Origin of the sequence: Actinomycetospora straminea (assembly GCF_028737255.1) — a bacterium.
In the GTDB taxonomy this organism is placed as follows: Bacteria; Actinomycetota; Actinomycetes; order Mycobacteriales; family Pseudonocardiaceae; genus Actinomycetospora; species Actinomycetospora straminea.
The window spans coordinates 1-54876 of the sequence record NZ_JAQZAN010000013.1; the positions used below are offsets into that span (position 1 = coordinate 1).

The 54876-nt window shown below is 74.2% G+C and carries 61 protein-coding genes, 1 tRNA gene and 1 pseudogene (1 of these 63 only partly in view); 33 read left to right on the forward strand and 30 right to left on the reverse strand.

From position 1 onward, the window contains the following. The 3 genes and pseudogenes from PH190_RS17730 to PH190_RS17740 form a co-directional block, all read left to right on the forward strand. Window positions 1-1030: pseudogene (locus tag PH190_RS17730) on the forward strand (hypothetical protein); the annotation flags it as partial. Between the two features lie 10 nt (window positions 1031-1040). Then, window positions 1041-1859: an NUDIX hydrolase gene (locus PH190_RS17735; RefSeq protein ID WP_274232856.1), complete on the forward strand. Its 819-nt coding sequence runs from the start codon at window positions 1041-1043 to the stop codon at window positions 1857-1859. After that, window positions 1856-2671 (forward strand): MBL fold metallo-hydrolase, encoded by an 816-nt coding sequence (locus tag PH190_RS17740; RefSeq protein WP_274232857.1) that lies wholly within the window; start codon window positions 1856-1858, stop codon window positions 2669-2671. The genes PH190_RS17735 and PH190_RS17740 overlap by 4 nt, the downstream gene beginning before the upstream one ends. Here the strand turns inward: PH190_RS17740 and PH190_RS17745 are convergent. From PH190_RS17745 to PH190_RS17765, 5 genes are all read right to left on the reverse strand, one after another. Continuing rightward, a complete protein-coding gene (locus PH190_RS17745; protein WP_274232858.1) occupies window positions 2668-3369 on the reverse strand; it encodes a DNA alkylation repair protein in 702 nt (233 codons plus the stop codon). The two genes, PH190_RS17740 and PH190_RS17745, sit on opposite strands and share 4 nt — an antisense overlap. Beyond that, window positions 3366-4187: an alpha/beta fold hydrolase gene (locus PH190_RS17750; RefSeq protein WP_274232859.1), complete on the reverse strand. Its 822-nt coding sequence runs from the start codon at window positions 4185-4187 to the stop codon at window positions 3366-3368. Before PH190_RS17750 ends, PH190_RS17745 begins: the two co-directional genes overlap by 4 nt. A 43-nt stretch (window positions 4188-4230) precedes the next feature. Then, window positions 4231-4959, reverse strand: a complete 729-nt coding sequence (locus tag PH190_RS17755) for an AraC family transcriptional regulator (protein ID WP_274232860.1) — start codon at window positions 4957-4959, stop codon at window positions 4231-4233. Between the two features lie 52 nt (window positions 4960-5011). Then, window positions 5012-5686, reverse strand: coding sequence for a Crp/Fnr family transcriptional regulator (locus PH190_RS17760; protein WP_116708603.1), 675 nt, complete (start codon window positions 5684-5686; stop codon window positions 5012-5014). Window positions 5687-5955: 269 nt separating this feature from the next. After that, window positions 5956-6210, reverse strand: a complete 255-nt coding sequence (locus PH190_RS17765) for a hypothetical protein (protein ID WP_274232861.1) — start codon at window positions 6208-6210, stop codon at window positions 5956-5958. 155 nt (window positions 6211-6365) lie between these two features. Between PH190_RS17765 and nth the strand changes: the two genes are divergently transcribed. From nth to PH190_RS17785, 4 genes are read left to right on the forward strand one after another with little or no spacing between them, the layout of a single operon-like run. Beyond that, the gene (gene nth / locus PH190_RS17770) at window positions 6366-7118 is read left to right on the forward strand and encodes an endonuclease III (RefSeq protein WP_420791668.1); all 753 of its coding nucleotides are present in this window, start codon (window positions 6366-6368) and stop codon (window positions 7116-7118) included. Then, window positions 7115-7765 (forward strand): TlpA family protein disulfide reductase, encoded by a 651-nt coding sequence (locus PH190_RS17775; protein ID WP_274232862.1) that lies wholly within the window; start codon window positions 7115-7117, stop codon window positions 7763-7765. The genes nth and PH190_RS17775 overlap by 4 nt, the downstream gene beginning before the upstream one ends. Continuing rightward, entirely contained in the window at window positions 7762-8511 is a 750-nt protein-coding gene (locus PH190_RS17780) for an NUDIX hydrolase (protein ID WP_274232863.1), read from the forward strand. The genes PH190_RS17775 and PH190_RS17780 overlap by 4 nt, the downstream gene beginning before the upstream one ends. Further along, window positions 8508-9704: a MarP family serine protease gene (locus PH190_RS17785; protein WP_274232864.1), complete on the forward strand. Its 1197-nt coding sequence runs from the start codon at window positions 8508-8510 to the stop codon at window positions 9702-9704. Before PH190_RS17780 ends, PH190_RS17785 begins: the two co-directional genes overlap by 4 nt. A gap of 84 nt (window positions 9705-9788) precedes the next feature. On the opposite strand, the gene PH190_RS17790 is transcribed toward PH190_RS17785, so the two are convergent. From PH190_RS17790 to PH190_RS17805, 4 genes are all read right to left on the reverse strand, one after another. Further along, window positions 9789-10640 carry an alpha/beta fold hydrolase gene (locus PH190_RS17790; RefSeq protein ID WP_274232865.1) on the reverse strand — a complete coding sequence of 284 codons (852 nt, stop codon included), beginning with the start codon at window positions 10638-10640 and terminating at the stop codon, window positions 9789-9791. A 74-nt stretch (window positions 10641-10714) separates the two neighbouring features. Beyond that, the gene (locus PH190_RS17795) at window positions 10715-11194 is read right to left on the reverse strand and encodes a phage holin family protein (RefSeq protein WP_274232866.1); all 480 of its coding nucleotides are present in this window, start codon (window positions 11192-11194) and stop codon (window positions 10715-10717) included. A gap of 179 nt (window positions 11195-11373) precedes the next feature. Next, window positions 11374-11775 (reverse strand): alternative ribosome rescue aminoacyl-tRNA hydrolase ArfB, encoded by a 402-nt coding sequence (arfB, locus tag PH190_RS17800; protein ID WP_274232867.1) that lies wholly within the window; start codon window positions 11773-11775, stop codon window positions 11374-11376. 16 nt (window positions 11776-11791) lie between these two features. After that, window positions 11792-12460 (reverse strand): acetate uptake transporter, encoded by a 669-nt coding sequence (locus PH190_RS17805; RefSeq protein ID WP_274232868.1) that lies wholly within the window; start codon window positions 12458-12460, stop codon window positions 11792-11794. A gap of 186 nt (window positions 12461-12646) precedes the next feature. Between PH190_RS17805 and PH190_RS17810 the strand changes: the two genes are divergently transcribed. The 9 genes from PH190_RS17810 to PH190_RS17850 all read left to right on the forward strand — a co-directional run bounded on the left by PH190_RS17810 (window position 12647) and on the right by PH190_RS17850 (window position 19604). Continuing rightward, window positions 12647-13384, forward strand: coding sequence for an oxidoreductase (locus PH190_RS17810; protein ID WP_274232869.1), 738 nt, complete (start codon window positions 12647-12649; stop codon window positions 13382-13384). A gap of 169 nt (window positions 13385-13553) precedes the next feature. Continuing rightward, window positions 13554-14675 (forward strand): septum site-determining protein Ssd, encoded by a 1122-nt coding sequence (gene ssd, locus PH190_RS17815; RefSeq protein WP_274232870.1) that lies wholly within the window; start codon window positions 13554-13556, stop codon window positions 14673-14675. Further along, window positions 14672-15964, forward strand: a complete 1293-nt coding sequence (locus PH190_RS17820) for a TadA family conjugal transfer-associated ATPase (protein WP_274232871.1) — start codon at window positions 14672-14674, stop codon at window positions 15962-15964. Before ssd ends, PH190_RS17820 begins: the two co-directional genes overlap by 4 nt. Continuing rightward, entirely contained in the window at window positions 15961-16803 is an 843-nt protein-coding gene (locus tag PH190_RS17825) for a type II secretion system F family protein (RefSeq protein WP_274232872.1), read from the forward strand. Before PH190_RS17820 ends, PH190_RS17825 begins: the two co-directional genes overlap by 4 nt. After that, the gene (locus tag PH190_RS17830; RefSeq protein ID WP_274232873.1) at window positions 16800-17519 is read left to right on the forward strand and encodes a type II secretion system F family protein; all 720 of its coding nucleotides are present in this window, start codon (window positions 16800-16802) and stop codon (window positions 17517-17519) included. Before PH190_RS17825 ends, PH190_RS17830 begins: the two co-directional genes overlap by 4 nt. Window positions 17520-17561: 42 nt before the next feature. Continuing rightward, the gene (locus PH190_RS17835; protein WP_274232874.1) at window positions 17562-17756 is read left to right on the forward strand and encodes a DUF4244 domain-containing protein; all 195 of its coding nucleotides are present in this window, start codon (window positions 17562-17564) and stop codon (window positions 17754-17756) included. Then, window positions 17753-18316, forward strand: coding sequence for a TadE family type IV pilus minor pilin (locus PH190_RS17840; RefSeq protein ID WP_274233049.1), 564 nt, complete (start codon window positions 17753-17755; stop codon window positions 18314-18316). The genes PH190_RS17835 and PH190_RS17840 overlap by 4 nt, the downstream gene beginning before the upstream one ends. Further along, a complete protein-coding gene (locus PH190_RS17845; protein WP_274232875.1) occupies window positions 18313-18714 on the forward strand; it encodes an Rv3654c family TadE-like protein in 402 nt (133 codons plus the stop codon). The genes PH190_RS17840 and PH190_RS17845 overlap by 4 nt, the downstream gene beginning before the upstream one ends. Window positions 18715-18959: 245 nt before the next feature. Next, complete coding sequence (locus PH190_RS17850) at window positions 18960-19604, forward strand: bifunctional DNA primase/polymerase (RefSeq protein ID WP_274232876.1); 645 nt, start codon at window positions 18960-18962, stop codon at window positions 19602-19604. A gap of 554 nt (window positions 19605-20158) precedes the next feature. On the opposite strand, the gene PH190_RS17855 is transcribed toward PH190_RS17850, so the two are convergent. Further along, window positions 20159-22501: a DEAD/DEAH box helicase gene (locus tag PH190_RS17855; protein WP_274232877.1), complete on the reverse strand. Its 2343-nt coding sequence runs from the start codon at window positions 22499-22501 to the stop codon at window positions 20159-20161. A gap of 222 nt (window positions 22502-22723) precedes the next feature. Here PH190_RS17855 and PH190_RS17860 point away from each other — a divergent pair, with 222 nt between their 5' ends. Beyond that, a complete protein-coding gene (locus PH190_RS17860) occupies window positions 22724-25042 on the forward strand; it encodes a sodium-translocating pyrophosphatase (RefSeq protein WP_274232878.1) in 2319 nt (772 codons plus the stop codon). 85 nt (window positions 25043-25127) lie between these two features. Here PH190_RS17860 and PH190_RS17865 read toward each other — a convergent pair whose 3' ends face one another. Beyond that, entirely contained in the window at window positions 25128-25820 is a 693-nt protein-coding gene (locus PH190_RS17865) for an SDR family NAD(P)-dependent oxidoreductase (protein ID WP_274232879.1), read from the reverse strand. Window positions 25821-25921: 101 nt separating this feature from the next. Here PH190_RS17865 and PH190_RS17870 point away from each other — a divergent pair, with 101 nt between their 5' ends. The 3 genes from PH190_RS17870 (at window position 25922) to topA (ending at window position 31030) form a co-directional block, all read left to right on the forward strand. Then, window positions 25922-26776 carry a helix-turn-helix transcriptional regulator gene (locus PH190_RS17870; protein ID WP_274232880.1) on the forward strand — a complete coding sequence of 285 codons (855 nt, stop codon included), beginning with the start codon at window positions 25922-25924 and terminating at the stop codon, window positions 26774-26776. 41 nt (window positions 26777-26817) lie between these two features. Continuing rightward, entirely contained in the window at window positions 26818-27816 is a 999-nt protein-coding gene (locus PH190_RS17875; protein ID WP_274232881.1) for a hypothetical protein, read from the forward strand. A 391-nt stretch (window positions 27817-28207) separates the two neighbouring features. Continuing rightward, window positions 28208-31030, forward strand: coding sequence for a type I DNA topoisomerase (topA, locus tag PH190_RS17880; protein WP_274233050.1), 2823 nt, complete (start codon window positions 28208-28210; stop codon window positions 31028-31030). 51 nt (window positions 31031-31081) lie between these two features. Here topA and PH190_RS17885 read toward each other — a convergent pair whose 3' ends face one another. After that, window positions 31082-31741: an FMN-dependent NADH-azoreductase gene (locus tag PH190_RS17885; protein ID WP_274232882.1), complete on the reverse strand. Its 660-nt coding sequence runs from the start codon at window positions 31739-31741 to the stop codon at window positions 31082-31084. A 101-nt stretch (window positions 31742-31842) separates the two neighbouring features. Between PH190_RS17885 and PH190_RS17890 the strand changes: the two genes are divergently transcribed. Further along, window positions 31843-32331 carry a MarR family winged helix-turn-helix transcriptional regulator gene (locus tag PH190_RS17890; protein ID WP_274232883.1) on the forward strand — a complete coding sequence of 163 codons (489 nt, stop codon included), beginning with the start codon at window positions 31843-31845 and terminating at the stop codon, window positions 32329-32331. Between the two features lie 141 nt (window positions 32332-32472). Continuing rightward, a complete protein-coding gene (locus PH190_RS17895) occupies window positions 32473-34404 on the forward strand; it encodes a bifunctional MFS transporter/dTMP kinase (protein WP_274232884.1) in 1932 nt (643 codons plus the stop codon). Here the strand turns inward: PH190_RS17895 and PH190_RS17900 are convergent. Further along, window positions 34401-35237: an alpha/beta fold hydrolase gene (locus PH190_RS17900; protein ID WP_274232885.1), complete on the reverse strand. Its 837-nt coding sequence runs from the start codon at window positions 35235-35237 to the stop codon at window positions 34401-34403. The genes PH190_RS17895 and PH190_RS17900 overlap by 4 nt on opposite strands. Before the next feature lie 67 nt (window positions 35238-35304). Here PH190_RS17900 and PH190_RS17905 point away from each other — a divergent pair, with 67 nt between their 5' ends. Together PH190_RS17905 and PH190_RS17910 are read left to right on the forward strand one after the other, a co-directional pair. Further along, complete coding sequence (locus PH190_RS17905) at window positions 35305-35925, forward strand: TetR/AcrR family transcriptional regulator (RefSeq protein WP_274232886.1); 621 nt, start codon at window positions 35305-35307, stop codon at window positions 35923-35925. A gap of 34 nt (window positions 35926-35959) precedes the next feature. Continuing rightward, window positions 35960-37159, forward strand: a complete 1200-nt coding sequence (locus PH190_RS17910; protein ID WP_274232887.1) for a DNA polymerase III subunit delta' — start codon at window positions 35960-35962, stop codon at window positions 37157-37159. Window positions 37160-37295: 136 nt separating this feature from the next. On the opposite strand, the gene PH190_RS17915 is transcribed toward PH190_RS17910, so the two are convergent. Further along, window positions 37296-37466, reverse strand: a complete 171-nt coding sequence (locus tag PH190_RS17915; RefSeq protein ID WP_274232888.1) for a hypothetical protein — start codon at window positions 37464-37466, stop codon at window positions 37296-37298. 158 nt (window positions 37467-37624) lie between these two features. Then, window positions 37625-38188, reverse strand: coding sequence for a CGNR zinc finger domain-containing protein (locus tag PH190_RS17920; protein WP_274232889.1), 564 nt, complete (start codon window positions 38186-38188; stop codon window positions 37625-37627). A gap of 64 nt (window positions 38189-38252) precedes the next feature. On the opposite strand from PH190_RS17920, the gene PH190_RS17925 reads away from it, so the two are divergent. Both PH190_RS17925 and PH190_RS17930 read left to right on the forward strand, forming a co-directional pair. Then, window positions 38253-39083 carry an alpha/beta fold hydrolase gene (locus PH190_RS17925; protein WP_274232890.1) on the forward strand — a complete coding sequence of 277 codons (831 nt, stop codon included), beginning with the start codon at window positions 38253-38255 and terminating at the stop codon, window positions 39081-39083. A gap of 125 nt (window positions 39084-39208) precedes the next feature. Then, window positions 39209-39565 (forward strand): hypothetical protein, encoded by a 357-nt coding sequence (locus PH190_RS17930; protein WP_274232891.1) that lies wholly within the window; start codon window positions 39209-39211, stop codon window positions 39563-39565. 7 nt (window positions 39566-39572) lie between these two features. Here PH190_RS17930 and PH190_RS17935 read toward each other — a convergent pair whose 3' ends face one another. Further along, on the reverse strand, window positions 39573-40361 hold the full coding sequence (locus PH190_RS17935; protein WP_274232892.1) for a carbon-nitrogen hydrolase family protein: 789 nt from the start codon (window positions 40359-40361) through the stop codon (window positions 39573-39575). A gap of 20 nt (window positions 40362-40381) precedes the next feature. Between PH190_RS17935 and PH190_RS17940 the strand changes: the two genes are divergently transcribed. The 3 genes from PH190_RS17940 to PH190_RS17950 all read left to right on the forward strand — a co-directional run bounded on the left by PH190_RS17940 (window position 40382) and on the right by PH190_RS17950 (window position 41686). Continuing rightward, a complete protein-coding gene (locus tag PH190_RS17940) occupies window positions 40382-41131 on the forward strand; it encodes an arylamine N-acetyltransferase family protein (protein ID WP_274232893.1) in 750 nt (249 codons plus the stop codon). Window positions 41132-41184: 53 nt separating this feature from the next. Then, the gene (locus tag PH190_RS17945; protein WP_420791674.1) at window positions 41185-41562 is read left to right on the forward strand and encodes a hypothetical protein; all 378 of its coding nucleotides are present in this window, start codon (window positions 41185-41187) and stop codon (window positions 41560-41562) included. Window positions 41563-41609: 47 nt separating this feature from the next. Then, window positions 41610-41686, forward strand: a tRNA-Thr gene (locus PH190_RS17950). Window positions 41687-41707: 21 nt separating this feature from the next. On the opposite strand, the gene PH190_RS17955 is transcribed toward PH190_RS17950, so the two are convergent. The 9 genes from PH190_RS17955 to PH190_RS17995 are packed head-to-tail and all read right to left on the reverse strand — an operon-like array spanning window position 41708 to window position 46377. Then, window positions 41708-42022, reverse strand: coding sequence for a hypothetical protein (locus PH190_RS17955; protein ID WP_274232894.1), 315 nt, complete (start codon window positions 42020-42022; stop codon window positions 41708-41710). After that, window positions 42015-43262, reverse strand: coding sequence for a tyrosine-type recombinase/integrase (locus tag PH190_RS17960; RefSeq protein ID WP_274232895.1), 1248 nt, complete (start codon window positions 43260-43262; stop codon window positions 42015-42017). The genes PH190_RS17955 and PH190_RS17960 overlap by 8 nt, the downstream gene beginning before the upstream one ends. Beyond that, window positions 43262-43441, reverse strand: a complete 180-nt coding sequence (locus PH190_RS17965) for a helix-turn-helix domain-containing protein (protein WP_274232896.1) — start codon at window positions 43439-43441, stop codon at window positions 43262-43264. Before PH190_RS17965 ends, PH190_RS17960 begins: the two co-directional genes overlap by 1 nt. Further along, a complete protein-coding gene (locus PH190_RS17970) occupies window positions 43441-43791 on the reverse strand; it encodes a hypothetical protein (RefSeq protein ID WP_274232897.1) in 351 nt (116 codons plus the stop codon). The genes PH190_RS17965 and PH190_RS17970 overlap by 1 nt, the downstream gene beginning before the upstream one ends. Beyond that, on the reverse strand, window positions 43788-44012 hold the full coding sequence (locus PH190_RS17975) for a hypothetical protein (RefSeq protein ID WP_274232898.1): 225 nt from the start codon (window positions 44010-44012) through the stop codon (window positions 43788-43790). Before PH190_RS17975 ends, PH190_RS17970 begins: the two co-directional genes overlap by 4 nt. Then, window positions 44009-45256: a hypothetical protein gene (locus PH190_RS17980; protein ID WP_274232899.1), complete on the reverse strand. Its 1248-nt coding sequence runs from the start codon at window positions 45254-45256 to the stop codon at window positions 44009-44011. The genes PH190_RS17975 and PH190_RS17980 overlap by 4 nt, the downstream gene beginning before the upstream one ends. Continuing rightward, window positions 45253-45609: a WhiB family transcriptional regulator gene (locus PH190_RS17985; protein WP_337993829.1), complete on the reverse strand. Its 357-nt coding sequence runs from the start codon at window positions 45607-45609 to the stop codon at window positions 45253-45255. Before PH190_RS17985 ends, PH190_RS17980 begins: the two co-directional genes overlap by 4 nt. Continuing rightward, window positions 45606-46019 carry a hypothetical protein gene (locus PH190_RS17990; protein WP_274232900.1) on the reverse strand — a complete coding sequence of 138 codons (414 nt, stop codon included), beginning with the start codon at window positions 46017-46019 and terminating at the stop codon, window positions 45606-45608. Before PH190_RS17990 ends, PH190_RS17985 begins: the two co-directional genes overlap by 4 nt. 19 nt (window positions 46020-46038) lie before the next feature. Beyond that, window positions 46039-46377: a hypothetical protein gene (locus tag PH190_RS17995; RefSeq protein WP_274232901.1), complete on the reverse strand. Its 339-nt coding sequence runs from the start codon at window positions 46375-46377 to the stop codon at window positions 46039-46041. A gap of 244 nt (window positions 46378-46621) precedes the next feature. Between PH190_RS17995 and PH190_RS18000 the strand changes: the two genes are divergently transcribed. From PH190_RS18000 to PH190_RS18010, 3 genes are read left to right on the forward strand one after another with little or no spacing between them, the layout of a single operon-like run. Beyond that, window positions 46622-47413, forward strand: a complete 792-nt coding sequence (locus tag PH190_RS18000; RefSeq protein ID WP_274232902.1) for a GntR family transcriptional regulator — start codon at window positions 46622-46624, stop codon at window positions 47411-47413. Next, complete coding sequence (locus tag PH190_RS18005) at window positions 47410-48216, forward strand: PP2C family serine/threonine-protein phosphatase (protein ID WP_274232903.1); 807 nt, start codon at window positions 47410-47412, stop codon at window positions 48214-48216. The genes PH190_RS18000 and PH190_RS18005 overlap by 4 nt, the downstream gene beginning before the upstream one ends. Beyond that, window positions 48213-48650, forward strand: coding sequence for an NUDIX hydrolase (locus tag PH190_RS18010; protein ID WP_274232904.1), 438 nt, complete (start codon window positions 48213-48215; stop codon window positions 48648-48650). The genes PH190_RS18005 and PH190_RS18010 overlap by 4 nt, the downstream gene beginning before the upstream one ends. A gap of 57 nt (window positions 48651-48707) precedes the next feature. On the opposite strand, the gene PH190_RS18015 is transcribed toward PH190_RS18010, so the two are convergent. The 5 genes from PH190_RS18015 to PH190_RS18030 all read right to left on the reverse strand — a co-directional run bounded on the left by PH190_RS18015 (window position 48708) and on the right by PH190_RS18030 (window position 54483). Beyond that, on the reverse strand, window positions 48708-49583 hold the full coding sequence (locus PH190_RS18015) for a hypothetical protein (RefSeq protein ID WP_274232905.1): 876 nt from the start codon (window positions 49581-49583) through the stop codon (window positions 48708-48710). A 121-nt stretch (window positions 49584-49704) separates the two neighbouring features. Then, entirely contained in the window at window positions 49705-50754 is a 1050-nt protein-coding gene (locus PH190_RS18020) for a hypothetical protein (protein WP_274232906.1), read from the reverse strand. Between the two features lie 415 nt (window positions 50755-51169). After that, the gene (locus PH190_RS30840) at window positions 51170-51667 is read right to left on the reverse strand and encodes a DUF4365 domain-containing protein (RefSeq protein ID WP_420791669.1); all 498 of its coding nucleotides are present in this window, start codon (window positions 51665-51667) and stop codon (window positions 51170-51172) included. A 64-nt stretch (window positions 51668-51731) separates the two neighbouring features. Beyond that, complete coding sequence (locus PH190_RS18025; RefSeq protein WP_274232907.1) at window positions 51732-52673, reverse strand: rolling circle replication-associated protein; 942 nt, start codon at window positions 52671-52673, stop codon at window positions 51732-51734. Between the two features lie 1183 nt (window positions 52674-53856). After that, window positions 53857-54483, reverse strand: coding sequence for a TetR/AcrR family transcriptional regulator (locus PH190_RS18030; RefSeq protein WP_274232908.1), 627 nt, complete (start codon window positions 54481-54483; stop codon window positions 53857-53859). A 59-nt stretch (window positions 54484-54542) separates the two neighbouring features. Here PH190_RS18030 and PH190_RS18035 point away from each other — a divergent pair, with 59 nt between their 5' ends. Next, window positions 54543-54876, forward strand: the 5' portion of a protein-coding gene (locus PH190_RS18035; protein ID WP_274232909.1) for a VOC family protein. It continues 245 nt past the right edge of the window; 334 of the gene's 579 nt are visible here — the first part of the coding sequence; it begins with the start codon at window positions 54543-54545; its stop codon lies off the right edge, out of view.

The following is a 54876-nucleotide window of genomic DNA, read 5'->3' on the forward strand; positions in this document are numbered from 1 at the left end:
CCTCGCCCCCGAGACCGCCGCCCCCGAGACCGCCGCGTCCGAGACCGTCGCCCCCGAGGCGCCGGCGCCGGTCGACATCGACCCCGACGCCACCGCCGAGCGCATCGCCGCGCTCTGGCGGACGCCCCCGCCCGACGAGATCCTCTCCGACGAGCACCCGATCTCGTCGTGGACCGAGGGCCCGGTCGGCGTGACCTTCGGCCCCGGCGGGGACGACCCCGCCGAGCCGCCGCGCGGCGCCGACACCCCGGCCTGGCGCGCCGAGGCGTCGGTGGACCCGGACGCGGCCACGGGCGACCTCCCGGTCGTCGGCCCCGCCACCCCGCCGGCCAGTCCCTCAGCACCCGCAGGACCGGACGCCGACGGCAGCAGCAACGGCCGCGTCCGGCGCGCCCGGCACAGCCGCCACGAGACCGGGGAGATCGAGATCCCGCCGGAGGCCGCGGAGTACACCGCCGGGTCCTCCGCCGCCGGATCCACCGGGACCCCGTCGACCAACGGCCACCACCACGGCCCGGAGGCCGACGGGCACCCCGCCGCGGCCGCCGAGCCCGCGACCGGCCCGGTCCAGCACCCCTTCGCCCCGCAGCCGTCGACCCCCGCGGCCGCGCAGGCCCCGACGCCGCCCGCGTCGTCGGGCCCCGACTCGTTCGACGTGCAGCTCTCCGAGCGCGAGCGGGAGCTGCTGGCCCGCCTGCACGAGGAGCTCGCGTCCCGCGAGCGGCTCGCGGCCGACGCCCCCGACCCGCTGCTCGGACGCCCGCCTCAGCAGCCCCCGGCCCCGCCCGGGTCGGAGGACACCACCGCCCCGCGGCCCCGGCCCCAGGGCCCCCCGCCCGGCCCGGGTCGTCCCGGTCGCCCGGGTGGCCCCGGACCGTGGCAGGGCCCGCCGCCCGGCCCGGCCGGGACGAACGGGGCCGGGGCTCACGGCGCCGGCACCAACGGCCACCCGCACGGTCCCGTCAACGGGCACGGGCTGCCGCGTCGAGGAGATCACGACGACCAGGACGGGCCGCCGCGCGACGCCTAGGGTGCGGCTCGTGACCACCGAGCTCGTCGACCTGCCCCCGCGGTTCGGGATGGACCGGCCCGCCTTCGACCGGCTCGGCAGCCGTCCGCCGGGCGAGCTGCGCCCGGCGTCGACGGTCGTCCTCCTCCGCGACGCGGCCGCCGGGCCGGGCATCGAGGTCTTCCTGCTCGAGCGCGCGGGCGAGATGGCGTTCGCGGGCGGCGTGTCGGTGTTCCCCGGCGGCGGGCTCGACGCCGCGGACCGCGCGGCGCTCGGGTCGGGTCTCGTGGACGAGGCGACGGCCGCCGCGACGGCCCGCAGCTGGGCCACGACGCCCGAGGAGGCGGCGGCGCTGCTGGCCTGCGCGGTGCGGGAGACGTTCGAGGAGACCGGTGTCCTGCTCGCCGACGCCCGCCCGTCCGCCGGGGTGCGCGAGCGACTGACCGCCCGCGAGATCGGCCTGCACGACGTCCTGCCCCGGCTCGACGCGGACCGGCTGCGGCCCTGGGCCCGCTGGGTCACCCCCGAGGGGATGCCGCGCCGCTACGACACCGCGTTCTTCCTCGCCACCGTGCCCGACGGCCAGGAGCCCGACGGCGCGACCACCGAGGCCGTCGGCGCCGGCTGGTGCGCCCCGGCCCGGGCGCTGCGCGAGTGGGAGGACGGCGAGCGGGCCCTGATGCCGCCGACGTGGGCCGTCCTCTCGGAGCTCGCCGAGGCGGGCGACGCCGCGAGCCTGCTCGCGGACGCGACGGGTCGGCGCCCCGAGCCGGTGACGCCGCAGTTCCGCCCGGGCGACGACCGCGTCGGGCTCGCCGTGCCCGCGCACGCGTTCGGGACGGCCCGGTGAGCGGGCGTGTGGTCCCGGGGCCCGACACCCCGGAGCACCCGGCGTACGAGCAGCTCCGCCCGGTCACGGCGGCCGCGTCGGTGGTGCTCGCCGAGAACCCGTCGCCGATGACCCTCGACGGCACGAACACCTGGATCCTGCGCGCACCGGGCCAGGCGGGGTGCGTGGTCGTCGACCCCGGACCGGACGACCCGACCCACCTCGACCGCCTGGCCGAGTGCGGGCCCGTCGAGCTGGTCGTGCTCACCCACCGCCACCTCGACCACACCGAGTCCGCCCGCACGTTCGCCGAGCGGGTCGGCGCGCCGGTGCGGGCGCTCGACCCGACGCTCGTCCTCGGCGCCGAGGGCCTGGTCGCCGGGGAGCGCCTCGGGGCCGCCGGGCTGGACCTGCGCGTGCTCGTGACGCCGGGCCACACCGACGACTCGCTGTGCCTGGTCGTCGACGACGACGCGAGCGTCCTGACGGGCGACACCGTGCTCGGTCGCGGCACGACGGTGCTGGGCGACCACGACGGCGCCCTGACCGAGTACCTCGACTCGCTGCGCCGCCTCGCGGAGCTGCCCGAGGGCACGACGCTGCTGCCCGGGCACGGGCCGGACCTCCCGGACGCCGGCGACACCGCTCGGTACTACCTGCGCCACCGCGAGCAGCGCCTCGACCAGGTCCGCGCCGCGCTGCGCGAGCTCGGCCCGGATCCGACGCCGCGCCAGGTCGTCGAGATCGTGTACGCCGACGTCGACGAGAACCTGTGGCCGGCCGCCGACCAGTCGGTGGCCGCGCAGCTGGCCCACCTCCGGCGCGTGGGCTAGCGGGCCAGGAGGCGGTCCCGGTCGGCCGGGGGCAGCTTGCTCACCGCCGCCCGCAGGACGGGACGCGGGAGCACCGGCCCGTGGGTCGCCAGGAAGGCCGAGGTCGCCTCCGGGTCCCGGCCGCCGGCGTGCTTGAGGGCGATGCCGACGGCCGCGCTCACGGACGGCTCGGGGTCGCCGGCGAGGGTGGCGGCCAGCGGGAAGAGGTGCGCGAGGTCGTCGGGGCCGCCATGGCGGACGAACCACAGCGGCGCGGTGATGGCCGTCCGGCGGCGCAGCGGCTCCGGCGCGGCGGCCAGGCGCGCCAGCGGCGTCGGGTCCCGCCCGAGCAGGCGCCCGCCCACCACCGACGGCGCGGCCCGGTCGACCATGTCCCAGGTGGTGATCCGGTCGTGCCGGTCCAGGTAGAGCCGATAGAGCTCGTCACGCTCGTCGTCGCCGACCCGGCGCGCCCGCGCCCGGACGTCGAGGATGCAGAACGCGCCCATGCGCACCTCGTAGACCGGGCTGTCGAGCAGGCCGTCGACCTCGTCGAGCGGCATCGACGCGTGCGCCTTCGCCGCGGCGAAGAGGTCGCGCATGCGCATGCCGATGGCCTCGTCGCCCGCGGCGACCCGCCGGCGGACGGCCGGCAGCTCGGCGGGGTCGTGCGCCGCGTGCAGGGCGGCGACGAACCGGGCGCCCAACGAGGTCGTCACACCGGTGCCGGGGCCGCGGTCTCGGCCACGAACTCGAGGATCTCCGCGGTGAGCGCGTCCTTGGCGGTGACGTAGAGGCCGTGCGGACCGCCGGGGTGGACGGTCAGGCGGGCCCGGGGGAGGAGGTCCGCGGTCGGCCGCCCGGTGATCTCCAGCGGCGCGGACGCGTCGGCGTCCCCGTGCACCACCAGCACCGGCACGGTGATGCGGGTGAGGTCGTCGGTCAGGTCGGTGCCGGCGAACGTCCGGAGGCAGGCGGTCTGCACCGCGAGCGGCGTGCGCAGGATCGTGCGGATCCCGTCGTCGACCAGGGCCTGCGACACCCACGACCCGGTGCCGGCCGTGGCGAAGTAGGCCGCGGCGCCGCCCTGGAACCACGCCGGGCGGTCCGTCCGCAGGTCGGCGACCAGGCCGTCGACGAAGGCCGCCCCGACCGCACCGACCAGGTAGGGGGTCATGGCCCCGACGAACACCGCCCGCACGACCCGATCCGTGCCGCCGGCGAGCCACCGGGTGGCCTCGCAGGTGCCCATGCTGTGCGCGACGAGCGTGACGTCGCGCAGGTCGAGGTGGTCGGCGAGCCCGGCGACGTCGCCCACGAGGGTGTCGAGGTCGTAGCCGGAGCCCGCGACCTCCGACCGTCCGTGGCCCCGGCGGTCGGGCGTGACGCACCGGTACCCGGCCTCGACGAGGGCCGCGACCTGGTACTCCCACGCGTTCGCGTCCAGCGACCAGCCGTGGAGCAGCAGGACCGGCGGGCCGCTGCCGAGGTCGGTGTAGGCCAGCCGGGTGCCGTCGGGGGCGGTGAACGTGGGCACGGGGCCCTCCTCGTGATCGTCGCGGTGTCCGGTGACGAGGACGCTAGGAGCGGGTGGGCTCGTCCTCCTTGTACGCGAGCGACACGTCGACCTCGCGCGCCCGCAGCGCGGAGGCGCTCCGACCGGCGAAGCGGATCATGGCGCGGGCCAGGTGGGGGTGGTCGTGGTAGTCCAGCAGCCCGACGACCTCGAGCGGGGTGCGCCCCTCGGTGAGCAGGGCCGCCGCCGCGCGGGCCCGCTCGATCCGCCGGACGGCGCCGTGGGTCAGCCCGGTCGCCGCGCGGATGCGTCGCTCGCACGACCGTGTCCCGACGCGGGTGGAGCCGCCGCGCAGGACGTCGTCGACGAGGGGGTCGCGCACGACGACGCCCGCGCGGACCAGGCGGTCGACGAGCAGCTCGGCGTCGTCGAACCCCGGCGCGGTCCACTCCTCGCCGCGCAGGACGAAGCGGCGCGGTCCGATGCTCGGGCACGGGACGGTCGCGTCGACCAGCGCCGGGGCCGGGAGGTGCGGGATACGGGCGCCGTGGGCGAGCACGATGCCGACGGCGGTCAGCCCGGCGGGGACGTCGAGGCAGGAGGGACGGGTCTCCGGCCCACGGACCTCGACCTGCACGGCGCCCTGCTCGCCCCAGACCACGATCTCCTGGTGCGCGCCGGCGACGGAGACCATGGGCCCGCCGGCCGCGGCGCTGCGCCACACCCGCGCGAGGTACGGCGAGTCCGACGCGCGGACCCGCAGGTCGAGCATCCGCCGCTGCCCGGGGGCCATGGGCGGCACGGTAGCGGGCGCCCCGCGCCCGCCGCGTGCGCTGTCGTCCGGGTCAGCGCGCCCGGCGCGCCAGGCGGTCCGGCTCGAGGATGAGGACGCTCTTGCCCTCGAGGCGCAGCCAGCCGCGGGCGGCGAAGTCGGCGAGGGCCTTGTTGACCGTCTCGCGCGAGGCGCCGACGAGCTGGGCGATCTCCTCCTGGGTGAGGTCGTGGGTCACGCGCAGGAGGCCGGCCTCCTGGGACCCGAAGCGCTGCGCGAGCTGCAGCAGCGCCTTCGCGACGCGGCCGGGCACGTCGGTGAAGATGAGGTCGGCGAGCAGGTTGTTCGTGCGGCGCAGCCGGCGGGCGACGACGCGCAGGAGCTGCTCGGCGATCTCGGGACGCTGGGCGATCCACTCGCGGAGCGCGTTGCGGTCCATCGTGTAGGCGCGCACGTCGGTGACGGTGGTGGCCGTCGAGGTGCGCGGACCCGGGTCGAAGATCGAGAGCTCGCCGAACATGTCCGACGGACCGAAGATCGAGAGCAGGTTCTCGCGGCCGTCCGGTGACCGACGACCGATCTTCACCTTGCCGGTCGAGACGATGTAGAGCCGGTCGCCCGGCTCGCCCTCGTTGAAGATGACCGTCCCGCGCGGGAACTCCACGCGCTCGAGGGACTCCGTGAGCACCTCGATCGCGGCGGGGTCCACCCCCTGGAAGATCCCGGCCCGCGCCAGTACCTCGTCCACCGTGCGCTCCTCGCCCACTCTCGCTCAACCGCGCGCGGGCGCCGGGCCCTCGGCCCGCGTCCGCACCCTTGTCTCCAGCGCTGTGTCACCAGCTGTGTCACCAGTCACGTCCGCCGCAGCATAGTCACGTGTCGACCCATGATCACGCCACGCGGGGCCCGGGGACGTCACCGCATCAGGGTCGATCGCCCGAACATGCGGTAGCAGTTCGCCCGATCGGACCATCATAGCGCCTGGGATCTCCGGAACGTCACTGCCGTCCGTGAGCGTCAGGCCCGTTCCTTGGTCCGGCGGGGGCCGAGGCCCCCACGCTTCCCGAGGTTCCGCAGCCGGAACAGCTGGAGCGCGCCGCCGATCCCCTGGCGGAACAGCGCCTTGACCTCGTCGGGACGGGCGCGCTCGAGGAAGTCCTCGACCTCGTCCTCGCGCACGGTGCCCGACCGCAGGCGGGTCTCGAGGCGCTCCATGCCGAGCGCGAAGACCATCACCAGCAGCGGGATGAGGATGGCGATCCAGGCGGTCATGGTGCGGTCATCGTCCCGCACCGTGCCGTGACGGTCCGCACCGGGGCCCGGTCGGGCGTGTCGGGGCGCCACGCCGGAGATCGTCGCCGCGTCGTCACGGCGGTGCAGCCGGGCACCCGTCCGGGACCCGCGGGGCGGCGTCCTACCCTGGGTGGGTGAGCAGGGCAGCCCGCGCCGGCGGTGAGGAGAGCCGACTCGCGCTCGTGCGACGGGCCCGACGGATGCACCGCGACCTCGCGGTCGCCCACCCGGACGCCCACTGCGAGCTCGACTTCACGTCGCCGCTCGAACTGCTCGTGGCGACGGTGCTCTCGGCGCAGACCACCGACGTCACCGTCAACCGCGTGACGCCGGCCCTCTTCGCCCGCTACCCCGACGCCGCCGCCTTCGCCGGCGCCGAGCGCACGGAGCTCGAGGAGATCCTGCGGCCCACCGGCTTCTACCGGGCCAAGGCCGAGTCGGTGACGAAGCTCGGTGCCGCGCTGGTCGAGCGCTTCGACGGCGTGGTGCCCGGCCGTCTCGAGGACCTCGTGACCCTGCCCGGCGTCGGGCGCAAGACCGCCAACGTGGTGCTCGGCAACGCCTTCGGCGTCCCGGGCATCACGGTCGACACGCACTTCGGGCGCCTCGCGCGCCGCTTCGCGTGGACGACGTCGGAGGACCCGGTCCAGGTGGAGAAGGAGGTGGGCGAGCTCATCCCGCGCAAGGACTGGACGATGCTCTCCCACCGGATGATCTTCCACGGCCGCCGCGTCTGCCACGCCAAGAAGCCGGCCTGCGGGGCCTGCTCGCTGCGCCGCGACTGCCCCGCCGCGGGCACCGGGGAGAACGACCCGGTCAAGGCCATGAAGCTGATCAAGGGTCCGGACGCCGACCACCTGCTCGCCCTCGTCGGCCTCACGCGGTGACGCGCGCCGAGGTCCGGGCCACGCTGGTGGTCGTGGTGCTGGCCGTGGTCGGCGTCATCGCGCTGTGGCCCCGGGAGAGCACCCCGTCGCCCGCCACCGACCCGTCGTCGGTGCTGCAGCCCGCCCCGGCCGCCGGCCCGGACGACCCCGGCGCGCTCGCCGACGCCCGCGCCGCCGCCGGGCTCGCCCCGTGCCCGACGCCGACGCCGGGTGCGGCGCCCGTGCGCGCGCTCGCCGGCGTGACCCTCGAGTGCCTCGGCGCGCCCGGCCCGGTCGACCTCGCCGCGGCGCTGGCCGGCCGCGACACGCTGGTCAACCTCTGGGCCTCGTGGTGCGGGCCGTGCCGCGAGGAGATCCCGGCGCTGCAGGCCTACGCCGAGCAGCCGGGCGCCGTCGCGGTGCTCGGGGTCGACGCCGCCGACCGCGCCACCACCGCCCTGGCGCTGCTCGAGAGCCTCGGCGCGCGCTACCCGTCGGTGAGCGACCCGGCGCAGGTCGTCGGGCCGAAGGTCGGCGCGCCGCCGATCCTGCCGGCGAGCGTGCTCGTGCGCGCCGACGGCACCGTCGTCGACATCCCGCCGCAGGTCCTGCGCACCCCCGAGCAGGTCCGCGCGGCGGTCGACGCGGCGCGCGGGGGTGCCGGGTGAGCGACGTCCCGAGCCGCCCCGACGCGGCCCCGGCCTGGCTCGCGCCGCTGGTCGACGCGTGCCGGCGCCTCGGTCCCGACGACGTGCCGTTCCGTCGGCGGCCGGCCCGGAACGCTCGCGAGGCCGCGGTGCTCATGCTCTTCGGCGACACCGGGGCGGGCCCCGAGCTGCTGCTCACCGAGCGGGCCGCCGAGATGCGCGCGCACGCCGGGCAGGCCGCGTTCCCCGGCGGGTCGATCGACCCCGAGGACGGCGGCCCGGTCGCCGCGGCGCTGCGCGAGGCCCGTGAGGAGACCGGGCTCGACCCCGACGGCGTCGTCCCCCTGCTCACCCTGCCGCCGCTGACCATCCCGGTCACCGGCTTCGCCGTGACGCCCGTGCTCGCGCACTGGGAGCGCCCGGGGCCGGTCGGCGTCGTCGACCCCGGTGAGACGGCCGCGGTGGTGCGCGTGCCGGTCGCCGCGCTGGCCGACCCGGACGCCCGCTTCCGCGTCACGGGGCCGTCGGGGTACGTCGGTCCCGCGTTCGCCGCAGGAGGACTGCTCGTCTGGGGCTTCACGGCCGGTCTGGTGGACTGGATGCTCACCCTGGGCGGGTGGGAGAGACCGTGGGACGGTTCGGACGTGCGTGACCTCGACGTGGTGTGGGCGCAGCGGCACGACCTGAGCTCGGCCGATGTCGCGACCACCTCGACCACCGCGCCGAGCCGGCCGGGTGCGGCCGCCGAAGGAGGGCCGTTCCGGTGAGCTGGGTCGACGTCGTCGTCGTGCTGCTCGCGATCGCCGCGGGCATCTCGGGCTGGCGCCACGGGCTCGCCGTCGCCGCCCTGAGCTTCCTCGGCGTGCTCGGCGGGGCCCTGCTCGGGCTGAAGATCGCGCCCGCGCTGGTGGACACGTTCGAGGGCACGACCGCGCGGATCGTCGTCAGCGTCGTGCTCGTGGTCGCGCTCGTCGCGATCGGCGAGACCCTCGGGGTCTACCTGGGACGGGCGGTGCGCGACCGCATGCGCCTGCCCGCCGTGCGCACCGTCGACTCGGCGTTCGGGTCGGTGCTCCAGGCGATCACCGCGCTGATCGTCGCCTGGCTCATCGCGCTGCCGCTCGCGGGCTCGTCGGAGACGGCGCTGGCGTCCTCGCTGCGCGACTCGCAGGTGCTCGCGGGCGTCGACGCCGTCATGCCGACCCCGCTGCGCCAGCTGCCCAACGAGCTGCGCGCCCTGTTCGACGCCTCGGGCTTCCCGGACGTGCTCAGCCCCTTCTCCTCGACCCCGATCGCCGACGTCCCGCCGCCGGAGGCCGCGCTCGTCGAGGACCCGGTGGTCCAGCAGGCGCGGGCCAGCGTGCTCAAGGTCCGCGGGCGGGCCCCGTCGTGCCAGCGCGCGCTCGAGGGCACCGGCTTCGTCGTCGGGCAGGGCCGCGTGATGACCAACGCGCACGTCGTGGCGGGCACCGACGAGGTGTCGGTGGAGGTCCCGACGTCCGACGGCGACTCGCGCACCCGCTCGGCGCGGGTCGTCTACTACGACGACGAGGTCGACGTCGCCGTGCTCGCCGTGCCCGGGCTCGAGGCGCGGCCGCTGGACTTCGACTTCCGCGGCGCCGAGACCGGCGACAACGCCGTGGCCCTCGGCTACCCGCTGGACGGGCCGTTCTCGTCGTCGCCGGCGAAGGTGCGCCAGCGCATCCAGCTGCGCGGGCCGAACATCTACGAGAGCGAGACCGTCACCCGCGACGTCTACACGATCCGCGGGCAGGTGCGGTCGGGGAACTCGGGCGGTCCGCTGGTCGACCCGAACGGCAACGTCATCGGCGTGGTCTTCGGCGCGGCCGTGGACCAGGGCGACACCGGCTTCGTCCTCACCGCCGACCAGGTCCGCCCCGCCCTCGAGGCCTCCCCGGGCGCCACCGGCCGCGTCAGCACCGGCTCCTGCGCCGCCTAGCTGCTGCTCCTGCTCTTCCTCCCGGGCGGCTGTGTGTCAGCGTGGCGTCCACGCTGACTCTCAACGTCAGGAAAGCCCCCACGATCACCCGTCGTCGAGGAAGTCCAGCAACGCGTCGGTGACGTGCTGCGGCGCCTCCTGGTGCGGGAAGTGCCCGACGCCGTCGAGGCCCCGGTACCGGAATCCCGCGTCGCACCACCGCGCCGAGGCCCGCGCCACGCGCTCGGGCACCCACGGGTCGTCGACGCCGTGGATCTGCAGCACCGGCACCGTCACCCGGCGCCCCATCGCGGCGGCGTAGCGCGCGCCGTCGGGCCGGAACTGCGAGCGCACGCTCCAGCGGAACCCCTCGACCGCCGTGTGCGCCACGCGCGGCAGGAGCATCGCGGCGCGGTGGTGGTCGGCGACCTCGGCGAACTCCGGCGCCACGACCCACCCGGGCCCCGAGCCGGCGCGCAGCAGCTCCTCCACCCACGCCCCGCCGTCGCGCCGGATGCGCCGCTCGGGCAGCCGCGGCACCTGCACCGACAGCAGCGTCCGCACCGCGGGCGCCCAGGGCCGGCGACGGGCCGCGGCGCGCACCGCGAGCGGGTGCGGCGCGGCCAGCACCGCGAGCCGCGCGACGACGCCGGGCCGCAGCGTCGCCAGCGTCCAGGCGACCGCCCCGCCCCAGCCCGCGCCCACGACCGTCGCCTCCCGCGCCCCCAGCGAGCGCACGAGGCCCGCGGCGTCGCCGGCGAGGGTCCAGAGGTCGTAGCCGCGGGGCGGCCGGTCGGAGTCGCCGTAGCCGCGCAGGTCGGCGGCCACGACCCGGTGGCCGGCGGCGGCGAGCGCGGGCAGCTGGTGGCGCCAGGCCCACCAGGAGCCCGGGAAGCCGTGCAGCAGCAGCGTCAGCGGCCCGGACTCCGGACCGGCCTCGGCGACGTGCAGCTGCACGCCGTTGGCCGAGACGGTCCGGTGGGTCCAGGGGCCGGGGATGTCGACGGGGGACCCGGAGGTCGGGACGGTGCTCAGGCGGCGTCCGAGCGCCCGCGGCTGAAGACCGCGACCGACTCCTTCGCGGACTCGATCGTGCGCTCGGGCGCCCGGATCTTGCGGACCTTGAGGTAGCCGAGCAGGCCCATGAGGCCCGCGAAGATGATCATCAGGCCGAAGGTGACGGCGTAGCCCGCCCACTGCTGGCTCGGCCAGATGAGGTTGAAGGCCTCGGACACCGCGATGAAGAGGAAGAACAGGCTGAACAGCGCGACGACGCCGGCGACGACGAAGAAGACGCTGCCCTGCACGCCCTTCTTCACCTCGGCGGTGATCTCGGTCTTGGCGAGCTCGACCTCGGCCCGGACGAGGGTCGAGACGTGCGTGGTGACTTCCTTGACCAGCGAGCCGACGGAGGCGTCGCCCTCCTGGCGCACGGGCTCGGCGTTGAGGGGGATCGACGGCACGACCGGCGGGTTGGACGGGCCGCTGGCCGGCTGCTCGGGGCGGGTCACGGGCGCTCCTGGCGGTGTTCGGTCGCTCGAGGACGGGTCGGCGAGCGGGTGCTGAGGTCGGTCATCGTGCCACGTCACCGGCGGTTCCCCGCGCCGACGGCACGGCGGGCGCTGATCACGGTCGGCCTCGGTCTTCCCCCCGACGCCGCGGCGTACTCCGCGACTTCCCCCGAACGGGGCTACTCGCCGGTCGGGCGACGGCGCAACGCCTTGACCGCGCCCTGGCGGCGCTTGCTCTCCAGCCGGCGACGGCGCGCGGACCGCGACGGGGCGGTGGGGCGGCGGCTGGGCGGGTCGGGGGCGAGGGCGTCGCGCAGCAGGGCGGCCAGGCGGTCGCGGGCGGCGCGGCGGTTGCGGCGCTGGGCGCGGTCGTCGGCGGCGACGACGGTCAGGACGCCGTCGTGCAGGCGCGGTGCGAGGCGGTCGAGCAGGCGCTCGCGGACGGCGTCGCGGAGCGGGACCTGGCGCAGGTCGACCGAGAGCTCGACGCGCGAGTCGGTGGTGTTGACGCCCTGCCCGCCCGGGCCGCCGGCGCGGGAGAACCGCCACTGCAGCGACGTCGTGATCAGCCGTCGGCACATCCGCAGGATGCCCGCTCTAGCTGCGCGGACCCACCGGGAGCACGGTGCGGCCCCACGTGGCGTTGGTGACCACGGCGGCCGAGGCGTACCAGGCGATCAGCGCGGACAGCAGGCCCACGAAGCCGCCGACGGTGGCGATGGCGTCGACACCGGTGAGGTCACCGATCGAGAGCAGCGCGAAGGTGAGGAACAGGGTGGCGAACACGCCGACGAGCGCGCCGGTGGTGCGCAGCGACGCGATGAGCATGTAGAGCGTGAAGATGGCCCAGCCCACGAGGAAGAGCCCGGTGGCCGTGGTGATCCCGGCCTCCGGGACACCCGAGGCCTGCAGCTCCGGCTCGATGAACTGCACGTACGCGGCGAAGGCGAGCCAGAACGCGCCGTAGGAGCAGAACGCCGTGGCGCCGAAGGTGTTGGCCTTGCGGAACTCCCACAGCCCGGCGACGAACTGCGCGATACCGCCGTAGAACAGGGCCAGCGGCAGGACGGCGGGCTCCAGGGACTCGGGGGCCAGACCGGCGTTGAACAGGCTGAGCACGAAGGTCGTGAGCGCGAACGCCGCGAGCCCCAGGGGCCCCGGGTCGGCGATGCTCGCGGTCGGGTCGGCGGGGGCCTGCTGGGGGGCCTGGTCCCGCGTCGGTGTCCGGTTGGCGCGCTCCTCGCGCAGCTCGGCCGTGCTCGACATGCTGGCTCCTCTCTCGACCCCACGCTGCTGTGGTGGCGATCACGTCGAGATCGGGACTGCCCGCGCGCCGGGTCGCGCTACTCATGTCCTCTTCACGAAACCGATACAGGTCCGTTCGGCGGTATGCGGTAGGGCCGAGCGGGCCTGTGACGCGGGCCGTGGCCGCCCGCCTGCGAGCATGCCGCCGTGGCCGACCCGCTGGAGCCCCTGACCCGCCTGCCCGGCGTCGCGCAGGACGCCGACGCCGTCCGCGAGGCGCTGACGCGGGTGCACAACCACCGCCAGAACCGCCGCGGCTGGCCGGCCACGGCGGCCGAGGCGTCGGTCCGCGCGGCGCGGGCGTCGGCGAGCCTCGACGGCGGCTCGGCCGAGCTGCCCGCCGACGGGCCCGTCACCGACCCGGTGCTCGCCGGCTCGCTGCGCGTCGCCGAGGCGCTCGGCGGGCTGCTGGCGGCCTGGCGCTCGGCGCCGCGCCAGGCGCTCGCCCGCCTGCACGTCCTCGCCGCCGCCGACCTGCCCGGGGTCACCGACGACGACCTCGGCCGCCCCCGCCGTGACGCCGGTGTCGGCGAACGTCTCGACGCCTTCGCCGGGCTGGTGACGGGCGGGACGTCGGTGCCCGCGCCCGTCCTCGTGGCCGTCGTGCACGGCGAGCTGCTCGCGCTCGCGCCCTTCCCGACCGCGACCGGCGTCGTCGCCCGCGCCGCCGCCCGGCTCACCGCCGTCGCCACGGGCTTCGACCCGAAGGGCCTCGCCGTGCCCGAGGTCGGCCACTACCGCGCCGCCGACGAGTACCGCGAGGCCGCCGCGGCCTTCGCGACCGGTGAGCCCGCGGGCCTCGCGCGCTGGTTCGCGCACTGCGCGTCCGCCTGGCAGGTCGGCGCGCGCGAAGGGCTGGGCATCGCGGAGGCGGCCAGCGCGTAGGTCCCTCCGGGCGCGGCTCTGCGGTCTTTCGGAGGTGCCTCCCGGCCATCGTCGTCCGGGGCCGTCCCCACCCCCGCCGGTCATCCCCAGCCCGTCTCCCGACGCTCACGCCCGTGGCCCGCCGCCCGGCAGCGTCCTCCTCGTCGGTGAGCGAGGAGGGACGCGGGAGATGGCGCGGACGAGCAGGGCGGGCGGGGCCGGGCAGGCGGTCGTCGTGACCGACGACGAGGAGCTCCTCGACGAGGTCGTGCGGCTCGCGGCCGCGGCCGGGGTGGAGCTCGAACGGGTCCCGGACGCCGCGGGCCTGCGACGACGGTGGCACAGCGCCGGGCTGGTGCTCGTGGACGAGGACGCCGCGCGGGCGGTCGGGCCGCTGCGCCTCGGGCGTCGCGAGGGCGTGGTGGTGCTGTGCCGCGGCGAGCCGCCGGGCTCGGTGTGGGAGCGCGCGGTCGGGATCGGCGCCGAGCACGTGGTGTCGCTGCCCGAGGGCGAGGACTGGCTGGTCGGGGCGCTCGCCGACGCCGGGCCCGCCGCCGCGGGCGCGGGTCCCGGGCGCGTGGTGGCGGTGGTCGGCGGGCGCGGCGGGGCGGGCGCGTCGGTACTCGCCGTGGCGGTCGCGGCGCAGGCGGTGGAGCGGGCGGGGACGCACGGCACCCGGGTGCTGCTGGTCGACTGCGACCCGCTCGGCGGCGGCCTGGACCTCCTCGCCGGCGCCGAGGAGCTCGAGGGCTTCCGGTGGAGCGGGCTCGCGCTCGGCGGCGGGGGCGGCGGCCGGGTCGCCGCGGCGTCGCTGCACGAGGCGCTGCCCTCGCCCGACGGCGTGCTCACGGTGCTCGCTTGCGACCGGGCGGGCGGCGGGCCCGATCCCGGCGCGGCCCTCGCGGTCGTGGAGGCGGGCCGCCGGGCGGGCGAGGTCGTGGTCTGCGACCTGCCGCGCCACCCGACCGACACCGCCCTCGCGGTCGCGGACGCCGCCGACCTGCTCGTGGTCGTGGTGCCGGCGGAGGTCCGCGCGGTCGCGGCGGCGGCGCGGGTGGCCGAGCCGCTGGTCGAGCGCGGGGTCCCGCTGCGGCTGGTGGTCCGCGGGCCGGCGCCGGGCGGGCTCGACGCCGACGACGTCGCCCACGCCCTCGGGCTCGAGGTGCTCGCCTCCGTGGCGCCCGAGCCGGGCCTGGCCGCCGCCCTGGACCGGGGCACGGTGCCGGGCCTGCGCGCGGGGCCGCTGCAGGACGCCGCCGCGGCGGTGCTCGACGCCCTCGAGGCCGTCGCCGACCCGGGGCGGGCGGCGTGACCGCCGCGCCGGCCGACCTGGTCGAGCGGGTCCGCACCCGCCTGGTGAGCACGGGCGGGCAGGCCGGGGCCGGTGAGCTCGCGGCGGCGGTGCGGGCGGAGGCCCGCGGGGTGGTGGGCGACGCGGACGTGCTGACCGCGGTCCGGGGCCTGCAGCGCGAGCTCGTCGGCGCCGGCCCGCTCGAGGACCTCTTGCGCGAGCCGGGCACCTCGGACGTGCTGGTCACCGCGCCGGACGCCGTCTGGGTCGACCGCGGCGCCGGGCTCGAGCGCACCGCGGTGTCGTTCCCGGACGAGGACGCGGTGCGCCGGCTCGCCCAGCGCCTCGCGAGCGCCGCCGGTCGTCGCCTCGACGACGCGAGTCCCTACGTCGACGCCCGTCTGCCGGGCTCGGGGGTGCGCCTGCACGCGGTGCTCGCGCCGGTCGCGGCGGACGGGACGTGCGTGTCCCTGCGGGTGCTGCGGCCCGCCCGCCACGACCTCGCGACGCTGGCCGCCACCGGCACGGTCGACGCCGGCGGCGCGGCGCTGCTGCGCGCGGTGGTCGCGGCGCGGCTGGCGTTCCTCGTGGTCGGTGGCACCGGGTCGGGGAAGACGACGCTGCTCTCGGCGTTGCTCGGCGAGGTCGCACCGGGCGAGCGGATCGTGTGTGTCGAGGACGCCGAGGAGCTCCGCCCGGTGCACCCGCACGTGGTCCGCATGGTGTCGCGGCCGGCCAACGTCGAGGGCGCCGGGCAGGTGCTGCTGCGCGACCTCGTGCGCCAGGCGCTGCGGATGCGGCCCGACCGGCTCGTGGTCGGCGAGGTCCGGGGCGGCGAGGTGGTCGAGCTGCTCGCCGCCCTGAACACCGGCCACGACGGCGGGGCCGGCACGGTGCACGCCAACGCGCCGCGCGAGGTGCCGGCCCGCCTGGAGGCCCTCGCGGCGCTCGGCGGGCTGGGGCCGGCGGCCCTGCACAGCCAGCTCGCGGCGGCGGTGCAGGTGGTCCTGCAGGTCCGCCGGGGCCGGGACGGCGAGCGCACGCTCGACGCGGTCGGGGTGCTGCGGCGCCGCGACGGGGCGGGCGAGGTCGTCGTGGTGCCGGCCTGGACCCGCAGCGACGGCTGGGCGGTCGGCCGCGCCGACCTCGCGGCGATGCTGCGCGAGCGCGGCGTGGCGCCGCCGTGGGAGGACGCGCCCGACCCGCCGGACCCCTCACCGCCGGACCCCGCGCCGCCGGTGCCGGGACGCCCGGCCCGTGCGGTGGCCGTGGCGGCCGGCGTGGCCGTGCTGCACCGGGAGCCGGCGTGAGCGCCGCGCCCGCCACCGAGGTCGGCGTCGGCACCGCTCCGGTGCTGGGGCTGCTGGCGGCCGCGCTCCTGTGCTGGCCGGCGCCCGTGGCCACGGTGCGGGTGGTCCGCCGGGAGCCGCGGAGCTCCCTGCGCCTCCCGCCCGTGGCCGTCCTCCGCCGCCGCGGTGTCCTCCTCGCCGCCGCACCGCTGGCCGGGCTGGTGCTCGCGGGACCGGGTGGCGCGCTCGCCGCTCTGCTGCTCGCCGCCACGCTGCACCGTCACCGCGCGGCCGCCCGCGCCGAGCGCGAGCGGGCCGCCGCGACCGCCGGGCTCGCCGAAGCGCTGGCGTCGTTCGCCGCGGAGGTCCGCGCCGGCGCGCCCCCGGCCGCAGCGGCCGGCTCGGCGGGGGCCGACGCGCACCCGGTGGCGGCGCGCGTGATGACCCTGCTCGGCGCGACCGCCCACCTCGGCGGCGACGTTCCCGCGGCCCTCCGGGCGGCGAAGGCACGCGAGTCGCCCGTCGCCGCGCACCTCGAGCGGGTCGCCGGTGCATGGGCGCTCGCCGACCGGCACGGGATCGCCCTCGCCGGCCCGGCCGGCGCGGTCGCGCACGACCTGCGCAGCCGCGCGCGGATGGCGGGCGGGCTGCGGGCGCGCCTGGCCGGCCCGCGCGCCACGGCCGCCGTGCTCGCCGGGCTGCCGGTGCTCGGGGTGCTGCTCGGCGAGGGCATCGGTGCGCGCCCGTGGGCGGTGCTCACCGGCGGGCTCGCCGGCCAGGTGCTGCTCGTCGTCGGGGTCGGGCTCGTGTGCGCCGGGCTCGCGTGGACCGAGCGGATCGTCGCCGGGGTGGCCCGGTGAGCGCCGCCGCGGGCGTCGCGGGTGCCCTGCTGGCGCTCGCCGCGGCGCTGGTCGTCGCACCCGGGCCGGTCACCGCCCGCCATCGGACCGTTCCGCGCAGCGCCACGCGGGGCCCTGCTCGCGAGGGCCTCGTGCCGGGGCTCGCGCTGGTCGCCGCGGGGCTCGTGGCGGGGGTGATCGGTGCCGGGCTCGCCGCGCTGCTCGGGGTCGTCGGCGGCGTCGCGGTCGTCGTCCTGCTGCCACGGTGGCGGGCGCGCCGTGCCCGTCCGCGCCCCGACCCGCTCGCGCTGGCCGGCGCCTGGGACCAGCTCGCCGCCTGCCTGCGGGCCGGGCTGCCGCTCGACCGCGCGGCCCGGGCGGTCGTGCCGGCCCTGCCCGACGCCGCGGGCCAGGCGCTGGGGCGCGTCGCCGATCTCGTCGCGCTGGGCTCCGACCCGGCCGCCGCCTGGGCGCCGGCCCTCGAGGAGCCCGACACCGTCCGGCTCGCCCGCGCCGCGCGCCGCTCCTCGCGCAGCGGTGCCGCGGTCGCCGACGTCGTCGAGGCCGTCGCCGCCGACCTGCGCGCCGAGGCGGTCGACGCCGTCGAGGCCCGCGCGGAGCGGGCGGGCGTGCTCGTCACCGGGCCGCTCGGCCTGTGCTTCCTGCCCGCGTTCCTGGCCCTGGGCATCGTCCCGGTGGTCGTCGGGCTCGCCGGGCCGCTGCTGGAGCAGCGATGAGGCCGCACGCCCCGCCGGGGCGTGGGAGGAGAGGGGAATCCCATGAGCACGACCACGTTCCGGGACCGCCTGGCGCACCTGCGCGACGACGACGCCGGCATGTCCACCGCCGAGTACGCGATCGGCACGATCGCCGCCGCGGCCTTCGGCGCGCTGCTGTACACGGTGGTCACCGGCGACTCGATCATCGGCGCCCTGACCGCCATCGTGCAGCGGGCGCTGACGAGCACCTTCTGACGGGTGACGCCGGGTCGGTCACCGTCGAGGCCGCGTTCGCCGTCGGCACGCTCGTCGTGGTGCTCGCGGTGGTCCTCGCGGCGATGGGGGCGGTGGTGCTGCAGCTGCGCTGCGTCGACGCGGCCACCGAGGCGGCGCGGTTCGGGGCGCGGGGTGACCTCGACGGGGCCCGCCGGGCGGCGGCGCGGCTGCTGCCCGACGGGTCGGAGGTGACGGTCGACGTGGCCGGCGACGACGTCGTGGCGCGGGTCCGCGCCGCGCCGCTGGGCTCGGCGCTGCCGGGGGTGCGGGTCGGCGCCGAGGCGCTGGCCGGACGGGAGCCCTCGCCGGTCGCCCCCGCCGAGGGCCCGGACCCGCTCGCCGGCGGGCCGACCGACGGCGCGCCGGCCGGGACGGCGAGCGAGGTCGGCGACGGGCCGCCCGGTCCGGGACCGGTGGGCGGCGCGACGGCCGGCACCACCGCGGCACCGACCGCGCCCCCGGTCACCGAACCCCTGCCGACACCGGGCACGACCCCCGACGGCACCGCCGTCGAGGGCGCTCCCGGCGGTCCGCGATGAGCGGCACGGCGGGCGGTCGGCGAGCGGACGCCGACGCCGGTGCGGCCACAGTCCTGGCGGCCGCCGCGGTCGGCGTCCTGGTGCTCCTCCTGGGCCTGGGCCTGCAGCTGGGCGCCGCGACGCTCGCGCGGCACCGGGCCGAGGCGGCCGCCGACCTCGCGGCCCTCGCCGGTGCCCGCGAGGCCGTGCGCGGGGCGGACGTGGCCTGCGCGCGAGCTGGTGACGTCGCGCAGCGCAACGACGCGCGGCTCCTCGCCTGCTCGGTCGAGGGTTGGTCGGTGATCGTCAGCACCGCGACCCGCTGTGGCTGCCTCCCGAGCGTGTCCGGTGACGCGACCGGGCGAGCCCGCGCGGGTCCCGTCACGGCCGGCGGCGCCCCGAGCGGCGGACTCCGGTGACCCGACGCGACCGGAGCGTCGGTGTCCCGGGACGAGCGGAGCGCCGCCCAGGGTGAGCGGCGACTCGTTCGGGCGTCGGGACGCTCGCCAGGTGCTCAGCGCGCGCTCGCCCGCTGAACGGGGCCGACGGTCACGCTCAACGTGTGATCACGGCCGATGGGCGATGACGGGTGGCGAAGCGACGTGCGCGTGCCGTTACTGGTGACAGCACACCGGGGCAGAGAACCGGGTCCAGGAGGAAGCCGATGCAGTGGTGGGACAGCTATCGAGCCGTCTACGGCACGGAGCTCCGCGCGGAGGCCATGGTCCTGGCTGACCACGGGTGGGCGGTCGTCCCGGGCACCTTCCCGCAGGGCGAGTCGTGGAGCGGGTGCCCGGACGCGTCGCAGGAGGGGCCGTGCCCCGTCCTCGACGACTGGGCCCGCCGCGCCTCCACCGACTGCGACCAGATCGCGGAGTGGTGGACCGGCCTGCCCTACTCGATCCTCCTGCCGACCGGGCTGACGTTCGACGTGCTCGAGGTGCCCGCCACCGTCGGTCGCCGCGCCGCTGCAGTGCTCCGCGCGGTCGGGGTGCCGGTGCCGATCGCCGCCACGCCGACCGGTGAGTGGCTGTTCCCGGTGGACGCGGGCGAGCCGCTGCGCCCGGACCTCGCCGAGCGCGCCGGGATCGTCCTGCACGGGCGCGGCAGTTGGTTCGCCGCGCCGCCCTCGACCTACCCGCAGGGTTCGGTCCACTGGCGGGTCCGCCCGTCGGCGTGCGGCTGGAACCTGCCCGACCCGTACCGGGTGCAGGACGCGCTGGCCGAGGCCGTCGCCCAGCGCCCGGCCATCGCCGGCGGTGGGTCGACCTACCGCCTCGCGACCGTCGCCACCGGGGTCCGCTCCTAGCGCCCCACGCGACACCCCCACAACTCCAGAGAAACGGTTCCCCTCGGGGCGACGCCGGACCAGCGAGGCCACGCCGGCCGCGCGTTCGCCGCCCCACCCGGACACCACCTACGCCGACGCGCCGGTGCACCCGTCGCGACCGGCCGCCGGTCCGGGACAGGGAGGACCTCGCGGCGGTGGGCAGCGCAGCACTGCGCGCCCACCGCCGCCCCGAACGGCGCCGCAGGCCGGGTCGACGACCTCCCCGGCCTGCGGCGTCCCAGACCTCGCCGCGGGTCGGGGACGGATCGGAGAACCCCCGACCCGCGGCGTAGCCCAACCCCTTGCCGGCCCTGCCGACCCCGCCGAGCGCTCTCGCTCGCCCCGGGTCGGGAGCGAGGGTCACCTCGGCTGCGTCCGACGCAGCGAACGACGCCCTCGCTGCGCCACCTCGGCCCGCACCCGTCAGCAGCGAGGGTCACCTCGGCTGCGTCCGACGCAGCGAACGACGCCCTCGCTGCGCCACCTCGCCCGCACCCCGCACCCCGCCAGCACCGAGCGACGATCGGCGCGACTCACCCCTCCGCCAGCCGCCCCAGCACCGCGTCGAGGACGAGGATCGCGCCGGCCTTGTCGAGCGGGTCGTTGCCGTTGCCGCACTTGGGCGACTGCACGCACGACGGGCACCCCGACGGGCACTCGCAGTCCGAGATCGCGTCCCGGGTGGCCGCGAGCCACTCGCGCAGGGCCTCGTGCGCCCGGTCGGCGAACCCCGCGCCACCGGGGTGCCCGTCGTGCACGAAGACCGTCGGGCGACCGGTGTCCGGGTGCAGCGCGGTGGAGACGCCGCCGATGTCCCACCGGTCGCAGGTCGCGACGAGCGGCAGCAGCCCGATCGCCGCGTGCTCGGCGGCGTGCAGCGCGCCCGGCCAGCGGGACGGCGCCAGCCCCGCGGCCAGCAGCGCCCCCTCCGAGAGCGTGTACCAGACCGCCCGGGTCGACAGCGACCGCGCGGGCATGTCCAGCGGGTTCGAGTCCAGCACCCGCCCCGAGGGGAGCTTCCGCAGGTAGCCGACCACCTGCTCGGTGACCTCGACGCTCCCGAGGCACACCTGCAGGTCGCCGTGGGTCGCGCACCGCTCGGTCTCGAGGACGGCGATGTCGATCACCGTGCGCGCCTGGGTGGTCCACTCCGGGTCCTCGGCGTGCAGGTGGGCGATGCCGTCGTCGAGGTCGAGGGTGTCGACGACGTAGCTCTCGCCCTGGTGCAGGTGCACGGCGCCGGGGTGCACGGTCGCGGGTGCGGTGCCGGGGTCGACGGTGCCGAGCATCCGGCCGGTGTCCGCCTCGACGAGCACGACCTGCTCGCCGCCCGACCCCCGGATGTCGACGCCGGCGTGCGGGCGGTCGGTGGGGTGCGACCAGAACCACCCGCCCCGCCGGCGCCGCAGCAGGCCCTCGGCGACGAGGTCGTCGACCACCGCGAGGGCCGCGGCCCCGCCGAGCGCCGCCACGTCGTGGCGGGTCAGCGGGATCTCCGACGCCGCGCAGGCGAGGTGCGGCGCGAGCACGTAGGGGTTGGTCGGGTCGAGGACGCAGCGCTCCAACGGCGCGCCGAGCATCGCCTGCGGGTGGTGCACGAGGTAGGTGTCCAGCGGGTCGTCGCGGGCGACGAGCACCACCAGCGCGTCGTCCCCCGAGCGCCCCGCCCGCCCGGCCTGCTGCCAGAACGACGCCCGCGTCCCCGGGAACCCGGCCACGACCACGGCGTCGAGGCCCGCGATGTCGACGCCGAGCTCGAGGGCGTTCGTCGTCGCCACCCCGCGCAGCGATCCCGACAGCAGCGCCTGCTCCAGCGCCCGCCGCTCCTCGGGCAGGTAGCCCGCGCGGTAGGCGGCGACCTGCTCGCCCAGCGCCGGGTCGACCTCGGCGAGCACGCGCCGCGCCCCGAGCGCCGTCAGCTCCGCCCCGCGCCGCGACCGGACGAAGGCGAGCGTGCGGGCGCCCTCCACCACCAGGTCGGCCAGCATCCGCGACGTCTCCGCGCCCGCCGAGCGCCGCACCGGCGCCCCGTTCTCGCCCGTGATCTCCTCGAGCAGTGGCGGTTCCCACAGCGCCACCGCTCGGGCCCCGCGCGGCGACGCGTCCTCCGTCACGGGCACGACGGAAAGCCCCGTCAGCACCGACGCCGAGACCGCGGGCTCGGACACCGTCGCCGAGGCCAGCACGAACGTCGGGTGGGCGCCGTAGCGCGCGCAGACCCGCCGCAGCCGCCGCAGCAGCAGCGCCACGTGCGAGCCGAACAGGCCGCGGTAGGTGTGGCACTCGTCGATGACGACGTAGCGCAGCCGGCGCAGGAACGTCGTCCAGCGCCCGTGCCGCGGCAGGATCCCGCGGTGGAGCATGTCGGGGTTCGAGAACACCCAGGTGGCGTGCTGGCGCACCCAGTCGCGCTCCGGGATCGGGGTGTCCCCGTCGTACGCCGCCGCCCGCACGCCCTCGATGCCGAGGTCGAGCACCGTGCGCAGCTGGTCGGCGCCCAGCGCCTTGGTCGGCGAGAGGTAGAGGGCGGTCGCGCGCGGGTCGGTGTGCAGGCGCGTGAGCACCGGTAGCTGGTAGGCCAGCGACTTCCCCGACGCCGTGCCGGTCGAGACGACGACGTGCTGGCCGGCCCAGGCTTGCTCGGCCGCGGCGACCTGGTGGCTCCACGGCCGCTCCACGCCCCGGGCGAGGAACGGCGCGCGGACGGTCTCGGGCACCCAGCCGGGCCAGCCGGTCGTCGTCCCGTCGCGGGCGGGCACGAGCTCGGCGTGGGTCAGCGGGCTCTCGCCCTCGGGGGTGCCGGCGAGCACCCGGCGCAGGAGCTGGGCGCCGCGGCTGCCGCCCCGCAGCACGTCCTGCGCCCGTCCGTCGTCCACCGACACCGACCCTGACACAGCCCCTTCCCTCCTGCTCTCGTTCGAGAAAGAAGCACACCTCACAGCGCCCGGGGGAACTGCCGTGCGCCCCGGTGACGCCCACCTCCTACACTGCGGCACCTGTCCACCACCCGTCGTGTCGGGTCGTGGCCAAGATCATCACGCGCCGAGGTCGCCGCACAGGCCGGGCCGGGCGCGTCGAAGTGCCAACCGGGAGGCTGGATGCAAGCGTCCGTCCTCGCCGCGGGGATCTCGTTCTCCAGCGGCGACAACATCGTGGTCGTCGTGGTGGCGGTGGTGGCCGTCATCGCGCTGATCGTCGGCTTCGTCCTGCGGCAGCAGGTCCTCGCGGCCGACGAGGGCACGCAGGGCATGCGTGACATCGGCCGCGCCGTGCAGGAGGGCGCGAGCGCCTTCCTCACCCGTCAGTTCAAGACGCTCGCGCCGTTCATCGTCGTGGTCTTCCTGGTGCTGTTCGCGCTGCCCGCCGGCAGCACGGGCGAGCTGATCGGGCGCTCGATCGCCTTCGTCGTCGGGGCCCTGTTCTCGATGGCCATCGGCGCGCTGGGCATGAACCTCGCGACCAAGGCCAACATCCGCGTCGCCGCGGCGGCCAACGAGCCGGGCGGCCGGGACAAGGGCGCCAAGATCGCGTTCCGCACCGGCGGCGTGGTCGGCATGGCCACCGTCGGCCTGGGCCTGCTCGGGGCCGCGATCGTCGTGCTGATCTACGTCGAGGAGGCCCCGCGCGTCCTCGAGGGCTTCGGTCTCGGTGCGGCCCTGCTCGCCATGTTCATGCGTGTCGGCGGCGGCATCTTCACGAAGGCCGCCGACGTCGGCGCCGACCTCGTCGGCAAGGTCGAGCAGAACATCCCCGAGGACGACCCCCGCAACGCCGCGACGATCGCCGACAACGTGGGCGACAACGTCGGTGACTGCGCCGGCATGGCCGCGGACCTGTTCGAGTCCTACGCCGTCACGCTGGTCGCCGCGCTGATCCTCGGCTCGGTCGCCTTCGGCACGCTCGGCCTGACGTACCCGCTGATCATCCCGGCGATCGGCGTCGTCACCGCGATCATCGGTGTGTTCATCACCCGCACCCGTGAGGGCGAGAACGCCCTGCGCGCGATCAACCGCAGCTTCTACATCTCCGCGGTCATCTCGATCCTGGCCTGCTCGTTCGCGGCGTTCACCTACCTGCCGTCGAGCTTCGCCGAGCTGCCCGGCGTCGACGCCGCCCGCATCGGCGACCTCGCCGCGGCCGGCAACCCGCAGTTCATCGCGTTCGCCGCCGTCGCGATCGGCATCGTGCTCGCGATCGTCATCCTGTCGCTGACCGGCTACTACACCGGCACCGAGACCCAGCCGGTCAAGGACGTCGGCACGAGCTCGCTCACCGGTGCCGCCACGGTCATCCTCGCGGGCATCTCGGTCGGCTTCGAGTCGGCCGTGTACACCGCCCTCGTCATCGGTGCCGCGGTGTACGGCGCGTTCCTGCTCTCGGGCTCGGTGTTCGTCGCGCTGTTCGCGGTGGCCCTCGCGGGCACCGGCCTGCTGACCACGGTCGGCGTCATCGTCGCGATGGACACGTTCGGCCCGGTGTCGGACAACGCCCAGGGCATCGCCGAGATGTCCGGGGACGTCGAGGGCGCCGGTGCGGACATCCTCACCGAGCTCGACGCGGTCGGGAACACGACGAAGGCGATCACCAAGGGCATCGCCATCGCCACCGCGGTGCTCGCCGCGACGGCGCTGTTCGGGTCGTACAACGACGCGATCACCACGGCCTACCGCGAGGCGGGCCAGACGCTCGGCGACCTCTACAACGTGACCGCCCCGAACCTGCTGGTCGGCGTCATCATCGGCGCGGCCGTCGTGTTCATGTTCTCGGGCCTCGCGGTCAACGCCGTGTCCCGTGCCGCGGGCGCGGTGGTGTTCGAGGTGCGCCGCCAGTTCAAGTCGATCCCCGGGATCATGCAGTACCGGGGCGGCGCGGGTGAGGGTCGTCCGGAGTACGGCAAGGTCGTCGACCTCTGCACCCGGGACGCGCTGCGCGAGCTGGCCACCCCCGGCCTGCTGGCGATCCTCGCCCCGATCGCCGTCGGCTTCGGCCTGGGTGTCGGCCCGCTCGCCGGCTACCTCGGCGGCGCCATCGCGGCCGGCACGCTGATGGCCGTGTTTCTGGCCAACTCCGGCGGTGCCTGGGACAACGCCAAGAAGCTGGTCGAGGACGGCAACCACGGCGGCAAGGGCTCCGACGCCCACGAGGCGACGATCATCGGTGACACCGTCGGTGACCCGTTCAAGGACACCGCCGGCCCGTCGATCAACCCGCTGATCAAGGTCATGAACCTGGTCTCGGTGCTCATCGCCCCGGCCGTCGTGACCCTGTCGGTCGGCGTGGACGCCAACCCGGCCGTCCGCATCACGATCGCCGTCGTCGCCCTGATCGGCATCGCGGTGGCCATCTTCGTGTCGAAGCGCCGCTCGACGGCGATCGCCGACTCCAACCAGGACGCGGCGGCTCCCGCCCAGGCCTGAGGCGCACGGCAACACTGAGCGAAGGGCTCCTTCGGTCGATCTCCTCGACCGGAGGGGCCCTTCGCTCATCTGTCGGACCAGCGGCTCACCACGGCACCGTCCCGAAGCGGTCCAGGAAGCGTCCCGAGGGGCCGGTGGTGTCCAGGGCCGCCGCGACGATGGCGTCGGTGCCCTCCTCGACGGTCTGGGTGCCCTGGTGGTCGTTGAGGTCGGTGGCGGTGAAGCCCGGGTTGACGACGGTGACGAGCACGTCGGGCACCGTCTTCGCGTACATCACCGACAGCATGTTCAGGGCCGCCTTGGCCGACGGGTAGGCGAGGTGCGGGTGGTTGTCCCAGCGCCAGTCGCTCATCTCGGCCAGCGAGCCGAGGCTCGACGACACCATGACCAGCCGCGGCACCGCGCTGCGCCGCAGCAGCGGCAGGAACGGGCGGGTGACGCGCACGGGCCCGAAGACGTTCGTCTCGTAGGCGGCGCGCAGGTCCTCGACGGACGCCACGGCGGGCTCGCTCATCACACCGACGATCGCGGCGTTGTTGACCAGCACGTCCAGGGTGTCGGTGTGTGCCGAGACCTCCTTCACGGTGGCCTCGACGGAGGCGTCGTCGGTGACGTCGAGGGGGATCGGGCGGATGTCGCCGTCGGCGGCGGTCAGCGTCGCGGCCAGGCGGGCGGGCTCGCGGCACCCGGCGAGGACGGTCCAGCCCTGGGCCGCGAGGCGACGGGCGGCGACGACGCCGAGGCCGCGGGACGCCCCGGTGATCAGTGCGGTGCTCATGGGACCCACGCTGCGGCGCCGTCCGGTGATCGACCAGGGAGCGCGGACCCGGGGACCCGCGATACCAGGCTGCGCCCGCCGCGCCGGGGCATGCTGAGGTCATGACCCGCGGCGACACCACCGACCTCGCGGCGGCGCTGCGCCAGTGGCGCGAGCGCCTGACCCCCGGCGACGTCGGCCTCCCGGCCGGTCCCCGGCGCCGCACGCCGGGCCTGCGCCGCGAGGAGGTGGCCCAGCTCGCCGGCGTGTCCGTCGACTACGTCGTGCGCCTCGAGCAGGCCCGCGGCCCGCACCCGTCGGCGTCGGTGCTGGGGGCGCTCGCGCGGGCGCTGCGGCTCTCCACGCCCGAGACCAGGCACCTGTTCGACCTCGCCGGGGTGCAGCCGCCGGGCAGCGGGCACGTCGTCGACGTCGTGCGGCCCAGCGTGCTGCGCCTGCTCGACCGCATGCACGACCTGCCGGCGATGCTGATCGACGCCCGCGCCACGCTGCTGGCGTGGAACCCGCTGATGGAGGCGCTGCTCGGTGACCTCTCGGCGCTGCCGCGCCACCGTCGCAACCTGCACTGGCTGCGCTTCGGTCCCCGCGGGCGCGAGGGTCACGCGCTCGTCGTCGACGAGGACGGCAGGCGGGAGCGTCTCGACCGCTACTCGGTCGCCAACGCCCGCGAGGCGATGGCCCGCTACCCCGACGACACCGTGCTGCGCGCCCTCGTCGACGAGCTCATCGCGACGAGCGCGGTGTTCGCCGAGCTCTGGGAGCAGCGCCCGGTCGAGGACCGCCGGGTCGACCGCAAGAGCTTCGAGGTCCCGGGCGTGGGCCGGCTGACGCTGGACTGCGACGGCCTCGACGTCCCGGGCGACGACCAGCGCCTCGTCGTCTACTCCGCCGCGCCCGGCACCCGCGACGCCGAGCTGCTCGACCTCGTGCGCGTGGTCGGCCTGCAGACCGTGTAGTTCCCACCTCCGTTCGAACGCGTGTTCTACGCTGCGCGGCCGTGGGGCAGCTGTCGTTCTGGTCGGCGGACGCCCACCCGCGCGCCCTGCGCGACCTCGAGGGCCTCCTCTGCGGCCCCGGACGCGCCGAGCTCTTCGGTCGCGGCTCGGCGGCACGGCTGACGATCGTGCTGGGCCCGCCGCCGGAGCCGGAGGAAGACGCCACCGACGAGGACGACGACCCCGAGGACGACGAGCCCGACCAGGCCGACGAGCCCGACCCCGGTGCGAGCGTGGCGTCCCCGCTGGCGTCCAACGCCAGGATCGCCACATGCTCGATGTCGCGACACGCCGTGGAGCCCCCGGCCCGCGACGACGACCAGGGAACGGCGTTCGATCCCGACGAGCTGGCCTTCCTGGACCTCGATCCCGACGAGATCGCTGCGCGGCTCGGGGTGCGCTCGGAGGGCCTGCCACCGCCTGAGTCTTCGAGCGACCCTCGAGCTGGGGGATTTTCTGACGATGGACGCCAGCGTGGACGCCAGGCTGGCTCACCCGCGAGCCACGATCCCCCCGCCGACCCCGACCCCGACCCCGACCCCGACCCCGACCCCGTGACGCGGTGGCGTGCCCGGGCGGTGTGCTGCGCCCTGCGGAGCCGGGGCGTCCCGGCGGAGATCGGGCGCGCCGGGGACGGGCGCCCGGAGGTCCGCACGGCCTTCCGCGCGGACCTCGTCGACCTCGCGCGGGCCTGGACGCGGGGCGGGGGAATGAAGAGCGTCCCGCCCGGGTTCGAGTTGGACGGACCACGCCTGCGGCTGTGGGTGCTGGCCGCCGGCACGCTGGACGGGCGCGCCTACACGCTCGGTCTGGATCCCGACGCCCCGCTCGCCGGTGACGAGCTGCTCACCGCGAGTCATCGCGCCGGGCTCGGTGCGACCCTGGCCGGTGCGGCCGGCGCACCGGTGCTGCGTATCGTCGGGCGGCGACGGCACGGTCGTCTCGGCGAGCTGGTGGGTCGCCCACCCCTCGATCTCGCCGACGGTGTCTGGCCGGTGTGAGCCCGGCGACACCGGCTCCGGGACCACCCGGACGGCCCCCTCACCAGCATCGATCGGTCCAGTCCGCGGGGCGATCGGCGGCAGCGCGAGCGCCTGTCACCACCTCGCTGCCGGGGCGAGACGACCGGTCGCGCCTGGCGTGGGTGACACCGTGAGGCACACTGGCGGCGAGTGGCGATCCGCCACCGGTACGACGAGACGAGGCATGCCCGTGGCATCGACGAAGGGCTCGACGACGGCACGCAGCGCGACGACCGACGCCCCGACCCCGACCGAGAGCGGGTCGGCGGCGCGATCGAGCACGCGCGCGACGTCCGGCGCGAAGTCCTCGGGGGGCGGCGGGAAGACCGGTCGCGGCGGCGCGACGCCCGCCGGCGACGGCGGCCGGCGCCTGGTGATCGTCGAGTCGCCGGCCAAGGCCCGCAAGATCGCGGACTACCTCGGCTCGCGCTACATCGTCGAGTCCAGCCGTGGCCACATCCGCGACCTGCCGCGCGGCGCCGCCGACGTCCCCGCCAAGTACAAGGGCCAGTCCTGGGCGCGCCTGGGCGTCGACGTCGACAACGACTTCGAGCCCCTCTACATCGTGACGCCGGACAAGAAGTCGACGGTCACCGAGCTCAAGGACGCCCTCAAGGAGGTCGACGAGCTCTACCTCGCGACGGACGGCGACCGCGAGGGCGAGGCCATCGCCTGGCACCTCCTGGAGACGCTCAAGCCCAAGGTGCCGGTCCGGCGCATGGTGTTCCACGAGATCACCGAGTCGGCCATCCAGGCGGCGGCGGCCAACCCCCGCGACCTCGACCAGGATCTCGTCGACGCGCAGGAGACCCGGCGCATCCTCGACCGCCTCTACGGCTACGAAGTCAGCCCCGTGCTGTGGAAGAAGGTCATGCCGAAGCTCTCGGCGGGCCGGGTGCAGTCGGTGGCCACGCGCGTCATCGTCGAGCGCGAGCGCGAGCGGATGGCGTTCGTCACCGCCGACTACTGGGGCATCGACGCCGTCCTGCGCACCGACCAGCCGCAGGACACCGGCAACACCCCCACCTTCAAGGCGTCGCTGGTCAAGATCGGGGAGTCCCGCGTGGCCACCGGCCGCGACTTCGACGCCCGCGGTCAGCTGAAGAACACCGACGTCACCGCGCTCGACGAGGCGGAGGCCCGCCGGCTGGTCGAGGCCCTGGCGTCGAGCGAGTACACGGTCGACTCCGTCGAGGAGAAGCCGTACACGCGCAAGCCCTACGCGCCGTTCATGACCTCCACGCTGCAGCAGGAGGGCGGCCGCAAGCTGCGGTTCTCGTCCGAGCGGACGATGCGGACCGCGCAGCGGCTGTACGAGAACGGCTACATCACCTACATGCGCACGGACTCCACGACGCTGTCGGAGACCGCGATCAACGCCGCGCGCACCCAGGCCCGCGACCTCTACGGCGACGAGAACGTCGCGGAGAAGCCGCGCCAGTACACGCGCAAGGTGAAGAACGCCCAGGAGGCCCACGAGGCGATCCGCCCGGCGGGCGAGACCTTCCGGACCCCCGGCCAGGTCGCGAACGAGCTGGGCGGCGACGAGTTCCGTCTCTACGAGCTCATCTGGCAGCGGACCATCGCCAGCCAGATGCGTGACGCCCGCGGCACGACGATGACCGTGCGGGTGTCGGCCCCGGCCGCCACCGGCGAGGTCTGCACCTTCTCGGCCTCCGGCCGGACGATCACGTTCCCCGGCTTCCTGCGGGCCTACGTCGAGACCGTCGACGAGCTCGAGGGCGGGCAGGCCGACGACGCCGAGTCCCGCCTGCCGCGTCTCGCGGAGGGCGAGTCGCTGAGCGCGGACAGCCTCGACCCGTCGGGCCACACGACGAGCCCGCCCGCCCGCTACACCGAGGCGAGCCTGGTGAAGACGCTGGAGGAGCGCGGCATCGGCCGGCCGTCCACCTACGCGTCGATCATCAACACGATCCAGGAGCGCGGCTACGTCTGGAAGAAGGGGCAGGCCCTCGTCCCCAGCTGGATCGCCTTCGCCGTGATCGGGCTGATGGAGCAGCACTTCGGGCGCCTCGTCGACTACGACTTCACCGCTGCGCTCGAGGACGAGCTCGACGCCATCGCCGCGGGCAACGCCCAGCGCGAGACCTGGCTGTCGCACTTCTACTTCGGCGCGAACGGCAACGGCAACGGCAACGGCAACGGTGCGGCCGCCGGGAACGCCGACGGCGTCGAGGCGTCGATGTCGAACCTGGGCGGGCTGAAGAAGCTCGTGGGCGACAAGCTCGAGGGCATCGACGCCCGCGAGGTCAACTCGCTGCGGATGTTCGCCGACGAGCAGGGCCGGGACGTCGTCGTGCGCGTCGGGCGCTACGGGCCCTACCTCGAGCGCGTCGTCACGGAGGACGGCGAGGAGAAGTCGCAGCGGGCGAACCTGCCCGACGACCTCCCGCCCGACGAGCTCGACCTCGCGCTGGCCGAGGAGCTCTTCGCGACCCCGCAGGAGGGCCGCTCGCTGGGCACCGACCCCGAGAGCGGGCACGAGATCCTCGCCAAGGAGGGCCGCTTCGGGCCCTACGTCACCGAGGTCCTGCCCGAGGGCGCGAAGGAGAAGCCCCGCACGGGGTCGCTGTTCAAGTCGATGACGCTCTCGGAGATCACGCTCGACGACGCGCTGAAGCTGCTCAGCCTGCCGCGCGTGGTCGGCACGGACCCCGAGTCGGGCGTCGAGATCACCGCCCAGAACGGCCGGTACGGGCCCTACATCAAGAAGGACAAGGACTCCCGGTCGCTCGACAGCGAGGACAAGCTCTTCACGGTCACCCTCGAGGAGGCCCAGAAGATCTTCGCCCAGCCCAAGCAGCGCGGGCGGGCCGCGGCCAAGCCGCCGCTCAAGGAGCTGGGCACCGACCCGGCGTCGGGCAACCCCATGGTCGTCAAGGACGGGCGCTTCGGGCCCTACGTCACCGACGGCGCGGGCGTGAACGCCTCGCTGCGCAAGGGCGACGCGGTCGAGAGCCTCACCGACGAGCGGGCCGCCGAGCTGCTGGCCGAGAAGCGGGCCAAGGACGGCACCAAGCCGACGAAGGCCGGCGCCAAGAAGGCACCGGCGAAGAAGGCCCCGGCCGGGTCGGCGGGCAGCAAGTCGACCGGCACGAAGAAGACGACGGCCAAGTCGGGCTCGGGGTCGAAGTCGGGCTCGGGCTCGAAGCGCGGCACGCCGACGACCTGACACCGGCGGCGGGACCGTGTCCCGAGGACACGGCCCCGCGCCGACGGTCGCTCAGCCCACCGGCACCGACACGACGATCTTCGCCATCGACCGGCCGGCGTCGCCGGCGAGCTCGTGGGCGCGGGCGCGCACCTGGTCGGCGAGCGGGCGCAGCTCGGCCATCGCCGGCACGACCTCGGCGAGCGTCAGCTCGGCCTCCACGAGCGTGACCTCGCCGCCCCAGACGTCGCGCAGGATGCGCACGAGCCAGCCGGTGGCGTGATCCCAGCCCTCGCGGGGCGTCCCCTCGCCGTAGCCGCCGCCGCGGACGACGACGAGCGTGACCGGCTTGCCGGCCAGCGGCGAGGTGCCCGGCGCGAAGCGGGGGTCGGTGATGAGCAGGTCGATCCACGTCTTGACGTGCTGGGACACGCCGAAGTTGTAGAGCGGGGTGGCGATTACGAGCGCGTCCGCGCCGTCGACCTCGTCGGCCAGGCGGCGCGCCAGGTCGACGGCGGCGCGCTGCTCGTCGGTGCGCTGGTCCTCCGGCGTGGAGCCGGCGAGCGCGGCGGCGGCCCAGGCGTCGGCGGGCACCGGGTCGGTGCGCAGGTCGCGGCGCACGACGCCGTCGTCCGGGTGGTGCTCGAGGTAGGCCCGCTCGAGGGTGTCGGCGACCTCGCGGCTCACCGAGCCCTCGGTGCGGATGCTGCTGTCGAGGCGGAACAGGGTCACGGCGAACCTCCGGGAGGGAGCGGTACAGGCTGTCGAGCAGATGTTCTGTTGCACAGAACATCTTGTCAACAGATGTGTTCCCGAGCCGCTAGTCTGTGTCCATGACCACGCCGCGCGTCGAGGCCGACCTGGGCTGGGCGCTGGGCCGGGTCACGCGGGCACACATGCGCACCGCGCAGGACGTCGTGTCGGACCTGCCGGGCGGCCCGCGCGGCTACCACGTCCTCGCCGGCATCGAGCAGGGTCCGCCGCGCACGCAGCTGGCGCTCGCGCGCAGCCTGGGCGTCGACCGGACGGTGATGACCTACCTGCTCGACGAGCTCGAGGGTGCCGGCCTCGTCACCCGCCGGCCCGACCCGGCGGACCGCCGCGCGCGCCAGGTCCTGCTCACCGACGTCGGGCGCGAGCGGCTCTGCGCGCTCGAACGGCGGCTGCGCGAGGCCGAGGACGAGCTGCTCGCCCCGCTCGAGCCCGCCGAGCGCGACCAGCTCCGCACGCTCCTGCAACGGCTCGCCACCGGTGGCGACGGGGCGAGCGCCTGCCAGGTCGCCGCCGAGATCCAGGAGATGCAGGCCGACGGCACCTGTTGAGGGCAATGAGGGCCGCGACGACGCGCCGATATCCTGGGAGGCCTGTCGGGCCGACGCGAGGAGTGATCCGGGATCGACGAGCAGGCTGCCGGTGGTGATGCCGGTGCCGCGGCCCCGTCCGCGACGCACCGGATCCGCAGCGTGCTCGCGATCCGCCCGTTCCGCCGACTCTGGGCCGTCACCGCGGTCGCGAGTTTCGGCGACTGGCTCTCCCTGCTCGCCCTCACCGCGCTCGCCACGCAGCTGACCAGCGGCTACCAGGCCCAGAGCTTCGCACTCGGCGGCGTCGTCGCCACCAAGCTCCTGCCCGCGCTGTTCATGGCGCCGCTGGGCGGGGTGCTGGCCGACAAGTTCGACCGGCGCACGGTCATGGTCACCTGCGACGTCCTCAAGGCGGCGCTGTTCCTGTCGATCCCGCTGGTCGGGTCGCTGTGGTGGCTGTTCGCGGCGACGTTCCTCATCGAGCTCTGCGCGCTGGTCTGGATCCCGGCCAAGGACTCCTCGGTCCCGAACCTGCTCCGGCGCACCGACCAGGTCGAGACGGCCAACCAGCTCTCGCTGGTCATGACCTACGGCGTCGCCGTCATCAGCGCCGCCGGCGTGTTCGCGCTGATCTCCAAGGCGGGCAACATCGCGGGCTGGCACCCGAGCCCGACGACCACGGTCTACCTCGCCCTCGTCGTCAACGGGCTCGCCGCGCTGCTCACCGCGGCCACCGTCGCCTTCCGCATCCCCGAGATCTCCGGGCGCAGCGCCGAGCGCCGCGAGGCCGCGCCGGGGCTGCTCGCGATGCTGCGCGACGGTGCCCAGTTCGTCACGACGACGCCGCTGATCCGCGGCCTGGTCGTCGGCATCGTCGGGGCGTTCGCCGCGGGTGGCGCGGTCATCGCCAGCGCCCGGCTCTACGCCGCGAGCCTCGGCGGCGGCGACGCGGCGTACTCGGTGCTGTTCATCGCGCTGTTCACCGGGCTCGCGCTCGGCATGGTGCTCGTGCCGCGGTTCTCGCGACGGATGCCGCACCACCGCCTGTTCGGCGTGGCCATCGTCGGCGCCGGCACCTCACTGCTCGCCGTCGCGGTCGCCTGGCACCTCTACCTCGCGCTGATCACCGTCGTGTTCGTCGGCTTCTTCGCCGGCACTGCGCTGCTCACGGGGCTGACGATCATCGGCGCGCAGGTCGAGGACGCCGTGCGCGGGCGCGTCGTCGCGTTCGTGCAGTCGATCGTGCGGGTGGACCTGCTGGCGTCGATGTCGGTGGTCCCGCTGCTGGTCGGGCTCGTGCAGTCGCGGACGCTCACGCTCTTCGGGCAGACCGCGCAGGTCGACGGCACGCGGTTCGTGCTGCTCGGCGCCGGGATCGTCGCCGCCGGCGTCGGGGTGCTCGCGTACCACCAGATGGACGACCGCCGCGACCGCACGATCCTCGCCGACGTCAAGCGCGCCCTGCGCCGCAGCCGCCACGGCGAGCCCGGGCTCCTCGTGGCGGTGGAGGGCGCCTCCCGGCACGACACGGCCGAGCAGAGCGAGCGGCTCGTGCGCTGGCTCGCCGAGCAGGGCACGGACGTGGTGCTCGCCGGGCGCAGCGCCGCCGACGCGGCCCGGGCCGCGGCTGCGGTGTCCGCGAGCGGGCTCGACGGCCAGCGCGCCCGGGCCCTCGTCGCCGCCGCGGTGCGCGCCGACGTGCTCGCCCACGAGGTGCTGCCCGCGCTGCGCGCCGGGCGGGTCGTCGTCATCGAGGGCTGCCTCGACTCGCCGCTCGCGCGGGTCGGCGACGAGCTCGACGCCGCCGACCTGCAACGCCTCGGCGCCTGGGCCACCGGGTCGCTGCGCCCCGACGTCACGGTCCTGCTCGACCGCGACCCGAGCCACGACCCCGCGCCGGTCACCGGCGGCATCGTCGACGCCTGGCAGGTGCAGCGCACGCTCACCGAGATGGCCGCTGCCGACCCCGGCCGCTACGTGCGCGTGGACGCCGACGGCGACCCCGCCGACGTCGCGGCCCGCGTGCGCGAGCTGCTCGCGCCATTGGTGGCGCGCGTGCTCCCGGCGTCCGAGGAAGCGCGCACCGGTTAGCGCCGGGCCGGCAGCGCGAGCCCGGAGACGGCCTCGGCCAGCGCGTCGGGCCGGTCGAGCATCGCGTAGGTCCGCGCGCCCTGCAGGACCCGCACCTCCGCGCGGGGGATCGCCTCGGCGAGCCGGTGGGCGTCGTTGAGAGGGAAGAAGGCGTCGTCGGCCGACCAGGCGACCAGCGTCGGCACCTCGATCTCTCCGAGCCGCGCGGCGACGTCGAGCGAGGTGCGGCGGTCCAACGAGGCGGTCAGGCGCCGCAGGTCCTCGGCCACGCCCGGGTCGTCGAGCACCGGTCGGACCCACTCGCGCGCGAGGTGCTCGACGTCGGCGTGCGCCAGGCCGCCGTAGGCGAGGCGCCGGACGACCTTGAGCGCGAGGGGCCGGACGGCGGCGCGCCAGGCGGCCCGGCTGCGCGCGGCCAGGATGTACGGCCGCACGATCGGCGGCGGGAAGTGCTCGAAGGCGTCGCAGCTGGTCAGCACCAGGGCGCCGAGGCGCTCGCCGTGACCGACGGCGACGAGCTGGGCGACGAGCCCGCCGGTGTCGTTGCCGACCAGCACGACGTCGCGCAGGTCGAGGGCGTCGAGATAGGCCCCGACGGTGGCCGCGATGCCGGGCAGCGTCGGGTCGGCGCCGGGGCGCAGCGGGGTGCGGTGGGCGCCGAAGGGCCAGGTCGGTGCGTGGCAGCGCAGGCCCCGCGCCGCGAGCCGCTGCGCGAGCGGGCGCCACAACGCCCCGCCCATCGCGTAGCCGTGGACGAAGACGACCGGGCGTCCGGTGTCGGGGCCGGTCACCTCGTCGTGGATCGTCACGTGGTCGAGCTCGATGGCGGGCATGGTGTCCTCCCGAGGTCGCTATCCTTACCAACAGGATGTACGTAACTTATCGGCAGGATGTATGGAAGTGAAGAGGCGCACGCAGGAGGAGCGGTCCACGACGACCCGCGAGGCCCTGAAGGCCGCCGCGCGGCGCCTGTGGGCCGAGCGCGGGTACGCCGAGGTCGGCACGCCCGAGATCGCGCGCGAGGCCGGCGTGACCCGCGGCGCGATGTACCACCAGTTCGCGGACAAGACCGCGCTCTTCGTCGCGGTGCTCGAGGACGTCGAGGAGCGGATCCTGGCCGAGCTGGGCGAGGCGGTCGGCGCGGCCGGTGCCACCACGCCCGCCGCGGCCCTGCGGGCGGCCCTCGACGCGTGGCTGACGGTCAGCGCCGACCCCGAGGTGCGCCGGCTCGTCCTGCTCGACGGCCCCAGCGTGCTCGGGTGGCCGCGGTTCCGCGAGCTGGCCCTGCGCTACAGCCTCGGCATGACCGAGCAGCTCCTGCGCGCCGCCGTCGAGGCGGGCGAGCTCGCGGAGCAGCCGCTGCGGCCCCTCGCGCACGTCCTCGTCGGGGCGCTGGACGAGGGCGCGATGCTCGTCGCCGAGGCGGACGACCGGGAGGCGGCCCGGCGCGAGGTCCGCGAGGTCCTGCTGCGCCTGCTCGACGGGATCCTCCGCGAGGGCCCGGAGCGCCCGGCGCCGTGACCCGCCGTCGGACGGCTGGGGCATCATCGACGGCGTGAGCGTGTGGTCGCAGGTCGTCGGTCAGCCCGCCGCGGTGGCCGAGCTGCAGGCCGCGGCGGAGCGGGCCGCGCGGGTGCGGTTCTCCGACGAGCTCGACGACGGTGCCCCCGGCGGCGCCGGCATGACGCACTCGTGGTTGTTCACCGGCCCGCCCGGCTCCGGGCGCTCGGTGGCGGCGCGCGCCTTCGCGGCGGCGCTGCAGTGCCCCGACCAGGGCTGCGGGTCGTGCCCGGCGTGCCACACCGTCATGGCCGGCACCCACGCCGACGTGCGCGAGATCGTCCCCGAGGGCCTGTCGATCAGCGTCAAGGAGGTGCGCACGACCATCGACGTCGCCGCGCGCCGGCCCACCACCGCGCGCTGGCAGATCGTCATCGTCGAGGACGCCGACCGGCTCACCGAGCAGGCGTCGAACGCGCTGCTCAAGTCGGTCGAGGAGCCCGCGGAGCGCACGGTCTTCCTGCTCTGCTGCCCGTCGGAGCACCCCGACGACATCTCGGTCACCATCCGCTCCCGCTGCCGAGCGGTACGGCTGCGCACGCCGGCCCCGGAGGCGATCGCCGCGGTGCTCGTCGAGCGCGACGGCATCCCGGAGGCCGACGCGACGTGGGCGGCGTCGGTGTGCGGCGGGCACATCGGGCGCGCGCGGCGCCTGGCGCGCGTGCCCGAGGCGCGCGAGGAGCGCGACGCGGTGCTCGCCCTGCCGCGGGCCCTGCGCTCGGCCGCCGACGCCTTCGCCGCCTCGGACGCGATGGTCGGCGCCGCGGAGGCGGAGGCGGCCGCGCTCGCGGCGTCCCGCGACGAGGTCGAGCGCGAGGAGCTCGCGGTGTCCCTCGGCGCGGGCGGCACGGGGAAGGGCACCGCCCAGGCCCAGCGGTCGGCGCGGGCGGCGGAGAAGGACCTCGAGAAGCGCCAGCGCTCGCGCCTGACCCGCACGAAGCGCGACGCCCTCGACCGCGCGCTCGTCGACCTCGCCGGCTACTACCGCGACGTCCTCGCCCGTGGCCTCGGCGCGTCCGTCACCTCGACCCACCCCGACCGCGCCACCGAGATCGGCCACGCCGCCCGCGACAGCACGCCCGAGGCGTCCCTCCGCCGCCTCGAGGCGATCCTGGCGTGCCGCGACGCCCTCGCCGCGAACGTCAAGCCCGAGATCGCGATCGACGCCCTGGTGACGGCGCTGCGGACGGGCTGAGCGGCCGAGCGTGGGTCTGTCGACCTGTGCACGAGATCGCGTCGAGACCGACGGCCCCGGGCCTGTCGCTCTCGACGCGATCACGTGCGTATGTGGCCGACCTACTCGATGAACAGCAGCGCGAGCGGGTCGGCCGTCAGCCGGACCTCGTCGCCCCCTGGCTGACGAGGTCGGACAGGGTGGTGCGCCGGCCGTCGACCTCGACGGGGTCGTCGTCCTCGCCCTGGTCGGCGAGCCAGGCGTCGAAGGTCCGCTCGCTGTCGGAGGCGAGGAAGTCGGTGGCGCGGCGGAAGAGCTCGGTCAGCACGAGCGCGCCCTCGGGCCGACATCGGCCGGGGTGCGCAGGGTGAACCCACCCGAGCGGTCGGCGGCCCACACCGGCCCCCCGGACCCAGGTGTAGGCCGAGGGGGCGGACATGGCAGCAGCCTGCCCGTCGCGGGTGTCCGTGGCGTGGACGGCCGACGTCAGGGCGTTCCCCGGCTCCGCTGCCGCGCGCGGTAGGCCGCCACGTTGGCGCGGTTCCCGCACAGGTCGGGCATGCAGTACCGGCGCCGCCCCGGGCGGCTGGTGTCGATGAAGACCCCCGAGCAGGTGTCCGACGCGCAGTCCCGGAACCGCTCGGGCCCCAGCGCGCGCAGCGCCCCGAGCACCCCGACGCCCGCGAGCAGCGCGAGCCGGCCGGCCAGGGCGGCGTCGGGTCGCGGCTGCGCGCACCACTGCTGACGCCCGCGCTCGTCGGCCTCGAGGCCCACCGTCCCGATGCCCCGGGCGACGAGCGCCGCGGCGCCGGCGGCGATCGCGTCGGCGTCCCGCTCGTCGAGCACCGACCGCAGGCGGGCACGGACGTCGTGCACCGCGGCCAGGTCGTCGGCGCCGACGCGGAGAGCCACCCCGTGCTCCGCCAGGAACGCCGCCAGCGCCGCGGTGTCGGGCAGCTGGTCCTCGCCGTGCCAGACGCCCGGCGCGGTGTTCACGAGCTCCGTCGCCAGTCCGGCGGCCGCTACGTAATCGTCAAAGAGCGCTTGCAACCCTTACGCACCTCTCCTACGGTAAGGCTCTCAGGAGAACTATAGACCTGTCAGAGGAGGAGCCGTGCCGACCGATCTCACGACCTGGGCGCTGCGCGACCGCGTCGCCCTGCCGACCGGCACCATCGCCGTCGACGTCCTCGGCGCCGACCGTCCGGGGACCCCCGTCGTCCTGACCCACGGGACGCCGTCGTGGTCGTACCTGTGGCGCCACGTCGCCCCGGCCCTGGCCGTGGAGCGCCCGGTGTACCTGTGGGACCTGCCGACCTACGGCGACTCGACCGGCGCGCAGCCGTCGGTGCGCACCCACGCCCGGACCCTCGCCGCCCTCGTCGAGCACTGGGGACTCACCGCCCCGGCGCTCGTCGGCCACGACATCGGCGCCGCGACCGTCCTGCGCGCCCACCTCGTCGAGCGGACCCCCGCGAGCGCCCTCGTCCTCGCGGACGCGGCCGTGCTCTCGCCCTGGGTCACGGCGACCGCCGCGCACATGCAGGGGCACCTCGACGTCTACCGGACGATGCCGAACGCCGCGTTCACCGCGTTGATCACCGCGCACCTCCGCACCACCGTCACCGGCACCCTCCCCGACGACACCGAGCGCGCCTACCTCGACCGCTACGCCGGCGCCGAGGGCCAGCAGCGCTACCTCGACCAGGTCGCCGGGTTCAGCGAGGCCGACACCCGCGACGTCGTCGCCCGCCTCGGCGAGATCGCGGTGCCGACCGACATCGTCTGGGGCGCCGAGGACACCTGGCTCCCGCCGACGGCCGCGACGACCCTCCAGCAGGCGATCCCCGGCGCCCGCCGGCACACCGTCCCCGGCGCCGGGCACTTCCTCACCGAGGACGCCCCGGAGACCGTCCTCGACGTCCTCGCGGGGGTCCTGCGGTGAAGCGCCACGGCGAGGTACGGATCACAACCGCGGGCAGGAAACCCGCGAAGATCACAAGCGTCTTCCAATACGTCACACCCACGCGTCGTCGCCGACGGGCGACGACCGACCTGGAGCACTGCCCGATGAGCACGCCCACCCGCCCCGCTCCCACCGACGCCACCGCCCCCGCGACCCGCCCGGCCGACGAGCCCCGGGTGCTCGTCGTCGCCGCCCGCCCCGACGCCCGCGGTCTCGCCGCGGCGCAGGTCCGGGCCGACCGTCTGGGGGGCGTCGCCGCGCACTCCCAGGACGCCGACCTCGACCGCAAGCTCCGCAGCGCCTCCCGGGTCATCGTGCTCGACCCCGGTGCGGTGCGGGCCCGTCTGACCCGCGACCAGGCCTTCACCGCCCCGGCGGACCCGGCCGCGCGTCGCGACCTGCTCAGCCGCCTCGCGCCGTTCCAGGACCGCGTGCGCTGGGAGACCCGCCCGGCCGCCTGAGGCCGGTCTACAGCCGGCGGTTCGCGAGCACCGGCAGGGTCGCGCGGACGTCGGGGATCTGCTCGGGGTCGACGTCGACCACGAGCAGCCCCGGCTCCGCGCCGAGCTCGTCGAGCGTCACCCCGAAGGGCGAGGCCGCCAGGCTGTGCCCGACGCCGCGGGGCGCCGTCCCGGCGTCGATGCCGCGGCTCGCGGGGTCGGCCTGGTCGGCGGCGAGCACGAACGTCGTGGCGTCGATCGCCCGGGCCCGGACCAGCAGCTGCCACTGCTCGACCTTGCCCGGCCCGGCGCCCCAGCTCGCCGGCAGCAGCGTCACGGTGGCGCCCTGGTCGGCGAGCGCGCGGAAGAGCTCGGGGAAGCGGATGTCGTAGCAGGTCGCGAGCCCGAGCGTCGTGCCGTCGACGGTGACCGTGGTCGGCTTGGTGCCGGGCGCGACGGTGTCGGACTCGGCGAAGCCGAACGCGTCGTAGAGGTGGATCTTGTCGTAGGCCGTGTCGACGCCGCGGCCCGTGACGAGCAGCGTGTTGGTGACGCGGCCGTCGTCGGTCGGGGTGAACATCCCGGCGACGACGAGCACGCCGTGCTGCGCGGCGATCTCGCGCACCCGCGTCGCCCACGGCCCGTCCAGCGGCTCGGCCACGGGCTTGAGCGACACCCCGAACCGGCACATCGTCGCCTCGGGGAACACGACGACCGTCGCGCCCTGCTGCGCGGCGAGCGCGGTGTGGTCGGCGACGAGCTCGAGGTTCGCCGCCGGGTCGTCGGTGGCGAGGATCTGGGCCAGGGCGACGCGCATGACCCGTGTATACCGGGCTCGTGGACGCGACGGCCTACCTGGCGCGCATCGGCGCCGACGCCGACGACCCGCTCGAGGTGCTCATGGCACGCCACCTCGAGGCGGTGCCGTTCGAGAACCTGTCGATCCACGAGCGTGACCACGTGCCGCTGGAGGACCCCGCGCTGGTGGAGAAGGTCGTCGACCGGGGTCGCGGCGGGTTCTGCTACGAGCTCAACGGGGCCTTCGCCTGGCTGCTCGGGGAGCTCGGGTGGGACGTGACGCGCTGCTCGGCACGGGTGGCGACGCCCGACGGGTTCTCGTTCCCCGGGGACCACATGGGGCTGATCGTCGGCGGCGGCACCCTCGTCGACGTGGGCTTCGGACGCTTCGCCGTCGGGCCGCTCGACCTGCACTCCCGCGACGAGCAGCCCGACCGCGCCGGCGTGTTCACCGTCGCCGATGCCCCCGACGGCGAGCTCGACGTGTCCTGGGACGGCAAGCCGCAGTACCGCGTCGACCCGCGGGAGCGCTCGCTCGCCGACTTCGTGCCGATGGCCTGGTGGCACCGGACGTCGCCGACCTCCCCGTTCACGGCCTCGCTGCTGGCGTCCCGCCTGACCCCGACGGCGCGGGTGACCCTGTCGGGTGACCAGTTCATCGAGACCCCGGACGACGGCGAGCGCACCCAGCGCACGCTGTCGACCGACGAGCAGCTCGCGACCTACCGCGACGTCTTCGGCATCGCGCTGGGCGCCGTCCCCCCGGCGCTGCACCCGCGGGAGTCGTGACCGTGGCGGTGTTCCTGGCGTCGGCGACGGCGGCGACGTTCGTGTGGCTCGGGATGGTGCTGGCGATCTCGTTCCTCGAGGCGCCGCTGAAGTTCCGGGCGCCGGGTGTCACGACGGTCATCGGGCTCGGCATCGGCCGCCTCGTGTTCCGGGCCCTCAACGTCGCCGAGCTGGTGCTGGCGGTGGTGGTCGTCGTCGGCGTGGTCCTGGCCGGCCTGCCGCTCGGCCCGGCCGTGGCCGTCGGCGTGCTCGTGGTGGTGCTGGCGGTGCAGCTCGGGGTCGTGCGGCCCGGGCTCAACCGGCGGTCGGATCGCGTGCTCGCCGGCGAGGAGGTGCCGCGCTCCCGGGCGCACCTGGTCTACATCGGGCTCGAGGTGGCCAAGGTCGTGGCCCTCGTCGTGCTCGGTGCGCTGCTGCTGGGTGGGGCCTGACCCGCCTCGCGATCGCACGGGAGCCCTGCCCTACACTCGTGGGCACTGCCGCCTTAGCTCAGTCGGCCAGAGCAACGCACTCGTAATGCGTAGGTCTCGGGTTCGAATCCCGAAGGCGGCTCCACCCTGACCAGCGATTCCCCTCTCACGAGGGGATGGTCTCGGGTCCCTGGTTGCAGTTGTGGTTGCAGTTCGTTGTCTGGCCGGCGCGACGGATCAGGGACGCGAGCGTGGCGACCATGTGCGTCTCCCACGCGGCCACCCAGGTCAGGCAGCGCTCTTCGTAGCCGCTGAGTTCGACGTCGGCGAGCGCCTCGAGCAGGACGGCTGTCTTGCGCTTGCGGAGCCGGTTGCGGTGGGTGTCGGCGTTCTCCCACCGCTGGCGGAACAGCGAGCGGTCCTCGCGGTCGTACGGCGGTGTCAGCCGGCGCGGTGGCTCCTGGATCGGCGGCTCAGTCATCGTCGCCCCACAGCGCCGAGCCCATCCGCTGCGCCGCGTCTCGGGCCACGTCCGAGCTGACGTGCGTGTAGCCCTGGGTGGTCCGGACGTCGGAGTGGCCGAGGATTTCCTGCACGGTGCGGATGTGGACGCCCTGCGCGACCAGCAGGGTGCCCGCCGTGTGCCGGGTGTCGTGCACGCGGACCTCTCGCACGCCGGCCTCCCGCAGGAGCTCCTTCCACTCGAGCCAGTCGGCGCGCGGGTCGATCGGGCGCCCGTAGGGCTGGGAGAAGACGAGGCCGAGGTCGGTCCAGAGCTCTCCGGCCTCGTCGCGCTCGGCGTCCTGGGCCGCTTTGTGTTCGCGGAGCTTGGCGACGAGGGGAGCGGGCAGGGTGACGGTGCGCTTGCTCTTGCCCTTCGGCCGCCGGAACACCAGGCCGCCGCCGTAGCGCTGCGGGCATCGCGAGGCGTGCCGGCGGCATGCGGGCGCGCACGTCGACCGGTGCAGCCGCGAGCCGCAGGCGTGCGGGTCGTCGCAGCCGTGGCGCCACTGGTTGCGCTGCAGCTGCCACCACACCTTGAGGTCGCCGGTCTCGAGGTCGACGTACTCCCAGCGCAGCCCCAACGCCTCGCCCTGCCGCAGGCCGCAGGAGAGCGCCACTGACCAGCGCGTCCCGTTCCGCCGGGGCTCGACGACGCCGAGGACGCGCTTGGCTTCCGCGAGACTGAGTTGCTGCTGCTCGAGCGCCGGCGCCGACGGCGGGTCCACGAGCTGCGCGACGTTGCGGCTGACGTGCCCGCGCCGGTGCGCGATCTTGAGCGCCCGGGAGATGATCCGGTGGGTCTTGAGCACCATCGTCGGCGCGCGGCCGGCCTCGAGCATCGCCTGATACAGCCGGTCCAGGTGTTCCGGGGCGAGGCGGTCGAGCCGGACCCCGCCGAGGTGCGGGATGATCCAGTTGCTCGCTTGGGACCAGTAGGCGTCGAGCGTCTTGGGCTGGACCTTCTGCGGCGCGATCGTGTCGAGGTACGTCGTCATCCATACCGCGACCGTCGGCGCCGTACCCGGCTTGCGGACCTCGCCGCGCTCCCGGTCGCGTTCGAGGTCCTGAACCTTCTTCGTGACGATCTTCTGCGTCCGGCCGCGCACATGGCGACGGTCCGGCTTGCCGTCCGCCCGGTAGCCGACGGTGACGTAGCCGTGCCAGCCGTCAGCGCCTTCGTAAATCGAGGAGCGTCCGTTGGGACGCCGGGGCGCCATCAGGCCACCTCGCGGGCGAGGGCGGCGACGTACGCGCGGACGGCGTCGTCCGGCACGCGCCGGCTCTTGCCGATCTTCACCGAGGCCAGCTCCCCGGTCGTGATCAGTCCGAACACGCGGGACCGGCAGATGCCGAGCAGCTCGGCGACCTCCTCGACACGCCACAGGTACTTGGTCATCAGTCCTCCTCCGTGAGCACTCGGCCCAGGTGGCCGAGCTGGTTGTGGGCGTGGTCGAGGTGGCCGGCGAGGTCGTCGACCAGGCCGCGGGCCTCGGCGAGGTGGCCGTGAGCGCGGCAGAGCGCGCCGGCCGGGTCGGCGCCGCGGTCGTCGTAGTGCTGCGCGGGCTCGGCCCGGCGCAGTCCTCGTCCGAGGTAGTCGAGGAGCTGCGGGAGCCGGTGGACGAGCTCGGCGAGGCCCCCGACGACGGCGTAGGCGTCGGGACCAGTGACGGGGCCGAGGGCGGCGTGGTTGGCGGCACGGACGGACTCGGAGGCCTGGTCGATATGCCGGGTGAGGGCGGGGTTCATCGGGTCTCCTCGGGGACGTCAGCAGCGCGGTCGGTGGCGGCACCGAGCTGGTGGGCGAACTCGCCGGCGCTGCTCGACACCGCGGGCCCGAGGGTCGGAAAGGCGGCGAAGAGCAGGACGAGGGTCACGACGCCAGAGACGAGCGCCGGCGCGGCCTTGCGGCTCTTGACCAGCAGGGCGGTGACGAGGCCGGCGATGACGACGATCGCGAGCAGGTTCACGACTCGGCCCGCCGTCCGAAGCGCTGGACGCGGTCGACGTACTCGCCGTACTCGCCCAGGTACGGGACCCGGATGCGCTGGCAGTCCCTGCCAAGTCCTGACAGGTATGCGACGCCGGGATCGGCGTTGGCGTGCTCCTGGCCCAGCGCGCGGGCGTCGGTGCCGTGGAGCATCTCGAGCGAGTCGGCCGGAACCCTGAAGCTCAGCCTCAGGGCGAACTGGTCGCGGGCGTAGCCGCCGCCGACCGCGGTGGCCTCGAAGCGCTGGGCCAGCATCAGCACGCGGAACGCCGCCTTGCGGCCCTCGCTCAGCAGCCGCAGCACCGCGGCGCGGATGCGGTCGCCGACGGGCACGCCCTCGCCGCGCTTGGGCCTCGGCAGGCCATCCGCGGCCCGCAGCAGACCGGGGAACTCCTCGAGCGGGACGAGCACCGTCGGGCACCCCGCCGAGGGCACGATCTTGTCCTGGCGCGGCGGGATGGTCGCGAGCCGGCGGTCCATCTCGGCCACGAGGTCCTCGAGCAGTACCGCGTGCGCCGCGATGTCGGCGGTGCCGGTGACCTGGTGGGCGCGGTGGATCGTGCCGTCCCAGGCGCGTCCGAGCAGCAGGCCGGTGATGTCGGAGCCGGCGATCAGGACGTCGGGCGCGGCGGCGAGCTGGGCGAGCAGCCCGTAGGTGAAGACCGACTTCCCGGAGCCATTCATGCCCTGCACGGCCAGGTGCGCGGGATCGGTGATGGCGTGGCCGAGTGTGACGCCGTCCTCGGTGCGACCCAGGACCACGGCCTCGCTCCCGGAGTGGACGACGGCCGGCGGGAGGCCGAAACCGTCACGCAGGGGGTCGGCGTCGAGCAGGTGCAGCCGCACCCAGCGACCGGCGATCGGTTCGACCCGCAGGCCGTGGGCGCCGAGGGTGTGCGCGAGCCGTGGCCCGTTCTCCTTGGCGGTGAAGTCGCGCGGCTCCTGCCCGGGCAGCAGCTCCACGGTCAGCGAGGTGGGCGGGCCGACGCGGACCTCCCCGACGCGCGGGGTGCGGATGGTGACGCCGGCAGCGACCTGGACGTAGTGGCAGATGCTCAGGCCGGTGCAGGCTTCGCGGAAGGCGCCGCGGACGGCTTCGGCGTAGGCGACGATCGACGCCTCGTAGTCCCGGCGGGCCTGGCGCTCGCGGAGCCGCCCGAGGAGCCCGGGTCCGGCTCTGCCGTCTGGCGCCCGCTCGAGGGCGTGGGTCTCGGCCACGGTCACGCTCCCTTCTCCTGGCAGGTCGAGCAGAGCGACCCGTCCACCGCGGGGACGGGGAACAGCAGCGAGCAGGCCGCGCACGCCGGCTCCCGGTCCGCGACCGGGTCGGGGACGCCGGCGAGACGCTGGCGCCGGATGGCGCGGCGCTCGGTGGGCGTGGTGGCCGCCCAGATGCCGACGTCCTGGCCCGTGTCGAGCGCCCAGGTCAGGCACTCGGTCTGCACCGGGCAGCGCCCGCACACCGGCCGCACCGCGGAGAGGTGGCGGGCGACGACCGGCGCGGTGTCGTCGTCGCTGGGCGGGAAGAACAGCTCCGGGTCGGTGTCGCGGCAAGCCGCGCGCGTCTGCCAGCTCATGACGCCGCCGCCTCGGACTGCGTGGCCGCCTCGTTCCGCCGCGGGCGCGGGGTCGTCGAGGCCAGGGCCCGGACCTCCTGGCACCGGTACCAGACCTGCGCCCCGGTCACGTTGCCGTTGCGGTCCTTCTTGTCCATCACGCCGATCTCGAAGCCGACCAGCTCGACAGGAGTGGCGGGCGCGAGGTCCTCAGCGGGAGCGCGCTCGGCGACGAGCCCGACCTTGATGATCTCGTTGGTGGCCCGACCGAACTGGCGGAAGCGGGCGACGAGCTGGGCCTCCCACTTCGGGAGGCCGTCTTTGGTGGTCTCCTGCCGGAACGCGTCGCCGAACGCGGTCTTGGGCTCGCAGGACAGGAACAGCAGCGACTCGAAGGTCGCGGCCTGGTCGATGGCGAAGTTCTGGATCATGGCTTCTCCTGGGGGTGGGTCAGGCGGACACCGGTCGGTGGCCGAGGTGGGAGAGCGCGGCGTGGCCGCGCCCGAGCGCTCGTCCGGCACCGAGCAGCCCGGCGTGGCCTTCGCCGAGCCAGGCGATGAACTCGACGAGCCGCTCGCCGGGGTCGCGCCCGGTGTCGTCGACGAGGCCCGCGGTGCCGTTGGCCATGGCGCAGCGCTGGGCGAACAGCACGACCTGCGGGAGCCGATCGACCAGCGTCACGACGGAGCCGAGCGCTCCGTAGAGACCGACCACCTCGACGAGCCCGTCCCGAGCTGCGTGGTTGGCCAGCCGCACCGCCTCGGCGCCCTCGTCCAGAGCGGCGATCAAGGGGTCAGTCCGTCTTGTTGCTTCCGGGCGGGGCACCAGTCGGCGGCCGGCTCCGGAGTCGTCATCCACCTGCACGGCGATCTCCTTACACATACGACGTCGGACGTCCGACGTCCCGTGTGTGGAAGGTAGCACGCGCCGAAGGCAACGCAAGTAGGACGTAGGACGTCCTGTCACTAGAGTGGGGACTAACGGCCACTGATAGGCCCTGACCGGCACTGGTGAGCACGAGGAGGGACTGGCGGTGGCGCTCGAGGCGGCGAAATCGCAGTACCGACAGGTCGCCGACCTGCTGCGCGAAGGCATCGAGCGCCAGGACTACGCCCCGGGCTCGACGCTGCCGGCGGAGTCCGAGCTCGCCGCCGAGTACGGCGTCTCCCGGGTGACCATCAACCGAGCCGTGCAGCTGCTCCGCGGCGAAGGGCTCGTCCGCGTCCTGCGGGGGCGGGGCACCGTCGTCCGCGCCATCCCGCCGATCCGGCGCAACAGCAGCCGCCGCTACGCCCGCAGCTCCCGCGAGGAAGACGGCAGCCGCGGCGCCTTCGACTTCGAGATCAGGCGCCTCGGTCTCAAGCCGTCGACCAAACTCGCCCAGCTCGGCCAGGTCGCACCCCCGGAAACCGCGCGCGAGGTCCTGGGACTCGAGGTCGGCGAGATGGTGCTCATCCGCAAGCGCGAGATGTTCGCCTCCGACGAGCCGGTCCTGCTGGCCACCTCTTACTTTCCGTGGGGCCTCGCCGAGCAGGCCGGGGTGACCGACGTCGACACCGGACCGGGTGGGACGTACTCACGCCTCGCAGAGATCGGCAAGGGCCCGGTGCGGTTCACCGAGGACGTGCGAGTCCGGACCCCGTCAGCCGCCGAGGAGCGCTTCTTCGCGCTCTCCGAGACCCAGCAGGTGTACGAGATCGTCCACATCGCCTACCTCGAGGACGGCACGGCCGTGGAGTACCGCGAGGACGTCCTACCGACCTACCAGTGGATCATGCACTTCGAGTGGAACGCGGAGAACGACAGCGAGGAGGCCCAGCAATGAGCCCGGCCGGCCTTCACGTCGTCAGCGCCGAACTCCCGGCCGGCGACGCCCCCAACGAGGACCGGGTCCGCGTCGGCCAGAACACGGTCGTCGTCCTCGACGGCGCCTCCGGCAGCGACACCAGGGTCACGGTCGCCGACTACGTCGACCACCTGGCCGCGGCTCTCATCGACGTCCTGGACGCCGAGCCGGACATGCCTCTCCCGCACGCCCTCGCCGACGCCATCCGATCGACCGTCGCCGAGCTGCGGCTTATGCCGGGGGAGTCGCCGTCCTCGACCGTCAGCATCGCCCGCCGGCGCGGCGAGGAGGTCGACCTCCTCGTCTTGGGTGACAGCCCGATCTACCTCGGGCCCGCTGGCGAGCTGCTCACCGACGACCGGCTCGCCCGCCTGGACCTCCCGAGCCGGACGAAGGCGTACGAGCGTCTGCGCCGGGGCTCTGGCTACGACGACGTGCACCGCAAACTGGTCCGCGCTGTCCGCGCCGAGCAGCTGCCCCTGCTCAACAAGCCCGGCGGCTACTGGATCGCCGAGGCCAGGCCGGAGGCAGGGCACGACGCCGTCACTCGAACCGTGCCCTCGAACCTCCCGTGGCTGGTGATGCTCACGGACGGCGCCGACAAGCCACTTCGTCACCTGGGCATCCCGCTCGACGACGTGGTCAGCCGCACTCAGGACGAGCTTGAGGACATGCTCCTCGAGCTGCACGAGTGGGAAGAGGACAAGGACCCGGCGGCTCTCGAGCTCCCACGGTTCAAGCAGCACGACGACAAGACTGCGGCTGTGGTGACCTTCCCGTGACCGGACACCCTATCCTCTCGGTCTCGGTCGCCGGGGTGACTCTCGACAGAGATGGCCGGGTTCTCGTGATTCGGCGGCGAGACAACGACCAGTGGCAGGCGCCAGGCGGTGTGCTCGAAGCCGATGAGACGTTCGAGCAGGGAGTAGTTAGAGAGGTTCTCGAAGAGACGAACGTCCAGGTAGAGGTTGAGCAACTAACGGGCGTCTATAAGAATCTTCAAAAGAATGTTGTAGCTCTTGTCTATCGCTGTCGGTATTTGAGCGGAACACCAACACCTTCTGACGAGGCCGCCGAGGTCCTATGGACCGATCCGGCGGAGATCATAAAACAGATGGCTCCAGCGTTCGCGGTGCGCATTGAGGACGCTCTTCGCTTAGCAGACGGTCCACCAGCAAGTCGCGCACACGACGGAGTAGCCGTCTACGGGAGCTAGCGGGTCACCACCCCGACGCGCTGATCTTGCCGTGGCCAGCGACCCGTGCCCGAGGCACTAAGAACGCCCGGCTATCCGCCGAACTAGTCGCCGCGCTTTCCTCGCGGGGCGTAGAACCCTGCCGTCGTGGAGCTCGACGCCCTCAAAGGCGGACGCGGTTTCCTCGCAAAGATCGGCCCAACGCTCCAGGCCCGACTCGTGCAGCACATGCACCAATATCGAGTCGGCCGATCCGGCCGGTCGTACTAGCAGGCACCCGCTGTCAGTCGGCTCAACTACGACTTCGCCCTCGGCGTCAAGTGAGGAGATGTAGAGCGGGTGCGTGGTGACCACAACTGGGACCGCATAGTGGAGACTCGGCGGCTCTGTGGAAGGTTTCAAATCTCTCAGAGCCCCAACCGCGCCGGACGCCGCTTGCCGAACTGCGTCGTAAGCTTCGTTCCTTTCGTCGCCCTTATCGGCGGAATTCGGACGCCCCTTCATCTGCACGATTCCATAACACGCAGGAGTCGGACCTTCAAAGAGGGGCGCCCCATGACCAAGTATCTGGTCGTGCACGCTCCCCACGAGCCGATCATCGTCAGGCTCGGCAGAAGCCGAAACGGCAAAGTTGTAGTAGCCCACCTCGATGTATTCTTGGGTGTCAGGGTCTGCGAAGAGAACCCATGGCTGGTCGCCCGCCTTGCACTCTACTATTACATATAGCGCGAGGATCGCGAGGCGTTCGGTCATCTGCATCCAGAGGACCTCGATGTCGGTTTCTCTCACGCCTCCAGTCGATGGATCAAGGTAGTGTCCGCCCTGCGTCAGCATCATAGGGTTTCGCGCCCGAAAGACTGTTGCCACTCGCATCTCAAGTGGATACCCGGTCGCGACCAGCCACTGCTTAACTTTCGACTTTAGCTCGTCGCTAGACCTATACGAATCGTTCACGACTCTCCCAACGTCCTTACTTGGTCAGCGTGAATCTACTCAACTCGATGCTGGAGGAATCGACGAGACGTGGACTGATCCAGCTTTCAGTTCTAGTGCACTAAGGGGCCGTTGGGACGGCTCAGGAGCCTGTTGACTCGTCCGCGAGGGTGTCGTCAAGCGTCATCTGGTTATCAAGTGGCTCACTCGCCCCGCGACCACCGCGCGCCCCTGACGCTGGTCCCGCGGTGCCGATGATCGTGGCGTCGTAGAGCCAGCTGATATTCGCTTCACGTTCAAGCCTTCCGGAGACGCGAAGTGCGATTTCCTCCTCGTGGGCTCGTACCGCTTCGTGATACTCGTCGGCGTCTGCCAAGCGCACCCGGAACTTTCGTCCACCCGCCCCAATGGAGTCGATACCAAATACGCCGGGACCTCCGACTTCCTTACGGGTTAGGAGATGAACGCGTCCGACCACGATGTACGCCGGCGTTGACTCCTCGGCCACAGATAGCCTGGCTGCGGCCCTCTCAAGAATTGTGGAGTCGCTTCCACGAAACTCGACCTTAAGTAGTCGGCTCTCGCCGACGTCGGCGTCAACGTCCCACTCGAGTCGAATCTCCGCACCGTCCGAGTCCTTCGTTACTCCTTGCAAGGCGGTCAGCAGGTCGTACGAGACCCCGGTGCTAACGCGGTTGTCGAACGCCCCGACGTCGTTGCTCTTCCTAGCTTCGAAAAGGGCATCTTCGGTTGACTCTAGCGCTCGCGCGATAGAAGACGTGACGTCTCTTCCAGAAGCGACTTCAAGCGATGGGAGAGCGGTCTTAGTCTCGGACTTTGAGGAAGATATAGGAATCGCTGCTTGGGCTGGTGCGTGAGCGGTCACCACGTAGCTTCCGGGGGCTGTCTGGCCCATAAGCACCGTGTCCAAGTACCTGCCAGCAAAGTGGCCGAACTTGTTGCTGAAGCGCTTGAGCTGTCCGAGATAGGTCTTTGCCCCCGCAATCAGTGTTGCCCGAGAGGACCGCACCAAATCCTCGCCGTCGCGCCAAGAAATGAGACCGGAAGGCGCTGTGCTCTCTTTGTGGAAGAAAAACGAATCGGTCGAGACCTGCACCAGTCGGGGGAGTACAACCCGTAGCCAGTCCGCCGAATTGATCGGCTCTTGCAATGTTGAGAGAGCGTCGCCCATCACTTCGCCGTAATCCGGCGCCTGCGTATCTAGAGGTACTACGAGGGACCATTTCTGTGCGATCTGTCTGTCTTCGGGTGGCCGGAGTCGAGAATACAAACCCGAACGACCGCCCGATACTGTCCAGCCACACTCTTGCAGAAGGGCAATCAATTTAGCTGGAGGTACGTCGGTGGGGGCAATCTGAGGAGTCTCACTCATGCCGGCGCCCCCGTGGACTCGATGTTGTCCAACATCCGACTTAAGGATGCGGCGTCAAAAATGTTCGCGGTTGGAATTGAGACATACGGGCGTTCAATGCCGGGTCGGGCAACTTGGCCTTCCATCCAAAGCCAGTAGCAGCAGTGTAGTATCGAGATATTCTCGTGCGAGCAGCACGTCCAGCGTTCCTGCTCGGGATGCGTCGTCATCACGATCAGGATTGCTTTCTGGGTTGTGCGGGGGATAGCCAGCTTCTCGAAGTACGCGCGCTTCGTAAACTGGTACGAGAACGTCTCCCTCGCTGGCTAGGCTTCAGCTGCGTGGTGCTCTTGAGCTGTGCCTTGACGGCGACCTCTTCGCCACCGTTCTTACCTGGACGGACAATCTCGATGTCCGAGCCATAGCGATCTTTGCGCTTGATCTCGAAGCTGCACCCTGCTGTGGCCGCCACCGCGCCTACGTAGCCCTCTTGGAGCTGCTCCATGCAGTCCGTGAAGTTCTCGTCGAACACGGGCTTCACGCGCGTTGTCGGCGGCATGCTGCGGAGGCTCGCTTCCAGAGACCGGTGGCCGAGCCGTGCGGCTCGCCGGATCTCTGTATCTACCAGTGGGCACGGAGCGTTACTAGGTCTTGACCGCGGCATGGTTGCGTGCCGCGTTGAGGAACCGTGTCGTTTGACACGAGACGTCGACGCTCGTCGTGCAAGCGTCATACGCCTCGCCTCCTCCGCTGAGTGCTGGGTACCAGCTTGGTCCGACAACGAGCTGGTGCGTAGATCAGAGGCGCCCTCTGAGCCCCTGACCTTCTCCGATGGAGACCTTCCCCTCGATCAGGTAGCGGGAAAGGACCGCTGTGAACGCCGGACCATGGTTGAGGGCGATCCAGCCACGATTGCCGTTGGTCATCAGCTGGACGCGAGAGCGCGACTTGCGGAGCTGCACGCGACCGGTGCGGGAGCAGGTGCGCGGCTTCCAGGTCTGCTGCGCGCGTCGCTGTGCTCGAGCCCAGCGGCGGGCGATGCGGCCGGCCTGGACGCCGTCCTCGGGTCGGACGACGACGGTGTGGGTGGCGCGCTCGAGGTTCCACACGCCCCAGAAGCGGCCCGGACCATGGCCCGGCTCGCGCCACCCCGCCGGCACCTCGTGCTGGTACTCCTTCGCCGCCATCAGCCCGTGCTTCGTGAAGTACGCCGCGACGCGACGAGGGTCGGTGGCCCGGAGCCCCTCCGCGTAGTCCAGCGCCGTCCCGGCCAGGTCGTGGCGCCGGCGCTGCTCGGGGTCCGGGTGATCGACGACGCCGGCCCAGGCCGCCGACAGCCAGACGGCGAAGCGCTCGCCAGTCGTCTTCGACAGCCCGTGCGGGGGAGTGCAGAGCATGTGGACGTGCGGCGCTCCGCGGCGCTGGAACTCGAGCTTCCACACGCACGACCAGTCCTCGCCCCACGCGCGCAGGTAGCGCTTCCGCAGCGCCTTCATGTGCCGCTTCAGGTCCTGCCCTGTCGGGACGACGGTCAGCCAGTCGCCGGGGTAGGTCAGCGTCACCATCGCCGGCAGCCGGCCGTCCCGGTAGAGCGGCGTGTAGTCCAGCTCGCACAGCCGGCGCGTCATCCGGTTCCGCGACTTCCGCGACCAGGCCGTGATCGACGAGCGCGGCGGTGGCTTCTCCGGCCACTCGCCGGTCGCAATGTGCGCGGCAACGTCCTGGTCCACGTCCTTCACGTGCGCCTCGTACGCCCGCTCGCCGGTGCGCTCCCGGCGAGACCAGTCGTGACAGGCGACGGCGAACATCCCCGGCCCGACCGTCAGCTCCCACCGCGGACCCTCCGCGAGCGTGCCCGCCTCCTCGGTGACCGCGGGCAGCAGCGCGGCCGCGGCGTCGACGAGCTCGGGGGAGGGGAACCGGGGCGACCACAGCGACCCCGGGTCATCTGGGACCGACGTCGATTCCTGAGCCTCCCGGCCCGATATGGCACATAGAACAAGCCCTGGCGGCCGGCCCTCGGCTGACGCCGGGGCAGCGGCCGGGTCGGACGCGGCCGGCTTCCGCCGGCCGCTCCTGTCTTCGACCCGCGCCGGCGGGCCGGCCTCGCCTCCCACGGCCGCCACCGACGACAGGGAGGGAGCGGGCGCGGGGTTGTACGTGCGCCACGGATCAGGCAGGGAGCGCCAGGACGACGGCCGGGTCATCGGAGGCCGCCGGGACGCGTGGTGGTGCCCTGGTTCGTCCTCCGGAGGCCAGGCGCTCCGCCCTGGACCCGGGCACCACCAAGGGAGGGGTCGACGCGGACGGGCAGGTGTGCGGCGGGGAGGTGGTCGCGGCGGTGTCTCTCCCTCGCCGGCGCTTCCGGGGTCTGACAGCCCGGTCGCACTCCCGCAAGGGCCACGGCGGTGCTCGAGGCGTCACCGAGGACGGAGGGTGTGGCCCTTGCCCTCGCGCGCCCGACCTGTCCGAGGCGACCCCGCGCCGCCGAGGGAGAGCCCCCGAGGCCGAGCCTTGCGGAGTACGGGACGTGTTCGTTGTGCTGGAAGAGGTGCAGCATGGTCGGCCCCTCCGTGGGACCAACCAGGGCGCCGAGACGTCGTGATCAGGACAGGCGGAACCGCGGCGGGTGATGCCCGCCGTGGTGGCAGTTCCGGTTGCAGTTCGCCGCCGACGAGGGTCGTGCAGGACCGTCGGCCGGGCCGTGGCTCAGCAGCTCACAGACTCAGACCGACGGTTCAGGACACGACCGGCTCGACTCGTAATGCGTAGGTCGTCGGTTCGATTCCGACAGGCGGCTCCACCCCGACCAGCAGGTTCCCCCTTCAGGAAGCCTGCTCCCGGTCGGCGTCGGTGCGGTTGTCCCCACCGGGGACCTCGACACCTCGCCTCGCCTCCGCCCGGGCCCTCGCGTGCGGATCGTCAGCGCAGCTGTTTGACCTGTTCGGCGACGCAGTCGCCGAGCCACCGTCCGTACTGTTCGCGTGTCCAGCCGCGCTGGTCGGTGAGCAGCAGCGCCACCTCGGGGGAGATGAGGGTCCACACCACGTCGACGGCGCGGTCCAGGGCCGGCCCCTCCGCCGTCCCGGAGAGCCGGACGAGCAGGTCTCGGGTGCCCTCGAGGCGTTCGGCCCGTGTGGCTTCGAGCAGTTCCTGCAGCTCCGGCTCGTGGGCAGCCTCGGCGAGCACCCTCAGCACCGGTCCGATGCGCTCGACGAGCTCGGCGGAGAGCACCCCGAACGTCCGGGCGGCCGCCTCGGGGTCGGGGTCGGCCAACATCCGGGTGTACTCCGACCGCTCCGCCACCGCCACGGCCTCGTGGTCGCCGACGACGGCCACGTCGTAGACCGCCTTGAGCAGGTCGGGCTTGGTCCGGAAGATCTTGTAGAGCGTTTCGCGCGAGACACCGGCCTCGCGCGCGAGCGACGCCATCGAGGTGCCGCCGTACCCGTCGCGCACGAACGCACGCCGTGCCGCTTCGACGATCGACTCCCGCGTCCGGGTCGCCTGGGTGGAGCGCAGAGGTGAGTCGTACGCACGCTTGCCCATCGCCCTCCTGACACCTACTGTATTCGTTACACACCCTGTCAGATCTGCAGGAGACCGCCATGGTCGCACACCCAGGAGCCAGCAGCGCCAGCCCGACCGACCAGGACCTCCCACACCCACGAGCGGTCCTCGTCGCGATGCTGCCGGTGACCGACATCGCCGCGAGCGCCCAGTTCTACACCCGGCTGCTCGGGCTCACCGTGATGCGCGAGTTCGTCCACGACGGCCAGGTCACCGGGTGCAGCCTGGGCGACCCACGCATCGGGTTCGCCCTGAGCCTGCGGTGGCGAGCGTCGCTCGAGGGGCCGGCGGATCTGCGCGGGGAGCACCCGATCATCTGGCAGGTCCGGGACGCCGCAGCGCTCGAGCGGTACCGCCGCCACGCCGCCGCGC

What these genes read in the sequence shown, in the direction of transcription:
- PH190_RS17755 (WP_274232860.1), bottom strand. Translation starts at nt 4,959, where the DNA reads ATGGCCCCCGGGCAGCGGCGGATGCTCGACCTGCGGGTCCGCGCGTCG.
- PH190_RS17765 (WP_274232861.1), bottom strand. Translation starts at nt 6,210, where the DNA reads ATGACCGCCTGGATCGCCATCCTCATCCCGCTGCTGGTGATGGTCTTC.
- arfB (WP_274232867.1), bottom strand. Translation starts at nt 11,775, where the DNA reads ATGTGCCGACGGCTGATCACGACGTCGCTGCAGTGGCGGTTCTCCCGC.
- PH190_RS17805 (WP_274232868.1), bottom strand. Translation starts at nt 12,460, where the DNA reads ATGTCGAGCACGGCCGAGCTGCGCGAGGAGCGCGCCAACCGGACACCG.
- ssd (WP_274232870.1), top strand. Translation starts at nt 13,554, where the DNA reads ATGGCGCGGACGAGCAGGGCGGGCGGGGCCGGGCAGGCGGTCGTCGTG.
- PH190_RS17835 (WP_274232874.1), top strand. Translation starts at nt 17,562, where the DNA reads ATGAGCACGACCACGTTCCGGGACCGCCTGGCGCACCTGCGCGACGAC.
- PH190_RS17845 (WP_274232875.1), top strand. Translation starts at nt 18,313, where the DNA reads ATGAGCGGCACGGCGGGCGGTCGGCGAGCGGACGCCGACGCCGGTGCG.
- PH190_RS17850 (WP_274232876.1), top strand. Translation starts at nt 18,960, where the DNA reads ATGCAGTGGTGGGACAGCTATCGAGCCGTCTACGGCACGGAGCTCCGC.
- PH190_RS17860 (WP_274232878.1), top strand. Translation starts at nt 22,724, where the DNA reads ATGCAAGCGTCCGTCCTCGCCGCGGGGATCTCGTTCTCCAGCGGCGAC.
- PH190_RS17865 (WP_274232879.1), bottom strand. Translation starts at nt 25,820, where the DNA reads ATGAGCACCGCACTGATCACCGGGGCGTCCCGCGGCCTCGGCGTCGTC.
- PH190_RS17870 (WP_274232880.1), top strand. Translation starts at nt 25,922, where the DNA reads ATGACCCGCGGCGACACCACCGACCTCGCGGCGGCGCTGCGCCAGTGG.
- PH190_RS17890 (WP_274232883.1), top strand. Translation starts at nt 31,843, where the DNA reads ATGACCACGCCGCGCGTCGAGGCCGACCTGGGCTGGGCGCTGGGCCGG.
- PH190_RS17900 (WP_274232885.1), bottom strand. Translation starts at nt 35,237, where the DNA reads ATGCCCGCCATCGAGCTCGACCACGTGACGATCCACGACGAGGTGACC.
- PH190_RS17930 (WP_274232891.1), top strand. Translation starts at nt 39,209, where the DNA reads ATGAGCACGCCCACCCGCCCCGCTCCCACCGACGCCACCGCCCCCGCG.
- PH190_RS17935 (WP_274232892.1), bottom strand. Translation starts at nt 40,361, where the DNA reads ATGCGCGTCGCCCTGGCCCAGATCCTCGCCACCGACGACCCGGCGGCG.
- PH190_RS17945 (WP_420791674.1), top strand. Translation starts at nt 41,185, where the DNA reads ATGGTGCTGGCGATCTCGTTCCTCGAGGCGCCGCTGAAGTTCCGGGCG.
- PH190_RS17955 (WP_274232894.1), bottom strand. Translation starts at nt 42,022, where the DNA reads ATGACTGAGCCGCCGATCCAGGAGCCACCGCGCCGGCTGACACCGCCG.
- PH190_RS17960 (WP_274232895.1), bottom strand. Translation starts at nt 43,262, where the DNA reads ATGGCGCCCCGGCGTCCCAACGGACGCTCCTCGATTTACGAAGGCGCT.
- PH190_RS17965 (WP_274232896.1), bottom strand. Translation starts at nt 43,441, where the DNA reads ATGACCAAGTACCTGTGGCGTGTCGAGGAGGTCGCCGAGCTGCTCGGC.
- PH190_RS17970 (WP_274232897.1), bottom strand. Translation starts at nt 43,791, where the DNA reads ATGAACCCCGCCCTCACCCGGCATATCGACCAGGCCTCCGAGTCCGTC.
- PH190_RS17985 (WP_337993829.1), bottom strand. Translation starts at nt 45,609, where the DNA reads ATGAGCTGGCAGACGCGCGCGGCTTGCCGCGACACCGACCCGGAGCTG.
- PH190_RS17990 (WP_274232900.1), bottom strand. Translation starts at nt 46,019, where the DNA reads ATGATCCAGAACTTCGCCATCGACCAGGCCGCGACCTTCGAGTCGCTG.
- PH190_RS18005 (WP_274232903.1), top strand. Translation starts at nt 47,410, where the DNA reads ATGAGCCCGGCCGGCCTTCACGTCGTCAGCGCCGAACTCCCGGCCGGC.
- PH190_RS18020 (WP_274232906.1), bottom strand. Translation starts at nt 50,754, where the DNA reads ATGGGCGACGCTCTCTCAACATTGCAAGAGCCGATCAATTCGGCGGAC.
- PH190_RS30840 (WP_420791669.1), bottom strand. Translation starts at nt 51,667, where the DNA reads ATGACGCTTGCACGACGAGCGTCGACGTCTCGTGTCAAACGACACGGT.
- PH190_RS18030 (WP_274232908.1), bottom strand. Translation starts at nt 54,483, where the DNA reads ATGGGCAAGCGTGCGTACGACTCACCTCTGCGCTCCACCCAGGCGACC.